This window comes from Streptomyces sp. NPDC127108, assembly GCF_042677545.1.
Lineage (GTDB): Bacteria > Actinomycetota > Actinomycetes > Streptomycetales > Streptomycetaceae > Streptomyces.
Map to the genome: position 1 here is coordinate 101,009 of NZ_JBHXTE010000025.1, position 41,545 is coordinate 142,553.

At 72.8% G+C, this 41,545-nt stretch carries 33 protein-coding genes and 2 tRNA genes; 22 read left to right on the forward strand and 13 right to left on the reverse strand.

The annotated features are described in order from the left end of the window. Nucleotides 1–175: 175 nt before the first annotated feature. Nucleotides 176–1,273, reverse strand: a complete 1,098-nt coding sequence (locus ACFVHO_RS22250) for a bifunctional DNA primase/polymerase (RefSeq protein ID WP_385717178.1) — start codon at nucleotides 1,271–1,273, stop codon at nucleotides 176–178. A gap of 372 nt (nucleotides 1,274–1,645) precedes the next feature. On the opposite strand from ACFVHO_RS22250, the gene ACFVHO_RS22255 reads away from it, so the two are divergent. From ACFVHO_RS22255 to ACFVHO_RS22295, 9 genes are all read left to right on the forward strand, one after another. Beyond that, nucleotides 1,646–1,957 (forward strand): hypothetical protein, encoded by a 312-nt coding sequence (locus ACFVHO_RS22255; RefSeq protein WP_385717180.1) that lies wholly within the window; start codon nucleotides 1,646–1,648, stop codon nucleotides 1,955–1,957. A 269-nt stretch (nucleotides 1,958–2,226) separates the two neighbouring features. Next, on the forward strand, nucleotides 2,227–3,414 hold the full coding sequence (locus ACFVHO_RS22260; protein WP_385717183.1) for an acyl-CoA dehydrogenase family protein: 1,188 nt from the start codon (nucleotides 2,227–2,229) through the stop codon (nucleotides 3,412–3,414). After that, nucleotides 3,411–4,598, forward strand: a complete 1,188-nt coding sequence (locus ACFVHO_RS22265) for a bifunctional MaoC family dehydratase N-terminal/OB-fold nucleic acid binding domain-containing protein (RefSeq protein ID WP_385717185.1) — start codon at nucleotides 3,411–3,413, stop codon at nucleotides 4,596–4,598. Before ACFVHO_RS22260 ends, ACFVHO_RS22265 begins: the two co-directional genes overlap by 4 nt. A gap of 1 nt (nucleotide 4,599) precedes the next feature. Next, a complete protein-coding gene (locus tag ACFVHO_RS22270; protein WP_385717188.1) occupies nucleotides 4,600–5,748 on the forward strand; it encodes an acyl-CoA dehydrogenase family protein in 1,149 nt (382 codons plus the stop codon). Beyond that, entirely contained in the window at nucleotides 5,745–6,218 is a 474-nt protein-coding gene (locus tag ACFVHO_RS22275) for a MaoC family dehydratase (protein ID WP_385717191.1), read from the forward strand. The genes ACFVHO_RS22270 and ACFVHO_RS22275 overlap by 4 nt, the downstream gene beginning before the upstream one ends. Next, the gene (locus tag ACFVHO_RS22280) at nucleotides 6,215–7,381 is read left to right on the forward strand and encodes a lipid-transfer protein (protein WP_385717194.1); all 1,167 of its coding nucleotides are present in this window, start codon (nucleotides 6,215–6,217) and stop codon (nucleotides 7,379–7,381) included. Before ACFVHO_RS22275 ends, ACFVHO_RS22280 begins: the two co-directional genes overlap by 4 nt. A 52-nt stretch (nucleotides 7,382–7,433) precedes the next feature. Further along, nucleotides 7,434–8,324, forward strand: coding sequence for a DUF1906 domain-containing protein (locus ACFVHO_RS22285; RefSeq protein WP_385717196.1), 891 nt, complete (start codon nucleotides 7,434–7,436; stop codon nucleotides 8,322–8,324). 331 nt (nucleotides 8,325–8,655) lie between these two features. Next, a complete protein-coding gene (locus ACFVHO_RS22290) occupies nucleotides 8,656–9,219 on the forward strand; it encodes a SigE family RNA polymerase sigma factor (RefSeq protein WP_385717199.1) in 564 nt (187 codons plus the stop codon). Nucleotides 9,220–9,495: 276 nt separating this feature from the next. After that, nucleotides 9,496–11,145 carry a long-chain fatty acid--CoA ligase gene (locus tag ACFVHO_RS22295; RefSeq protein ID WP_385717201.1) on the forward strand — a complete coding sequence of 550 codons (1,650 nt, stop codon included), beginning with the start codon at nucleotides 9,496–9,498 and terminating at the stop codon, nucleotides 11,143–11,145. Between the two features lie 208 nt (nucleotides 11,146–11,353). On the opposite strand, the gene ACFVHO_RS22300 is transcribed toward ACFVHO_RS22295, so the two are convergent. Further along, nucleotides 11,354–12,565, reverse strand: a complete 1,212-nt coding sequence (locus tag ACFVHO_RS22300; protein WP_385717279.1) for an MFS transporter — start codon at nucleotides 12,563–12,565, stop codon at nucleotides 11,354–11,356. 274 nt (nucleotides 12,566–12,839) lie between these two features. Between ACFVHO_RS22300 and ACFVHO_RS22305 the strand changes: the two genes are divergently transcribed. Next, a complete protein-coding gene (locus tag ACFVHO_RS22305; RefSeq protein WP_385717203.1) occupies nucleotides 12,840–13,427 on the forward strand; it encodes a TetR family transcriptional regulator in 588 nt (195 codons plus the stop codon). Nucleotides 13,428–13,452: 25 nt separating this feature from the next. Here the strand turns inward: ACFVHO_RS22305 and ACFVHO_RS22310 are convergent, their stop codons facing one another. Beyond that, on the reverse strand, nucleotides 13,453–18,351 hold the full coding sequence (locus ACFVHO_RS22310; protein ID WP_385717206.1) for a PAS domain-containing protein: 4,899 nt from the start codon (nucleotides 18,349–18,351) through the stop codon (nucleotides 13,453–13,455). A 231-nt stretch (nucleotides 18,352–18,582) separates the two neighbouring features. Continuing rightward, the gene (locus tag ACFVHO_RS22315; RefSeq protein ID WP_385717208.1) at nucleotides 18,583–19,101 is read right to left on the reverse strand and encodes an SSI family serine proteinase inhibitor; all 519 of its coding nucleotides are present in this window, start codon (nucleotides 19,099–19,101) and stop codon (nucleotides 18,583–18,585) included. 197 nt (nucleotides 19,102–19,298) lie between these two features. Here ACFVHO_RS22315 and ACFVHO_RS22320 point away from each other — a divergent pair. Continuing rightward, nucleotides 19,299–19,389 (forward strand) — tRNA-Ser (locus tag ACFVHO_RS22320). 248 nt (nucleotides 19,390–19,637) lie between these two features. Next, nucleotides 19,638–19,710 (forward strand) — tRNA-Arg (locus ACFVHO_RS22325). Nucleotides 19,711–19,761: 51 nt separating this feature from the next. Here the strand turns inward: ACFVHO_RS22325 and ACFVHO_RS22330 are convergent. The 5 genes from ACFVHO_RS22330 to ACFVHO_RS22350 form a co-directional block, all read right to left on the reverse strand. Beyond that, complete coding sequence (locus ACFVHO_RS22330) at nucleotides 19,762–20,886, reverse strand: hypothetical protein (protein ID WP_385717211.1); 1,125 nt, start codon at nucleotides 20,884–20,886, stop codon at nucleotides 19,762–19,764. A 414-nt stretch (nucleotides 20,887–21,300) separates the two neighbouring features. Further along, the gene (locus tag ACFVHO_RS22335) at nucleotides 21,301–22,533 is read right to left on the reverse strand and encodes an NAD(P)/FAD-dependent oxidoreductase (protein WP_385717214.1); all 1,233 of its coding nucleotides are present in this window, start codon (nucleotides 22,531–22,533) and stop codon (nucleotides 21,301–21,303) included. A 126-nt stretch (nucleotides 22,534–22,659) separates the two neighbouring features. Further along, nucleotides 22,660–23,607 (reverse strand): RNA polymerase sigma-70 factor, encoded by a 948-nt coding sequence (locus ACFVHO_RS22340; RefSeq protein ID WP_385717217.1) that lies wholly within the window; start codon nucleotides 23,605–23,607, stop codon nucleotides 22,660–22,662. A gap of 102 nt (nucleotides 23,608–23,709) precedes the next feature. Further along, on the reverse strand, nucleotides 23,710–24,354 hold the full coding sequence (locus ACFVHO_RS22345) for a CatB-related O-acetyltransferase (RefSeq protein ID WP_385717220.1): 645 nt from the start codon (nucleotides 24,352–24,354) through the stop codon (nucleotides 23,710–23,712). A gap of 167 nt (nucleotides 24,355–24,521) precedes the next feature. Then, the gene (locus ACFVHO_RS22350; protein WP_385717223.1) at nucleotides 24,522–25,352 is read right to left on the reverse strand and encodes an MOSC domain-containing protein; all 831 of its coding nucleotides are present in this window, start codon (nucleotides 25,350–25,352) and stop codon (nucleotides 24,522–24,524) included. Between the two features lie 281 nt (nucleotides 25,353–25,633). Here ACFVHO_RS22350 and ACFVHO_RS22355 point away from each other — a divergent pair, with 281 nt between their 5' ends. The 9 genes from ACFVHO_RS22355 to ACFVHO_RS22395 all read left to right on the forward strand — a co-directional run bounded on the left by ACFVHO_RS22355 (nucleotide 25,634) and on the right by ACFVHO_RS22395 (nucleotide 36,554). Continuing rightward, a complete protein-coding gene (locus ACFVHO_RS22355; RefSeq protein ID WP_385717226.1) occupies nucleotides 25,634–26,593 on the forward strand; it encodes a DUF2797 domain-containing protein in 960 nt (319 codons plus the stop codon). 203 nt (nucleotides 26,594–26,796) lie between these two features. Next, entirely contained in the window at nucleotides 26,797–27,120 is a 324-nt protein-coding gene (locus ACFVHO_RS22360; RefSeq protein ID WP_385717282.1) for an antibiotic biosynthesis monooxygenase family protein, read from the forward strand. Then, entirely contained in the window at nucleotides 27,107–28,060 is a 954-nt protein-coding gene (locus tag ACFVHO_RS22365) for an amidohydrolase family protein (protein ID WP_385717229.1), read from the forward strand. The genes ACFVHO_RS22360 and ACFVHO_RS22365 overlap by 14 nt, the downstream gene beginning before the upstream one ends. A gap of 167 nt (nucleotides 28,061–28,227) precedes the next feature. Continuing rightward, the gene (locus ACFVHO_RS22370) at nucleotides 28,228–28,974 is read left to right on the forward strand and encodes a response regulator transcription factor (RefSeq protein WP_385717232.1); all 747 of its coding nucleotides are present in this window, start codon (nucleotides 28,228–28,230) and stop codon (nucleotides 28,972–28,974) included. Beyond that, nucleotides 28,971–30,605 carry a sensor histidine kinase gene (locus tag ACFVHO_RS22375; RefSeq protein WP_385717235.1) on the forward strand — a complete coding sequence of 545 codons (1,635 nt, stop codon included), beginning with the start codon at nucleotides 28,971–28,973 and terminating at the stop codon, nucleotides 30,603–30,605. Before ACFVHO_RS22370 ends, ACFVHO_RS22375 begins: the two co-directional genes overlap by 4 nt. Nucleotides 30,606–30,631: 26 nt before the next feature. Next, nucleotides 30,632–31,969, forward strand: a complete 1,338-nt coding sequence (locus ACFVHO_RS22380; RefSeq protein ID WP_385717237.1) for a glycosyltransferase — start codon at nucleotides 30,632–30,634, stop codon at nucleotides 31,967–31,969. Continuing rightward, nucleotides 31,966–34,032: an ArnT family glycosyltransferase gene (locus ACFVHO_RS22385; protein WP_385717240.1), complete on the forward strand. Its 2,067-nt coding sequence runs from the start codon at nucleotides 31,966–31,968 to the stop codon at nucleotides 34,030–34,032. Before ACFVHO_RS22380 ends, ACFVHO_RS22385 begins: the two co-directional genes overlap by 4 nt. An 80-nt stretch (nucleotides 34,033–34,112) precedes the next feature. Further along, complete coding sequence (locus tag ACFVHO_RS22390) at nucleotides 34,113–35,636, forward strand: MFS transporter (protein ID WP_385717243.1); 1,524 nt, start codon at nucleotides 34,113–34,115, stop codon at nucleotides 35,634–35,636. A 66-nt stretch (nucleotides 35,637–35,702) separates the two neighbouring features. Beyond that, nucleotides 35,703–36,554 carry a TetR/AcrR family transcriptional regulator gene (locus tag ACFVHO_RS22395; RefSeq protein ID WP_385717246.1) on the forward strand — a complete coding sequence of 284 codons (852 nt, stop codon included), beginning with the start codon at nucleotides 35,703–35,705 and terminating at the stop codon, nucleotides 36,552–36,554. Here the strand turns inward: ACFVHO_RS22395 and ACFVHO_RS22400 are convergent. From ACFVHO_RS22400 to ACFVHO_RS22415, 4 genes are all read right to left on the reverse strand, one after another. Next, a complete protein-coding gene (locus ACFVHO_RS22400) occupies nucleotides 36,529–36,987 on the reverse strand; it encodes a PPOX class F420-dependent oxidoreductase (protein WP_385717249.1) in 459 nt (152 codons plus the stop codon). The genes ACFVHO_RS22395 and ACFVHO_RS22400 overlap by 26 nt on opposite strands. Nucleotides 36,988–37,038: 51 nt before the next feature. Beyond that, the gene (locus ACFVHO_RS22405) at nucleotides 37,039–37,857 is read right to left on the reverse strand and encodes a YceI family protein (RefSeq protein WP_385717252.1); all 819 of its coding nucleotides are present in this window, start codon (nucleotides 37,855–37,857) and stop codon (nucleotides 37,039–37,041) included. Between the two features lie 151 nt (nucleotides 37,858–38,008). Then, on the reverse strand, nucleotides 38,009–40,588 hold the full coding sequence (locus ACFVHO_RS22410) for an MFS transporter (protein ID WP_385717255.1): 2,580 nt from the start codon (nucleotides 40,586–40,588) through the stop codon (nucleotides 38,009–38,011). A gap of 19 nt (nucleotides 40,589–40,607) precedes the next feature. Then, a complete protein-coding gene (locus tag ACFVHO_RS22415) occupies nucleotides 40,608–41,111 on the reverse strand; it encodes a MarR family winged helix-turn-helix transcriptional regulator (protein WP_385717258.1) in 504 nt (167 codons plus the stop codon). A gap of 177 nt (nucleotides 41,112–41,288) precedes the next feature. Here ACFVHO_RS22415 and ACFVHO_RS22420 point away from each other — a divergent pair, with 177 nt between their 5' ends. Then, nucleotides 41,289–41,513 (forward strand): hypothetical protein, encoded by a 225-nt coding sequence (locus tag ACFVHO_RS22420; protein WP_385717261.1) that lies wholly within the window; start codon nucleotides 41,289–41,291, stop codon nucleotides 41,511–41,513. Nucleotides 41,514–41,545: the final 32 nt, after the last annotated feature.

The following is a 41,545-nucleotide window of genomic DNA, read 5'->3' on the forward strand; positions in this document are numbered from 1 at the left end:
ACACCCCCCGATTAATCGGGCCGCGTGCCTTGGCGTGGGGGGGTGACCGGAGCTTTCCGGTCACCCCGCCTCTTTCGGACCGCCCTTTCCTCGATGCTCAACTTGCCTGCCATGCCCGGGTGAAGACCAAGAAGAAGTGCTGATGCGCTGACGGCACCGCTCCGCGGCGGTCGGCCTACCCGTGGCCCGTCAGGCGCGCTGCCGACGCGATCGTCGACGCCGCCTCGCGCGCGGTGAGACCCACGCGGACCGCGGCGTCGGTGAGGGGCGCGGTGAGGGCCTCGCCGAAGCCGTTCTCGTACGCGCGGCATGCCGCCCAGAACAGACGCGTGTTGCGTTGTCCCTCGTGCGCGGCGAGGACGAACTGGACCAGGCCCTGGCCCTGTTGGGGGTCCGCGGGGGCGCCCGCGTGTGCGGGCCGCGGGCGGCGTCGCGATGCCGGGACGAGCAGCCGCAGGAGCGCGGGCGGGCAGGCGGCCGGCGGGAGGTGGGCCGTGCCGGGGACCGCGCTGTAGACGCCGTGTTCGGTACGGGAACCGGGGCCGACGAGATAGCCGCCCGCGCCGCGGATGTCGATGCCGGGGGCCAGGCGGCCCGCCGAGTTGGGTACGACGGTGTCGGGCGGCCCGGCCAGCCAGATGTGGCGGCCCCCGCTCGGCGTCGAGACGACGACGGTCTCCGGGATCGTGAACAGGTGCCGCAGCGCCAACTCGCGCAGTTCGGCGGGGGCGTCGACGCCGGACTTGGTGTCCAGGTCGATGCCGATCAGGTGGTACGGCGGCAGCCCGCAGGCAATCCCGTAGCCGGAGGCCCAGGGCGCGGCGTCGAACAGTTCACGGATGCGGTGCGGGTCGGTCGACGCGTCGTACACGCCGTGTCCCATGCGGCCGCACTCGCCGCGACAAGGGGGTGACTGCTGCGGGGCGTCACCGTGCCTTGGAGCGTCACGGTGCCCTGGGGAGGCGTGGTGCCGCGCGTCGTCGTGCCCCGGAGCAGCGTGGTGCTCTGGAGAAGCGTGGCGCCCCGGAGCGGCGTGGTGCCGTGCGTCGTCGTGGTGCGGGGAGCGCAGCGCCGGGAGCTTCGTCCGCGACAGCGGGATGACGGCGAGGCCGCGCTCGGCGGCGGTCAGGGCGTGGGCCAGCGCGAGGGTGGCGGTGCGGCGGTCCGCGGTCGGGTGTTCCGCCGCCCGGGGCTCGGCCCGGTGGGGCTCCGCCGCGTGGCGGGTGGTGTGGTCGGCGGCGCGGTCTGTGGCATGGCGGTCGATGGGGGCCATGACTTCAGTTTCGTACAAACGTTCGATGAAGGGAAGGGGGGTGGCAGGGGGTGGCGCGCCGTACGCGGACGGCGCCCCCCACTTCGCTCCTCTGCCGGAACGCTTCAGCCCGTGCGGCGCCTGGCCTCGGTCGCCGGAACGGCGCTGAGCTGCGACTTCGAGGGCGCAAAGCATGTTTATCGACTTGTCCTCACGCTTGCGGGGGAATCGGTCCTTCCGGGGTGGTTCGCCGGGGATTCGGTGGGCAACTCTGGTCTCGCGACGTCGTGCAGATCGAATACCGAGGCGGTCGGCCAACTGCCTTGGAGCAAGCGCTACTTGAGACGCGTCCGGCTTCCCGCCGGTGCGAATCTCCCGTTCTGGAGGAATAACATGGCAAGCATCCGTACCGCCCGCGCCCTCGCTGCTGTCGCGGCCCTGCCCCTCGCCGCCGCGCTCTTCTCCGGTGTTGCGATGGCCGACAACGGCTCGTTCGCGGACGACGGATCCAACGCCGGTGTGGCCACGGTCACCGGTAGCGGCGTCGGTGACGACAACAACGGCAACTCGTCCACGACGCAGCAGCAGGCGGTTGGCAACGGCGCCTCGAACCAGAGCAACACCGCTCAGGTGAACGGTTCCGCGTTCACGGACATCGACCAGAGCAACGCGAACGTCGCCGTCAACTTCAGCGAACTGTGGTGACCTCGGGCCTCGTTGGGGAGTGATCCTCGGGGGCCTGCTCCAAGGGGTGATGTGACAGTTGCGCGGCGGTGCCACGGGCACCGCCGCGCAGCCGTGTTCGGCGTTCCCGGAGTCGCGGGGGCCTTGACGCCGGTTCGGTTTCTGACGGACAGTCAGAAACCATTCCCGGTACGAGGCCGTGCACGACCCGTACGTGGTCGTACGAACTCGTACGTGGTCGACGAGTACGAGGCCGTACGAGGCCGTACGAGAAGGAAAGGCCGCCCGCCGTGCACCTCGCCCCCACCGAACGCCAGCAGCGCCTGCGCGCCGAACTGCGCGCGTACTTCCGCGAGCTGATGCCCGCCGGTCCGCCCGCGAGCGACGACAAGGCCGGGCAGCGGCGGCTCCTGCGCCGCATCGGCGCGGACGGGTACCTCGGCATCGGCTGGCCCGTCGAGTACGGGGGCCAGGGGCGCGGGGCCGACGAGCAGTTCGTGTTCTTCGACGAGGCGTACCGCGCGGGCGCACCCGTGTCGATGGTCACGCTGAACACCGTCGGGCCGACCCTCATGAAGTACGGGACCGAGGAGCAGAAGGCCGCCTTCCTGCCCGGCATCCTGCGCGGGGAAACCGTCTTCTCGATCGGTTACAGCGAGCCGTCCGCGGGCACGGACCTGGCCGCACTGCGGACACGGGCCGTCCGAACCGCGGGCCCGAGCGGCGACTGGCTGATCCACGGCCAGAAGAGCTTCACCTCCAACGCCCAGCACGCCGACTGGATCTGGCTCGCCTGCCGCACCGATCCCGAGGCGCCCAAGCACCGGGGCATCTCGATCCTCCTCGTGCCGACCGACGCGCCCGGTTTCTCCTGGACCCCGATCGAGACCGTCGGCGGTCAGAGGACGACGGCGACGTACTACGACGGCGTGCGCGTGCCCGCCGGGAACCTCGTCGGCGCGGAGCACGACGGCTGGAGCCTCATCACCAACCAGCTCAACCACGAGCGGATCGCGCTCGCGGCGATCGGCATGCAGGCCGAGGACTTCCACGCGGCGGCGCTCACGGCCGCGTGCTCACCCGATCCGGTGAGTGGCGAGCGTCGGATTGACGCTCCGTGGGTCCGTTTGAAAGTGGCCGAGTCGCATGCGCGGCTCGCGGCAACGCGCCTGCTCAACTGGCGTTTGGTGGGGGATGTGGAGGCGGGTGGTCCGGCCCCGGGGGACGCGAGCGGCGTGAAGTTCGTGGGAACCGAATCGGCGGTCGAGGTGTACCGAATATGTCAGGAGATCGCGGGGGACGCGGGGCTCGTGCGGGCCGGTTCGCCGGGCTCCCTGGCACTGGGGACGGCCGGGGACGGGGAGCTGGAGCGGATGAACAGGGCGGCGCAGATCAACACCTTCGGGGGCGGGGTGAGCGAGGTGCAGCGGGAGATCGTGGCGACGATGCGGCTCGGGATGCGGAGGGGGCGGCGATGACGCGCGGGGACGATGCGGGCGGGCTGGGCGTACCGGGCGGATCGGGCGGGCGCGAGCCGGATGGGCTGTACGAGAAGTTGAAGGCGTACGAGGGGCAGGCCGCCGCGGTCGCGGGGCGCGGCAAGGACCCGGTGAACGAGCCGATGATCAGGCACTGGTGCGAGGCGATGGGGGACACCCACGCCGCGTACTCCGGGCCGGAGGCAGTGGCTCCGCCGACCATGCTCCAGGTGTGGACGATGGGCGGCCTCTCCGGGCACAGCGGCCGCTCGGAGGCGTACGACGAGCTGTTCGCCCTGCTCGACGACGCCGGGTACGCCTCGGTGGTGGCGACCGACTGCGAGCAGGAGTATCTGCGTCCGCTGCGCCCCGGGGACGAGATCACCTTCGACGCGGTGATCGAGTCGGTCTCGGAGCGCAAGACGACCAAGCTCGGTACGGGGTACTTCGTGACGACGCGGATGGACGTCCGGGCAGGCGGGGAACCAGCGGGGACGCATCGCTTCCGGATCCTGAAGTACGTGCCTGCGCGGCGGCGGGCCAAGGGGGTGGGATCGGCGGGGCCGGAGGGGGCGTCGGGATCGGCGGGAGCGAGGGGTGCGGCCGGATCGGCCGAGGGTACGGGACCGGCCGCCCAGGCCCGGAGCAGACGGCCTCGGCCCGTGATCAACAGGGACAACGCGGGCTTCTGGGAGGGCGTGGCCCGGCACCGGCTGCTGATCCAGCGCTGCGGCTCCTGCGCCCGCCTCCGCTTCCCCTGGCTGCCGGGCTGCAACGCCTGCGGTTCGCCCGAGTGGGACACGGTCGAGGCGAGCGGCGAGGGCACGGTCTTCTCGTACGTGGTGATGCACCACCCGCCGTTCCCGGCCTTCACCGCGCCGGATCAGCCCGCCGGCGAAGCCGGGCCGTACGCGGTCGTGCTCGTCGAACTGGCGGAGGGGGTGCGGATCATCAGCCAGGTGGTGGGGGTGGAGCACGACCGGGTGCGGATCGGGATGCCGGTGCGGCTGGAGTTCTGCCGGGTCGACGAGGAGCTGGAACTGCCGCTGTTCCGGCCGCTCGCGCCGGACGGCGGTCCGGACGCGGCCACGGGCGGGGCGGCCGACCGGGTGCGGGAAGGCGTGCCCGCCCGGGAAGGCGTGCCCGCCCGGGAAGGCGTGCGCGTGCGAGAGGGCGTGCGCTGACATGGACTTCACGCCCACACCGGAACAGGCGGCCGCCCGGGAACTGGCCGCGCGGATCTTCGGGGACCTGTCCACACCGGACCGGCTGGCCGCGGCGGGCACCGCGTCGGACGCCGAGCTGTGGAAGACGCTGTGCGCGGCGGGCCTGCCGGGCGCGGTGGAGGAGGTCGGACTGCTCGGCCTGGTGCTGCTGCTCGAGGAGCAGGGCCGGACGACGGCGCAGGTGCCGTTCGCGGTGAGCTGTGTGTACGGACTGCTCGCGGTGACGGCGCACGGTTCGGCGGACCAGCGGGCGAGGCTGCTGCCGGGGCTGCGGGACGGGACGGAGGTGGCGACGGGGGCGTTCCCCGCGCGGGGCGGGGCCGGTCGGGTGCGGGTCGAGGACGACAGGCTGACCGGGGCGGTGCCGTGGGTGCCGTGGCTGCGGGACGCGACGTTCGTGCTGGTGGCCGCGGCGGACCGGAGCCTGTGGCTGGTGCGGACGGCCGCCGCGAGGTGCGAGCCGGTCGAGCTGACGGCGCCGTGGCGGGCGGGGCGGCTGGTGCTCGACGGGGTGCGGGGGGAACGGCTGGGGGACGGGGCGGGCGTGGGTGCGGGCTCGGGAGAGGTCGGCGGCGCGGACTTCGGGGCGGTCGCTGGTGCGGGCTCCGGCCCGGGCGGGGGCGCGGCGGCGGTCGCGTACGACGACGTGCTCGCCACCGCCCGTACGGCCTTCGCCGGGCTGCAGGCCGGGGTCTGCGCGGGTTCGCTGGCCCGGGCCGTGGCGTACACCAACGAGCGGGAGCAGTTCGGCCGCCCGCTCGCGTCGAAGCAGGCGGTCCAACTCCGGGCGGCGGAGGCGTACATGGAAACGGAGGCGATCCGCGTCACGGCGTACGAGGCGGCGTGGCGCCGGGACGAGGCACTGGCGTACGGAACGCACGCGCTGACCGCCGCGTGGTGGGCGTCGGAGGCGGGCCGTCGCGTCGTGCACGCGGGCCAGCATCTGCACGGCGGCGTGGGTGCCGACGTCGAGTTCCCGGTGCACCGGCACTTCCTGTGGGGCCGCCAGCTGGACGCGTATCTGGGCTGCGGCGGCGAAGTCCTGTCCGAGTTGGGCGACTTGATCGCGACGGAGGAGACGACGGAGGAGACGGAGGAGTCCGTATGAGTACCGCATCCGCACCGCGCGCGGGGGACGTGCTGCCTCCCCTGGAGATCCCGGTCACCCGCACCCTGATCGTCGCCGGAGCCATCGCCTCGCGGGACTACCAGGACGTGCACCACGACGTGGAGCTGTCCAGGCAGAAGGGCTCCCCCGACATCTTCATGAACATCCTCACGACCAACGGCCTGGTGGGGCGGTACATGACGGACTGCTTCGGCCCCGAAGCCACCCTGCGGAAGGTGGCGATCAGGCTGGGGGCGCCCAACTACCCCGGAGACACGATGACGTTGACAGGGACGGTCGAGCTGGTCGAGCAGGCCGAGCCGGGTGTGCCCGAGGGAGGGGCGGCGACGGTCACCGTCAGGGTCGTCGGCGCCAACAGCATCGGCAAGCACGTGACCGGCACCGTCACGGTGACGGTGCCCGCCGGGCCGTCGCGGGCGGCGGGCGCAGGGGTCGGGGGCGGCGCATGAGCGTACGGAAGAAGGACAGCCTCGGCGGGAAGGCGGCGGTCGTCGGGATCGGGGCGACGGAGTTCTCCAAGGACTCGGGACGCAGCGAGCTGAAGCTGGCCGTCGAGGCGGTGCGGTCGGCGCTCGACGACGCGGGCCTGCGCCCGGCCGACGTGGACGGCCTGGTGACGTTCACGATGGACACCAGCCCGGAGATCACGGTGGCGCAGGCGGCCGGGATGGGTGAGCTGTCCTTCTTCTCCCGCGTGCACTACGGCGGCGGCGCGGCCTGCGCGACCGTGCAGCAGGCGGCCCTCGCGGTGGCGAGCGGGGTGGCCGAAGTGGTCGTGTGCTACCGGGCGTTCAACGAGCGGTCGGGCCGCCGCTTCGGCTCCGGGGTGCGGCATCGGGAGCCGTCGGCGGAGGGCGCGGCGCTCGGCTGGTCGCTGCCGTTCGGGCTGCTCACGCCCGCGTCGTGGGTGGCGATGGCGGCCCAGCGCTATCTGCACGCGTACGACCTGACTCCGGAGGCCTTCGGCCAGGTGGCGGTCGTCGACCGGAAGTACGCGGCGACGAACCCCGCGGCGTACTTCCACGGCAGACCCATCACGCTGGCGGACCACGCCGCCTCGCGGTGGATCGTCGAGCCGCTGCGGCTCCTGGACTGCTGCCAGGAGACGGATGGCGGCCAGGCCGTCGTCGTCACGAGCGTGGAGCGGGCCCGGGACCTGCCTCATCCGCCCGCCGTGATCGCCGCCGCGGCCCAGGGCGCGGGCCGCGCCCAGGAGCAGATGACGAGCTTCTACCGCGACGACCTCACAGGACTGCCCGAAATGGGCGTGGTGGCACGCCAGTTGTGGCGCACGTCGGGGCTGGCGCCGGGGGACATGGACGTGGGGATCCTGTACGACCACTTCACGCCGTTCGTGCTGATGCAGCTGGAGGAGTTCGGGTTCTGCGAGCCGGGGGAGGCGGCGGAGTTCGTGGCGAAGGAGCGGCTTCCGCTGAACACCCACGGAGGTCAGCTCGGCGAGGCGTATCTGCACGGGATGAACGGCGTGGCCGAGGCCGTCCGCCAGATCCGCGGCACGGCGGTGAACCAGATACCCGGCGCCGCGCGCGCCCTCGTCACGGCGGGCACCGGTGTCCCCACATCGGGGTTGATTCTGGTGGCGGACGGCTGAACGCGGCGCGTGTCCCGCGCTCGGCGGCGGCCCAGGACCGTTCACTCGCTGCATGCGCCATCGAAAGAAGCTTCTGGGAATCGTGCTGGGCCTGGCCCTGGCGACACTGGCCATGGACACGGAGGCGGGCTCAGCCGCGACAACGACGACCACGATCACGCCACCCGGCGGACCGCCGCCGGGCCCCGACCCGGGCCTCGCGCGCGCCACCTCCGCGGGCCGGGCCGGCGCCGCCTTCTACGGCCGCGCCTTCGACACCTGCCAGGCGCCGTCCGCCGACACCATGCGCCGCTGGCTGGAGTCGGACTACGGAGCGGTCGGGGTGTACTTCGGCGGCCGCGGCCGGGCCTGCCCGAACCAGCGGCACCTGAGCCGGAGCTGGCTGCGCTCGGTCGACGAGATGGGCTGGGGGGTGCTGCCGCTGTATGTGGGGTCGCAGTCGCCGTGCGTCGTGGCAGAGAACAAGCAGCACGTCCGCATCGGGCGCAGCCCCGCGCGGCAGGGCGCCCGGGAGGGAGGGGACGCGGTCAGCAGGGCCCAGGACCTCGGCATCGCGCCGGAGAGCCCGCTGTACCTGGACATGGAGTCGTACCGCCAGAACGATCGCGCCTGCGCCCGCGACACCCTCGCGTTCGTCCGCGCCTGGAACCGCGAAGTGCGCAGCCAGGGCTACGTACCGGGCTTCTACAGCAGCGCGAACTCCGGCGTACGGCACATGGACGAGGCCCGGCGGCAGGGTGTCGACGACCTGCCGGAGGTGATCTGGTTCGCGCGCTGGAACATCCAGCCCGATCTGTACGGCGAGCCCGCGCTCGGGCAGGACGCCTGGCAGCCCAACCGGCGCATCCACCAGTACGCGGGCAACGTCACCGAGCGGCACGGGGGCCGGACGATCACCATCGACCGCAACCTCGTGGACGCCCCGGTGGCCACACTGGGCTAGACCTGTCACGTCGGACGGGCCCGGGGGCTCCGCCAGGACCACGGGCCCACCCGGACCACAGGGCCCGACCCGTGCCCGCCCGGCCGCGCCCGCCCCGCGCCCGCCGTGCCGGTTCCCGCGCGCCCGCCGACCGCCGGGCGCGTACGCCCCCGGACCCCGACCCCCGCCGCCAGGCGCTTTCGTACACCTCAGGGTTGAACCCGCAGGGGTCGGCCCCACCTCCTCCACCTTCAGGAGGTGGGGTTGGCTCCCCTCGTACAACCTGAGGCGGACAAGCCTTCGGGACCTGCGGCCGATCCGCTGATGTAGGGGTCGCTTCTAGCGTGGAGCCATGACCGCATCCATGGTGTCCGTGTGCACCAGCGCATCGAAGGCCGCGACGCGGACCACGAGTCCTTCCGCCTACCCGTCGTTCGCCTCCTACGTCCGGGCCCGCCAGCTTGTGCTGCTGCGCACCGCCCGGTCGCTGACGGCGAACCCGAGCGATGCCGAGGACCTGCTGCAGACGGCGCTGACCAAGACGTATGTGGCCTGGGACCGGATCGAGGACCACCGGGCGCTCGACGGCTATGTGCGCCGGGCGCTCCTGAACACCCGCACGTCGCAGTGGCGCAAGCGCAAGGTCGACGAGTTCGCCTGCGACGAGCTGCCCGAACCGGATGCCGTGCCGGCCGGTGACCCGGCCGAGCAGCAGGCGCTGCACGACGCGATGTGGCGCGCGATCATGAAGCTGCCCGCGCGGCAGCGGGCGATGGTCGTCCTGCGGTACTACGAGGACCTGAGCGAGGCCCAGACGGCCGAGGTGCTCGGGGTCTCCATCGGTACGGTGAAGAGCGCGGTGTCGCGTGCGCTCGGCAAGCTCCGTGAGGACCCGGAGCTGACGCCGGTCCGCTGAGCGACGGCTTCCGCCGCGCGTCCGGCTCCGCCGAGCGCCCAGCTCCTCCGCGCGTCCGGCTCCGCCGAGTGTGTGCTCCGCCGGGCACCGCTCCGCGCCCCCCGGCCCGGGGTCGACGGGGGTCATGCCACTTCACTCGCTCCGTCGCGGTCAATTTCCCTACATGTGCTCCCGCGGTAGTGACATACCGTGCGGTATGCGGCAAGAATCTGGGGCTACTAGCAGGTAGAGCGCCGGGACCACCCGGTCGCCTGTGCCGCCCACCAGGAGGACGCCGTGCTGAGCACCATGCAGGACGTACCGCTGACTGTGACCCGCATCCTCAACCACGGGACGACCGTGCACGGGGGTTCGCAGGTCGTCACGTGGACCGGTGACGGTGCTCCGCAGCGCCGGACCTTCCGGGACATCGGTGCCAGAGCCGCCCAGCTCGCCCACGCCCTGCATGACGACCTCGGAGTTCGCGAGGGAGATGCGACAGGGACGTTCATGTGGAACAACGCCGAGCACGTCGAGGCGTACTTCGCCGTCCCCTGCATGGGCGCCGTCCTGCACACCCTCAATCTGCGGCTGCCCGCCGACCAACTGACGTGGATCGTCGGCCACGCCGCCGACCGCGTGATCATCGTCAACGGCTCGCTGCTCGGCCTGATCGCGCCGCTCCTCGACCGGCTGCCGACCGTCGAGCACCTGGTCGTCTCCGGCCCCGGCGACCTCTCCCTCCTCGACGGCGCCCGCGTCCGCGTCCACGACTACGAGGAACTCATCGCGGGCAAGCCCACCTCCTACGACTGGCCCGAGCTCGACGAACGCCGTGCCGCCGCCATGTGCTACACCTCCGGCACCACCGGCGACCCCAAGGGCGTCGTCTACTCCCACCGCTCCATCTACCTGCACTCCATGCAGGTCAACATGTCCCAGTCCATGGGACTCACCGACGCCGACCTCAGCCTCGTCGTCGTACCGCAGTTCCACGTCAACGCCTGGGGCCTGCCGCACGCCACCTTCATGACCGGCATCAGCATGCTGATGCCCGACCGCTTCCTGCAGCCCGCGCCGCTCGCGGAGATGATCGAGTCCGAGCGGCCCACGCACGCCGCCGCCGTGCCCACCATCTGGCAGGGCCTGCTCGCCGAACTCACCGCCAAGCCCCGCGACGTCAGCTGTATGAAGCAGGTCACCATCGGCGGCGCGGCCTGTCCGCCCTCCCTGATGGAGGCCTTCGACCGCATCGGCGTCCGCGTCTGCCACGCCTGGGGCATGACCGAGACCTCACCGCTCGGCACGGTCGCCCGCCCGCCCGCGCATGCCATCGGCACCGACGAGGAGTTCGCCTACCGCCTCACCCAGGGCCGCTTCCCCGCCGGAGTCGAGGGCCGCCTGGTCGGCCCCGACGGCACCCACCTGCCCTGGGACGGCGAGTCCGCGGGCGAGCTGGAGGTGCGCGGCCCCTGGATCGCCGGTTCCTACTACGGCGGGGTGGGCGGCGAGGCCCTCAAGCCCGAGGACAAGTTCAGCTCCGACGGCTGGCTGAAGACCGGCGACGTCGGTGTCATCAGCGCCGACGGCTTCCTGACCCTCACCGACCGCGCGAAGGACGTCATCAAGTCCGGCGGCGAGTGGATCTCCTCCGTCGACCTGGAGAACGCGCTGATGTCCCACCCGGACGTCGCCGAGGCCGCGGTCGTCGCCGTCCCCGACACCAAGTGGGGCGAGCGCCCGCTCGCCACCGTCGTCCTCAAGGAGGACGCCACCGCCGACTACGCCGCCCTGCGCGACTTCCTCGCCACCCGCGTCGCCAAGTGGCAGCTCCCGGAACGCTGGGCGATCGTCCCGGCCGTCCCCAAGACCAGCGTCGGCAAGTTCGACAAGAAGGTGCTGCGCAGGCAGTACGCGGCGGGCGAGCTGGATGTGACGCAGCTCTGAGGCCCGGCCTCGGTGCGGCACCGGTGGCCCCGCGGGCGTGGCTCGCGGGGCAGCACTCCTCCGCTCCGGCGGCTCCCCCACGGTTCGCACCGTCCCGGCACCGTTCACCGCCGCACCGCCCCGGCACCGTTCACCGCCGCACCGCCCCGGCGCCGTTCACCGCCGCACCGTCCCCACGCCGCTCACCACCGCACCATCCCCACGCCGTTCATCGCCGTGTCCGCAGCGACGTCACCCCCCACCCCACGGCCAGGCAGCCCGCCGCCACCGCGCACACCCCGTCCCAGCCCCAGTGTGTGAACGCCGTGCCCGCGAGGGCCGAGGCCATGGCGCCGCCCGCGAAACCCGCCACCACATAGGCGGTGTTGGCGACCGCCGGGGCGGAGGTGGTGGTGAGGGCCAGCGTCTGGTTGGCGATGTGGCTCGCGACGAGCGCCGCGTGGACGGCGACCGCCGCCGCGCACAGGGCCCACAGCCGCTCGCCGCCCAGCCAGAACAGCGGCACCGACACCGCCGCGAGCGCGTACGCCGACGCCACCACCCTGGCCACGCCGAACCGGTCCACGAGGCCACCCGCGACAGGCGCCACGAGGCTCGCCGCCAGGCCGAAGAGCCCGAACAGGCCGGCCGCGCCGGTCGTCATGCCGAACCCGCCGTCCCCGTCGCCGGTGAGCAGCAGGGCGAGAGAGGTCCACAGCGCGCTCCACGCGCCGTACATCCCGCCCTGACGTATGCAGGCCCGGCGCAGCTCCGGTGACATCCGGACGACACCGGGGAGTTGGGCGAGGCCCGCGAACAGCGGGCCCGTGCGGCGGTGGCCCTCCTTGGGCAGGGCGGCCGCGGAGGCCAGGCCGAGCACCGCGGTGAGCACGGCCGCGCCGAGGAAGACGGCACGCCAGCCGAAGGCCTGCCCCGCGAGCGCGCCGAGCACCCGGGCGGCGACCACGCCGGTGAAGAGCCCGGCTATGAGGGCCGCGACATGGCTGGCCCGCCGGTGCGCCGGTGCCCGCGCGGCGACGAGCGGCACGAGCAGCTGCGGGACGACCGTCGCGGCGGAGGCGACAAGGACGGCGGCGGCGAGCGCGGTCGCGCCGGAGGCCGTCGCGCCCAGGGCCAGGGCGGCGGCGGTGGCCAGGGACAGCGACGCGACCAGCCGCCGGCGGTTCACGCGGTCGCCGAGCGGGGCGAAGAACAGCAGCCCGGCCGCGTACCCGAACTGGGCCACCGAGGCGATCCATGCGACGCCCGACGGCGTGGAGCCGAAGTCCCGGGCCATGAGAGGGAGCAGCGGGGCGGCGACGTAGATGTTCGCCGCCGTGACCGCCGTGCAGACGGCTATGAGGACGAGGAAGAGGCGCGGCGGGAGCCCGCCGGGGCGCGCCTGGTCCGCCGCCGAGGTGCCCGGCAGCGACTCCGGCAGTGATCCAGTCCGGGTTCCCGGCAACGATCCCGTCCGGGATTCCGACAGCGATCCAGTCAGCGATCCAGCCCGGGATTCCGGCAGCGGTCCCGTCCCGGACGGGGATGGCATGCGTGAGGTCATGGGTGGCAGGGCTCCAATTCGTACCGCCGATGGCACTCCCGTGCCGCAGCTTGCAACCAACCAGTTGGTTGTTAAAGTCTGCGCCCGCGTTCCGGCGACTGTCAAGCAACCAAACGGTTGGTTAGAAGCGGGATTCGCTTACGCTGGTCCCATGGGAGTGAGAGACCCCGAGGCCACCAAGGCCCGGATCTTCGACGCGGCAGTCGCGGAGTTCGCCCGGTTCGGCATCGCGGGCGCCCGCATCGACCGCATCGCGAGCGAGGCGAAGGCCAACAAGCAGCTCATCTACGCCTATTACGGCAACAAGGCGGAGCTGTTCGCGCAGGTCCTCGAGAAGAAGATGGTCGACCTGGCCGTCAGCGTCCCCATCGACGCCGACGACATCGACGGCTGGATGGACCGGTTGATCGAGTACCACGCCACCCATCCCGAGGTGCTGCGCCTGCTCTTCTGGGAGGGCATCGAGTACGGCAGCACGGAGGAGTTGCCGCACGAGTTCGAACGCCAGGCGCACTACGACCGCAAGGTCGCCGCCTTCGAGGAGGCCCAGGCGCGCGGTGTCGTCACGACCGCGATCCCGGCGCCCGACATGTTGTTCATGCTGGTCGCGCTGGCCGGGTGGGCCTCCGCCGTGCCGCAGATGCGGCGGATCCTGGTGGGCGGCGAGGACGCGGACCGCGCGCGTCTGCGCGCCTCGGTCCGCGCCGCCGCACGCCGCCTCACGGCCCCCGGCGACTAGGGCCCGTCCGGCCTGGGAGCCGGGGTCAGTTCGTACCGATCTTCGCCAGCAGGTCCACGATCCGGCTCTGCACCTCGTTGCTCGTGGACCGCTCCGCGAGGAACAGCACGGTCTCGCCCGCGGCGAGCTTCGGCAGGTCGGTCTCGTCGACGGCAGCCGTGTAGACGACGAGGGGCGTGCGGTTGAGCTGGCCGTTCGCGCGCAGCCAGTCGACGATTCCGGCACGTCGGCGGCGTACCTGGAGCAGGTCCATGACCACCAGGTTCGGCCGCATCTGCGCGGCGAGCGTGACCGCGTCCGCGTCGCTCTCGGCCCGCGCGACCTTCATCCCGCGCCGCTCCAGGGTCGCGGTCAGGGCCAGTGCGATCTCCTCGTGCTCCTCGATGAGCAGGACGCGCGACGGGTGCTGCTCGCTGTCGCGCGGCGCGAGGGCCTTCAGGAGCACGGCGGGGTCGGCACCGTACGCCGCCTCCCGCGATGCCTGTCCGAGTCCCGCCGTGACCAGCACGGGAACCTCCGCGGCGACCGCCGCCTGCCGCAGCGACTGCAGTGCCGTGCGGGTGATCGGTCCGGTCAGCGGGTCCACGAAGAGGGCCGCGGGGAACGCGGCGATCTGCGCGTCGACCTCCTCGCGCGAGTGCACGATGACCGGGCGGTAGCCGCGGTCGCTGAGGGCCTGCTGGGTGGTGACGTCGGGCGCGGGCCACACCAGGAGGCGGCGCGGGTTGTCGAGCGGCTCGGGTGGCAACTCGTCGTCCATGGGCTGCGGCTGCGGCTGGTTCGACACCTCGACGGCGCCACCGGGGCCGTCCAGGAGCTGCGGGCCCTCGTCCGCGTCGGCGTCCGGCGCGCCGATCGCGTAGGCGCGCCCTGTGCCCTCCGTGGTCGGCGAAAGCCGGGGCTGCGGCTGCGCCTTGGCCTGCTGCGGCTGGGGCCCCGGCTGCGCCTGGGGGTGCGGGCGGGCCGCGTCCTGGCGCTCCTCGGCGGCGGGGTCGGGCCGCGTGGACAGCCGCCTGCGCCGCCCCGAACCTCCGGAGGAGGGCTGCGCGGGGGTCTGGGAACCCTGAGCGCCCTGAGCGCCCTGGGACGGGTCCTGCTGCGCGGGCTGGGCCTGCGGCAAGGGGTGGGCCTGCGCGGGCTGTTGGGGCTGCGGCGGCTGCCCGGGCTGCGAGGCGGGAGAGGCGGGACCGGCCTGCTGGGACTGACCGGGCTGACCCGGCTGACCCGGCTGCGCGGCGGCCTGGCGGCCGAACGGCACACCCTGTCCCAGCGTTCGTACGCTGATGGCGCGCCCCTGCGTCGAGTTCGGGTCGACGGGAGCGGCCTCGGCGGGCAGCGGCTGGGCGGCACGCACGCGTGGATCACGTTCCGGCGGCAGGGCCGCGCCCTGGGCAGGCGTCGGGACGCCCTGCGCGGGCGTTCCCTCGGCGTGCGGACCGGCTTGCGGAGCAGTTTGCGGACCGGCGTGCGGACTAGCGTGCGGACCGGCTTGCGACGGCACACCGGGGGCCGGGGTGCCGGAGGCCGGAGTGCTGGTGGCCGGGGTGCCGCCCGGCGGGGTGCCCTGGACCGGCATCCCCTGGGAGGGCGTCGCGTCGGCGGCCGGAGCCTGCCGGGCACGCCGACGTCCGGTCGGGGCCTGCGGCTGGGCGCCCGCGGTCCCCTGGGCTCCCTGCGCGGCCGGGCCTGCCTGCCCTGCCGGACCTGCCTGCCCGGGCAGCATCGCGGCCGCGGTCTGCGCGGGGTGGGGCTGGGGCGGGGTGTGGTCGTCGGCCGGATCGTGCAGCGCGGCGGCGTGCTGTCCGGTGTCGTCCGCTCCGGCCGGGCCGACCGCGCCGGCCGGGCCGACGCCGGGGGCTCCCGAGGGCAGCCCACCAGGTACCGCACCAGGCACACCGCCCTGAGCCCCTGCGGGCAGACCACCTTGAGCCCCGGCAGGCAACCCACCCTGAGCCCCCGCAGGCAACCCACCGGAAGCCCCGGCAGGCGCACCACGCCGAGCCCCGGCCGCCCGAGCACCCTGCACTCCCCCGGACCGCGCCCTCTGCGCCCCCTGAGCCCCCGCAGTCACGCTCTCCTGGACCTGCGCCTGCTCCTCCGGCGCACCGCCCTGAGCGGGTACGCCACCACGGCCCCCCGCCTGAAGTCCGGCCTGCACGCCCGCCGGTACGTTCACCGAGGCGCCGACCTGCACGGATCCACCGCGTGCGGCGCCCAACCGACCGGGCCCGCCCTGCGGCACGCCTCCCTGCGGGACACCACCGTGCGGAACGCCCCCCTGCGGGGCACCCCCCTGAGGCACGCCTCCCTGCGGGGCACCCCCCTGAAGGCCACCCCCCTGCGCCCCACCCACCTGCTCGGCCCGGCCAGGCTCGCCGTCGCCCTCCTCGCGGTCCGCCTCGGCCGGAGGCAGCGCGAACACACGGCCGCTGGAGGCCTCCTCCGCGGCGGCGCGCTCCCGGGCCGCGGCCAGCGCGCGGCGGGCCCGTCGGCCACCCGCACGCGGCTCCGCGCCCTCAGTCCCGGCTCCGCCGGACGCACCCGCCTCCGGACCGGCCGACTGACCCGTCCCCGAAGGCAACGCGGCCAGCGCCTGCTGCTCCCCGCCACGCCGGGCCCGCCGTCCGGACGGCACGGCGACCTCCGTCGACATGGGACCGCCCTGCGAGGGAACTCCCTGCGGCGGCACGGCCTGGCCCAGGGCCGCCGATCCGGCCGCGTGCTCCGCCGCCGTCATCACGGCGCCCTCGGCGGGACTCGGCCGTCCCCGACGCCGTCCGGTGCCGCCCGCGCCCCCTGACGTACCGCCCGAGGCGTCGGCGGATCCACCACCGGCCCCGGCACCCGCGTTCGCGCCCCCCTCCGGACCGGCACTCGCCGGTCCCTCGGCCACGGCACGCCGCCTGCGCCGCCCGGTCCCGCCGGAGCCGGACCCGGCGGCCTCCACGGACCCCGTGTCGTCGGTGGCGACGGAACCGGTGTCCCCGGAGGCAGCGGCCGAGCCACCGTCATCCCCAGGGATCTCACTGTCCAGGAAGGAGTCCACCGAGGACCGCCGAGCCCGCCGACGCCCGCCCCCGGTCCCACCGGAAGCACCAGAACCGGGAGCACCAGAACCGGAAGCACCAGAAGAAGCACCGCCCGCGCCCCCGGCGGCACCCGCTGCCTGCCCAGGCACCCGCACACCCGAACCAGCGGTCTCCGTGGACCCCGAGAAACCGATGGCGCCCGACGCCGCCGCCTCGGCGGCATCGCCCATGGGCACCTCGAGCACGTACGCGTTGCCGTTCATGCCCGGCACCTCGTGCGTCTGCAGCACGCCGCCGTGCGCCTCGACGATGCCGCGTACGACGGGCTCGTGCACCGGGTCCCCGCCGGAGTACGGCCCCCGGACCTCGATGCGGACGACCTCGCCGCGCTGGGCCGCAGCCACGACGACCGTCGAGTCGACGTAACCGGCCTGCCCTCCGGGGGCGCCCGAAACCACGGCCCCCGCGCGCGTGTTGCCGGTGGCGTCGATTCCGGCCACGTCGGCGATCAGATGGGCCAGCGCGGTGGCGAGGCGGCGCGCGTCCACCTCGACCTCGATCGGCGGCGCGTGCACGGCGAACTGGGCGCGGCCGGGGCCGATCAGCTCGACAGCACCGTCGACACCGGCGGCGACGACGGCGTCGAGCGGCACGGCCGTGCGGGACAGCTGGTCGGTGCCTGCCTGGAGGCGCTGGTAGCCGAGGACGTTGTCGACGAGCGTCGTCATGCGCGCGTATCCGGCCGACAGGTGGTGGAGCACCTGGTTGGCCTCGGGCCAGAGCTGGCCCGCGTCGTCGGCGGCGAGCGCGGACAGTTCGCGGCGCAGTTCGTCGAGGGGGCCGCGCAGCGACTGGTCGAGGACGGCGACGAGCTGGCTGTGCCGCGCGGCGAGGGTCTCGTACCGCGCCTGCTCGCGCTCTGCCAGCTCCTCGTGGCGGTCCTTCTCGCGCTCGGCGAGCGCCGCGTAGCGCTCCTGCTCGGCGGCGAGTTCCTCCTCGCGCATCTCGGCGGCCTCCGACAGCTCCTCGGCGTGCCGGGCCAGCGCGGCCTCGTACTTCTCGGCGAGGGCGTCGTAGGGCCGCCGGTCCGTGAAGGTCATGACGGCGCCAACGAGCTGGTCGCCGTCGCGCACGGGGGCCGTCGTCAGGTCGACGGAGACCTTCTCGCCGCTCTTGGACCACAGCACCTGGCCGCGTACGCGGTGCTTGCGGCCGGAGCGCAGGGTGTCCGCGAGCGGGGACTCGTCGTACGGGAAGGGGTCGCCGTCGGCACGCGAGTGCAGGACGAGGGGGTGCAGCTCCTGGCCGCCGAGGTCGCTGGCGCGGAAGCCGAGTATCTGGGCGGCGGCGGGGTTCACGAGCACGACGCGGCCGTCGGTGTCGGTGCCGACGACGCCTTCCGCCGCGGCCCGCAGGATCATCTCGGTCTGCCGCTGCGAACGGGCGAGTTCGGCCTCGGTGTTGAGCGCGCCCGACAGATCGCGGACGACGATCATCAGCATCTCGTCGCTGCCGTAGCCGCCGTACCCGCCCTGGCTGCCGAACCGGTCGTCGTACGCGTGCCGGCTGTCTTCCAGGTTGGAGCTGGTGACCTCGACCGGGAACTCGGTGCCGTCCGTGCGGCGGGCGATCATCCGCTTCGGCTTGGTACGTCCGCGTTCGTCCGTGGTGTCCGGTCGGCGCATGGAGCCGGGGATCAGCCGGGAGTCGAACTCCGGCAGCAGATCGAGAAGTCCGCGCCCCACGAGCGCGGTGCCTGGCGCCTCGAAGGCCTCGAGCGCGATGGCGTTCGCGTTCACGACGGTCCCGTTGGCGTTGACCAGCACCAGCGCGTCCGGGAGCGCGTCGAGTATGGCTGCGAGGCGAGCAGCGCCTCGGGATGGCCTGCTGCTCACGACGACGCTTCCTCCCTGATTACCGCATCTTGCTGACCGCCCGAGCCATCTTGCCTCTCGGCTCGCGGCGTGTCACGGGAGGGAGTCTACGGGGAGTGGTTGCGGGCGCGACGCCGGATGAGAGGGAGGTCGCACGCAGAAGCTGTGAGCCTTCAGTAGTCCCTGGTCACGGAAGGGTCGCGAAGCGCCCCTCGGCGAAGTTCCCGGCGCCGTGCCCACCGCGAACCCGCGTCAACCGCCGTTCACGGGCAGTACGGGCACGAGGCTGTTCCACCGCGAGATCTGGCAGCCGTCGGTGCGCGAGAACGTCGTGTCGACGGGACGCCCCTGCCAAGTGCCCTGGACACGGGCGGTCTCCGGGCCGCCGTACTGCTGGGTGCACGCGGCGTCGCGCGGGACCTCCATGAACGGGTTCACGCCCTCCGCCGCGAGCTGATCAAGACGTTCGCACGCGTCATCGGGCGAAGGGTGCGTGCCGCCCGCGGGGGCGCATTCCAGGGTGTACGTCCCGTTGCCCGCGCCGGCCTCGCTGACGCTGACGGTCAGCCGGTCGGCGGCGGGGCGGTCGACGGTGTGGCCGCCGATGGGGCCGGTGGCGTTGTCGACGGCGCGGCCGACGGAGCCGAGGTTCCCCGCGCCGAGAGGGCCGGCGCCGAGGTGGTCCGCGTGCGCCGTGGCGGGGAGCGCGGCCAGGGAGGCGACGGACGCGGCGGCGGTGAGGAGGATGCGGCGCGGTGTGGACGGCTTCACGGGTTCTCCCTGGGGGCGCGGTTCCGGTCTGGTGCCTACCGCCTCTAACGCCATCGCCCCCACCGCGTTGCGGCCCCGTTTTACGCTTTGCTCTGCGGGCCGCCCGACTAGTACCGTGGAGGCCGCGATTGGTGACGCGCCCCCTGGCTGTGTCATCATCTGCACGCACCCCCGCGCTCGCGCGGGATTGCAGGTTGGGAGGCGTCGCCTAGTCCGGTCTATGGCGCCGCACTGCTAATGCGGTTTGGGTCTTAAAGCCCATCGAGGGTTCAAATCCCTCCGCCTCCGCACCACGATCCGAAGCCCCGGTCATCCGACCGGGGCTTCGGTCGTTTCCACCCGGCTCGCCCTCCACCCCTGTCACCCAAGATCACCAAGACCGGCCGGGCGTGCCCCCCTGCGGACGGCATTTGCCCAGCTCAGAGGGGGTGCGGGAAACGGATTTCGCCTCACGGCGCAGGTCATGTAATGTTGTTCCCGCAACGCCGACCGGGGCGAAAAGCCCGGGAGGAAGAGCAAGACAACAGAAAAATCAAGCACTCGTAGCTTAACGGATAGAGCATCTGACTACGGATCAGAAGGTTGCAGGTTCGAATCCTGCCGAGTGCACATCGGACCAGAGGCCCCGCGGAGAGATCCGCGGGGCCTCTGGCGTTTGTTCTACGGCAGTGACCACCAGTTGACCCACAGGTCGGAGTCGTCGGTGATGACGAAGGCGTACGGGCGCTGTGCGGCGTTCGGATTGTCCTGCGTGGTGAGTGCCTCTCCGGGGCGTTCGATGACGCGTCCGGGCGGGGTGTTCTGGGCGGCCCACTGCCAGGCCTTGCCGTCCCACCAGTTGACGTACAGCTTCGAGTCGTCGGCGATGACGAAGGCGTAGGGGCGCGTGAAGGCGCTCGGGTCGTCCTTCATCGTGACCACGCCCACGGAGTCGAGGACGAACCGGCCGCTGGGCGCGCCCTGGTCGCTCCAGCTCCACTTGGAGCCGTCCCACCAGTTCACGTACAGCTTCGAGTCGTAGCCCTGGACGAAGGCGTACGGGCGCTGCCCCGCGTTCGGGTCGTTCTGGACGCTGACGACGCCGACGCCCTTCCTGACCGGCTGCCCCGACGGTGCGCCCTGGTCGCTCCAGTTCCACTTGGTGCCGTCCCACCAGTTCACCCAAACCCGGGAGTCGTCGGTGATGACGAAGGCGTAGGGGCGGGTGAAGGCGTTCGGGTCGTCCTTCACGGTGGTGACGCCGAGGGGACGCGAGATGGTGCGGTTCGGCGGTGCGCCCTGGTCGCTCCAGTTCCACTTGCTGCCGTCCCACCAGTTCACCCAGAGCCGGAAGTCGTCGGTGATGACGAAGACGTACGGCCGCTGCTTCGCGTTCGGGTTGTCCTGGACGGAGACGACCCCGACGCCCTCACGGACCAGGCGTCCGCCGGGCGCGCCCTGGTCGCTCCAGTGCCACTTGGAGCCGTCCCACCAGTTCACGTGCAGCTTCGAGTCGTCGGTGATGACGAACGCGTACGGGCGCTGCTGCGCGTGGGGACCGTCCTGGACCGTGACGGCCCCGACCTTCTCGATGATCGTGCGCCCGGCGGGCGTGCCCTGGTCGCTCCAGTGCCAGGCCTTGCCGTCCCACCAGTTGACGTGCAGACGCGAGTCGTAGCCGCGGACGAAGACGTACGGCCGCTGTGCGGACTGCGGGTCGTCCTTCATGGTGACGGCGCCCGCCGTGGCGCGGACGCCGACCGCGGTGGTGGGCCTCTCCTGGTCGTTCCACTTCCATGTACCCATCGCGTTCCCTCTCCGGCCCACGGCCCGCCGCTGGCGGGCGGGGCATGCTGAAGTGAGATGTGCTCCAACGGCCCCGGCCCTGCGGAAGGCGGCTGCCAGGGCTCGGGGACGGGGTCCGGCCGGAGTCCCGCGACGTTTCGTGTGCGGCACACTCTGACACCGCCGTGTCCGCCGTGTCATCGCCGCAGAAGTGAAGGCAGCGGCCCACTGACGCGTTTCGGACATGTCAGCTGACGAGGGGGTATTCGCCTCGGCATTCCCCTCGACGTTTCCGTCTTTCCCGTCGACCGGCCCTACGGGCCGGTCGGGATGGGGCCCGGGGACAGGCGTGTGGCGAGGGGCGGGTGCCGGGTCAGGAGATACGTGGGGTCGATTGGCCAAGTATCGCCGCGCCCGGCACCCGGGTTCCGGGTCTCAGGCCGCTGCCTTGATCGCCGTGCCGGCCTGCGCCTGCTCCCGTACGACGCGGCGGCGCCGGTTCGGCATGCCGAGGGTCGGGTTGGCGACGGCCCAGGCCGCGCTCTTGCAGATCAGTTCCTTGTACGTGGCGGCGAATCGGCCGGTCAGGGCTGCCTTGACCGCGCGGTCGTCGGCCGTGACGTACTGGATCAGGCCTTCCTTGCGGCCCAGCGAGACGCACTGGTTGAAGTAGCGCAGCGGGGTCTTGGGGATCTTGCCGCCGGTCAGGCGGGCCGCGATCGCGTCGGCGGCCTGCCAGGCCATGGGGGTGCCCGTGGCGCACGACATGCGCAGCGGCTTGTCGCCCGGACCCATCGCCATGGCCGCGTCGCCGACGGCGTACACATCGGGGTGCGAGACCGAGCGCATCGTCCTGTCGACCATGATCTGGCCGGTGTCGGTGACCTTCAGGGCGGTGGCCCGCGCGATCGGGTGGACCGCGAACCCGGCGGTCCACACGGTGACGGCCGCCGGGACGGACGTGCCGTCCGCGGTCGCCACGTGGTCGGCCTCGACGCCGGTGACGGCGGCGTTCTCGTGCGCGGTGATGCCGAGCCCGGCGAAGACCTTGCGCACGTGGGCGCGGCCCTTGGGCGAGAGCCAGTCGCCGAGGGCGCCGCGGGCGGTGAGGGCGACGTCGAGGTCGGGGCGGGCCTCGGCGATCTCCGTCGCGGCCTCCAGGCCGGTCAGGCCGCCGCCGACCACGACCACGGGCTGCCCGGCCTCCAGGCGGGCCAGGCGCTCGCGCAGCCGGAGGGCGCCGGGGCGGCTCGCGACCTGGTCGGCGAACTCGGCGGTGCCGGGGACTCCCTGGCTGTTCCAGCCGCTGCCGAGGGCGTAGACGAGGGTGTCGTACTCCAGGGTCTCCTCGGCCGCCCCCTCTGGTGCTCCGGCCTCCCCGGCGGGCTTCGCCTCCGTGACGGTGACCGTCTTGCGGTCGACGTCGACCGCGGTCACCTTCGCGAGCTTCAGCGCCACGCCGGTGCCCGCGAACATCTCGCTGAAGGGCCGGGGCGTGAGGTCCTGGCCGACCGCCAGCTGGTGCATGCGGACGCGCTCGACGAAGTCGGGCTCGGCGTTGACGAGGGTGATGGCGACGTCCTCGCGGTGCAGGCGCCTGGCGAGGCGTCCGGCGGCGGAGGCTCCGGTGTATCCGGCTCCGAGGACGATGATGCGGTGCTGCTGCATGGTCATGCTCCCTGTCTCGGCTCTTCCGCGTCGTCGGCTCTTGCGCGGGGTTCGCACCTTGAACCGGGTAGCCCGGCGTTTTCTGACAGGGATGTGGTGTGAAGCAGATCACATGGGGGGTGAGGTTCAGAAGGCGTTGAACAGGGGGTTTCCGTGGTCCTCGGTCGCCCATCGCTCGGTCGCGCGGACCAGCTTGTCCGGGTTCACCTGGTTGCGGAACGCGGTGATGCCCTCGGGGGTGACCTCCAGGCACAGGACACCGACGACGCGGCCGTCGACGACCGCCACGACGGCGGGGCCGCCGTTGGCCGTCGTCGCGTACACCTCGACCGAGCCGCCGACGAGGTCCCGCTTGGCCTTGCCGGGCTTGAACAGGCCCCACATGAACTTGGCGACCGCGACGGCGCCTTCGAACGGCTTCGTGCGGGCCGGGATCTTGCCGCCGCCGTCACCGACGGCGATGGCGTCGTCGGTGAGCATCCGCACGAGCTGGTCGGTGTTGCCGCTGGTCGCGGCCGCGAGGAACTCCTCGACGATCCGCCTCGCGGCGGCCTCGTCGATGTCGGTGCGGGCCCTGCCGTCCGCGACCCGCTGCTTGGCGCGGTGGAAGAGCTGCTGGCTCGCGGCGTCGGTGATGTCCAGGATCTCGGCGATCTCGCGGTGCGCGTATGCGAAGGCCTCCCGCAGCACGTACACCGCCCGCTCGTTGGGGGAGAGCCGCTCCAGGACGGTGAGGACCGCGAACGAGACCGATTCGCGCTGCTCGGCGGTGTCGGCGGGGCCCAGCATCGGGTCTCCGGCGAGCAGGGGCTCGGGGAGCCACTCGCCCACGTAGGTCTCGCGGCGGGCGCGGGCCGAGGTGAGCTGGTTGAGGCACAGGTTGGTGAGGACCTTCGTCAGCCAGGCCTCGGGGACCTCGATGCGGTCGACGTCGGCGCCCTGCCAGCGCAGGAAGGTGTCCTGCACGGCGTCCTCGGCCTCGTTCGCGGAGCCGAGGAGGCGGTAGGCGATGGCCTCCAGGCGGGGCCTGGAGGCCTCGAACCGGTCGACGTCGTCCATGGTCAGAGGGGCCATGGTCCGGATCCTAGTCCGGCAGCGGCGACGGGGTCAGTCCCGGTCGTGGGGCAGGTCCGTCCCGGTGGTGGGGCAGGGGTTGTCCCGGTCGCGACGACCCGTTCAGGGAGCCGCGGCCTCCAGGGCGTCGACCGAGCCGGACATGATGGTGCGGACGTGGGCGGTGATGTGGTCCAGGGGCCAGTCCCACCAGGCGAGTTCGAGGAGGCGGGCCACGTCCTGGTCGTCGTAGCGGCGGCGGATGAGCTTGGCCGGGTTGCCGCCGACGATGCCGTAGTCGGGTACGTCGTCGACCACGACCGAGCCGGAGGCGATGATCGCGCCGTGGCCGATGCGGACGCCCGGCATCACCGTCGTGCGGTAGCCGAACCAGACGTCGTGGCCGATGACCGTGTCGCCGCGGCCGGGCAGTCCGCTGATCAGGTCGAAGTGCTCGGACCAGGAACCGCCCATGATCGGGAAGGGGAAGGTGGACGGGCCGTCCATGCGGTGGTTGGCGCCGTTCATGATGAACCGCACGCCCTCGCCGAGCGCGCAGAACTTCCCGATGACCAGCTTCTCCGGCCCGTAGTGGTAGAGCACGTTCCGGGTCTCGAAGGCCGTGGCGTCGTCCGGGTCGTCGTAGTACGAGAACTCGCCCGCCTCGATCAACGGCGAGGTGACCAGGGGGCGGAGGAGCACCACGCGCGGCTGGTCCGGCATCGGGTGCAGCACGTTCGGGTCGGGGGTGAGGGGGAGGGGTGGCATGGGTGGGTCTGCTCCTCGGGTGCGGTGCCGGTGCGAACCGGTGTGCGGTGCGGGTGTGCACCGGCGTGTGGTGCGCGTGTGAACCGGCGTGTGGTGCTGATGGTGATCGCAGGTTCGTGCACGGCCTCGTTCGCCGTCCACCCATTACTTTCCGGCGGGCTTCCCTTCTACGGGACTTCGGGGTCGGCCCAGGTCCCCACCGTCACCTCGTCGCCGACGGAGATCTTGCCGGGGGTCAGGACCGCGTACTTCGTGCCCAGGGCCACTCCGCCCTGGGGCGCGCGGCGGTACGAGGCGAGGGTGCGCAGCGGCTCCGGGCCCGCGCGGCGGCCCGCGTCCTGGTCGACGAGGGTGACGGCGCAGCGTATGGCCGGTTTCGTGTAGCCGAGTTCGGCGGTGCCGATCGTGAGGTGGCGGGCGCGGTCCTCGGTGTGCGGCTCGTCCCAGCCCGCGACGACGACGTTGGGGCGGAAGCGGTCCATGGGCAGGAGCTCGGCGCCGCGCTCGCCGATCTTCTCGTTCAACAGGTCCACGGTGGAGCGGGAGATGAGGTGCAGCGCGCTGCTGTCGGCGTAGCCCGAGGTGCCGGGGATCAGGCCGTCGGTCACGCGGTGGTGCTCCGGGGGCACGCGCACGAGTCGGCTGGCGGCGCCGAGGAAGTCCGACAGCCACGCCGCCACCGCGTCCCCCTGGTCGATCCCTGTGTACGCGGCCCCGAACAGGTCCACGTCCCGGCGCGGGCCGGTCGTGTCGACGTCCACGTGGACGTCGTCGCGGTCCGGTGCCCGGAGCGTCAGCCGGGTGCCGTCCGCGTCGACGGCGGGGCGGATCAGGGCGAGCCGCGGGTCCCGCCGCTGGGTTCGGTACACCCCCTCCTCGCTGACGACCATGAAGCTGCGGTCGTGTGCCAGGCCGGCCGGTGTCAGGACGGCCTCGCTCGCCGACGTCCCGGCGCAGCCCTTGACGGGGTAGTACGACAACTCGGCGACGACAGCCATGCTTCGTCCCTTCTTTCGGGTCGGGTCGGGTCGTGGTGCGGACGGTGCTCCTGGGCAACGTAGGGGACCGGCCCGAAAATGCCGTACATGACCCCGGATCAGGCGGACTTGACCGTTCCGCCGTCGATGAGGCGGTCCACGCCCATGGTGTCGCCCGCGGCGGGAGTCATGGCCGCGGGCCCTGTGGATAAGTTCGTCTGTGCTGGTCAGGGGCGCTGTCAGAGGCGTTGCCCGGGCGATGTCAGTCGGGCGTTGTCAGTGGGGTCCTGCATGCTTTTCGCATGACGTGGTGGTGCACGGGGGTGCGGTGGCGGGTCGGCGACGGGCCCGTGCTCGGGTGGTACGCACCGGGGCGCGGCGAGCGCGAGAGTCCGCTGGTGTTCGGGGGCGCGGTGGCCTTCCGGGTGCGGGGCGGGCGGCGCTGCCTCGGGGTGTGGCGGGGCGGTCGGTGGACGGCCTGTCCGGTGGGCGCGGCGGTGGCGGGGCGGGTCACGCGGGCGCAGTGCGAGGAGTGCGCGCGCGTCGACCGGGCGCACTCGGTCGCGGCGGACACGTTCGCCGACGACCCGCGGCCGTACCACGTGTACGTGGCGTGGTTCGGGCCCGGCCTGGTCAAGGTGGGGATCACGGGGGTCGCGCGGGGCGGCGCGCGGCTCCTCGAACAGGGGGCCGTGGCCTACACCTGGCTCGGCCGGGGGCCGTTGATGGCCGCGCGGCGGACGGAGGAGCTGCTGCGGACCGCGCTCGGCGTGCCGGACCGGATTCCGTACGAGCGCAAGCGGGCCCTGCGGGCGCGGCTGCCCGGAGTGGCGGAGCGGGCCGGGGAGTTGGCGGAGACGCACCGGAAGGCGGCGGCGCTCGGCGACTGGCCCGAGTCGTTGGAGCGGTTGCCGTGCGACGTCGTGGACCACGGTGGGGTGTTCGGGCTCGACGGGATCAGCGGGTTCGGCCCGGCGGGGCGGGTCGTGGACGAGCTGACGGACGGCGGGGTCGTGGCGGGGGAGTTGATCGCTGCCGCCGGGCCGGACCTGTATGTGGGGGTGGGGGCGAGTGGTCAGGGGGCAATGGATCAGGGGGTGAGTGGTCAGGGCGTGCAGGGTCAGGGCGTGCATGGTCAGGGGGTGGTGATCGACAGTCGGCTGATGAGTGGGTGGTGTCTGCTCGGGCTGGGGGATTCCGAGTGGTCGGGGGTGACGGTTCCGGTGCGGGGGATGCCTGTGGTGCAGAGCGGATTGTTCTGAGGGCGCTGAGGGCGCTGAGGGCGCTGAGGGGAGCGCCTTTGTAGACCGGAAGGCAAAGACCTGCCGCCCGTTCGGCAATTACGGGGCGGAAGGGTGGACAGGGGCTCGGCGCACGACGGACCGTGTGGGACATGAGTGATCAAGAGCTTGGTACTGCAGCCGCCGGGAACGCCGGATCCGTCAGACCCGGTCCCGCCGACCCCATCGGCCCCACCCCTCCCTTCGAGCCCCCTTACTACGCCGTCGTGTTCACGTCCCTGCGCACCCCGGGGGACAACGACTACGACGCGACGTCCGACCGGATGGAGGAGCTGGTGAACGCCGTACCCGGGTTCCTCGGGATGGACTCGGCGCGGACGCCGGGCGGGCTCGGCATCACCGTGGGCTACTTCCGCGACGAGGAGGCCATCGCGGCCTGGCGCGGCGACCCGGAGCACCGCGAGGCGCGGGCGCGGGGCCGCAAGGAGTGGTACGAGGACTACGTCGTGCACGTGGCCAAGGTCGAGCGGAGCTATGGCCTTGGGTGAGGACGGGGCGGCTGAGGAGGAGGTGGCCGAGGCCGGGGCCGGGCGGGCGGAGGCCGGGCGGGCGGAGGCCGAGAGGGTCACCGCGTTCTGGGAGCGGCTCGGGCTGCCGGGACTCGTCGACGTACACACGCACTTCATGCCGGAGCGGGTCCTCAGCAAGGTGTGGGACTACTTCGACGCGGTCGGGCCGCTCACGGGCGTGCGGTGGCCGATCACGTACCGGCACGACGAGGAGCGGCGGCTCGCGGTGCTGCGCGGGTTCGGCGTGCGGGCGTTCACGTCGATGCTCTACCCGCACAAGGCGGGCATGGCGGAGTGGCTCAACGGCTGGGCCGCGGAGTTCGCCGCGCGGACGCCGGACTGCCTGCACACGGCGACGCTGTTCCCGGAGCCGGACGCCGAGCGGTATGTGCGCGCGGCCGTCGAGGCCGGGGCGCGGGTGTTCAAGTCGCATGTGCAGGTGGGGGCGTACGACCCGAACGACGCGCTGCTCGACCCGGTGTGGGGGCTGCTCGCGGAGGCCGGGATCCCGGTGGTGACGCACTGCGGTTCGGGACCCGCGCCCGGCAAGCACACCGGGCCCGAGCCGGTGGGGCGGCTGCTCGCGCGGCATCCGCGGCTGCCGCTGGTGGTGGCGCACATGGGGATGCCGGAGTACGCGGACTTCATGGACCTGGCCGAGCGGTACGCGGAGGTGCGGCTCGACACGACCATGGCGTTCACGGACTTCAGCGAGGCGACGACGCCGTTCCCGCGCGGGGAGCTGGGGCGGCTCGCGGACCTGGGGCTCGGCGGGCGGATCCTGCTCGGCACGGACTTCCCCAACATCCCGTACGGGTACGTCCACCAGCTCGACGCGCTGGAGCGGCTCGGGCTCGGCGACGACTGGCTGCGGGCGGTGTGCCACGGGAACGGGGCGCGGTTGTTCGGGCTTGAGTGAGGCCGGGCCGGGCGGGAGTGAGGCCGAGCCGGGTGGGAGTGAGGCCGGGCTCGGGTGAGGCCGGGTTCGGGCTCGGGTGGGTCCGGGCCGGTGCGGCGCCGCGTTTTCTCAGGGAATTCACAGGCAGCCGAAAGCCCCCTCTCACGGCCGCCGCCCACGCTGAGGGCATGACCACGACCTCGCCCCAGGGGCGTACCGAACTGCTCAGGCCGGACGGGAGCCGCGTCCGCGTACTCGTCGTGGACGACGAGGTGTCACTCACCGAACTGCTCTCCATGGCGCTGCGCTACGAGGGCTGGGAGATCCGCAGCGCCGGGGACGGCGCCGGTGCCGTGCGGGCCGCGCGGAGCTTCAGGCCGGACGTCGTCGTGCTCGACATGATGCTGCCGGACATGGACGGCCTGTCCGTGCTCGGGCGGCTGCGCCGGGAGCTGCCCGACGTGCCGGTCCTCTTCCTGACGGCGAAGGACGCCGTCGAGGACCGGATCGCGGGGCTCACCGCCGGTGGCGACGACTACGTGACCAAGCCGTTCAGCCTCGAAGAGGTCGTCGCGCGCCTGCGTGGGCTCATCCGGCGCTCCGGCGCGTCCGGGCGGCGCAGCGAGTCCGTGCTCGCCGTGGGCGATCTGACCCTCGACGAGGACAGCCACGAGGTGTCGCGCGGCGGTGACTCCATCCACCTCACCGCCACCGAGTTCGAGCTGCTCCGCTACCTCATGCGCAATCCGCGGCGCGTGCTCAGCAAGGCGCAGATCCTCGACCGGGTGTGGAGCTACGACTTCGGGGGGCAGGCCAACGTCGTCGAGCTGTACATCTCGTATCTGCGCCGGAAGATCGACGCCGGGCGGGAGCCGATGATCCACACGCGGCGGGGCGCCGGGTATCTGATCAAGCCCGCCGTCCTGGCGGCGTGAAGCCACCGCACGGCTCGCGCACCCCGCACGGCTCGCGCCCCCGCAGACCCCGCACCCTGCGCACCCGTCTCGTCGTCTCCGCCGTCGCGCTGATCGCCGTCGTGTGCGCGGTGATCGGCACGGTCACCACGATCGCGCTGCGGTCGCATCTGTACGAGCAGGTGGACGGCGCCCTCCGGCAGGTCTCGATGCGGGCGGCCGGGCCGCCGGAGGACGTCGGGAAGCTGCCGGAGCACCGCGACGAGGGGCCCGGCGGCGGGCCGCTGCGGTTCGTCACCAAGGGCCCGCAGGAGGTCGGCACCGTGGGCGCCGTCGTCGGCGAGGACGGCACCCTCGCCGAGGGCGCCGTCAGCACCGAGCCCGACGTGTCGAGCAGCTCCCCCGAATCCATCGCCAAGACCCTCGACGCGGCCCAGCTCGACGCCCTCGCCGGGGTGGCCCGCGACGGCGAGCCGCACACCGTGGACGTGCCGGGACTCGGCGAGTACCGCGTCGAGTACGCCACCGGCCGCCTCGGCGACTACCTGGTCGGCCTGCCCACCACGAAGGTCACCAACACTCTCAACACGCTCGTCGTCACCGAGGTCAGCGTCACCGCCGCCGGCCTCGTCGCGGCCTCGCTCGCGGGCGCCGCGATGGTCGGCGTGGCCCTGCGCCCGCTGCGCCGCGTCGCCGCCACCGCGACCCGCGTCTCCGAACTCCCGCTGCACAGCGGCGAAGTGGCCCTGCACGAACGCGTCCCCGACGCCGAGGCCGACGCCCGCACCGAGGTCGGCCAGGTCGGCGCCGCGCTCAACCGCATGCTCGACCACGTCCACTCGGCGCTGCACGCACGCCAGCGCAGCGAGACCCGGGTGCGCCAGTTCGTCGCCGACGCCAGCCACGAGCTGCGCACCCCGCTCGCCTCCATCCGCGGGTACGCCGAACTGACCCGCAGGGGCCGGGAGGAGACGGGCCCCGACACCCGGCACGCCCTCGGCCGCATCGAGTCCGAGGCCACGCGGATGACCGGCCTGGTCGAGGACCTGCTGCTGCTCGCCCGCCTGGACGTGGACCGCGGCAGGGGCCCCGGCGGCGCCCCGGACCGCGCGGACGGCACGCCGGGCCCGGCCGGCCAAGGCCCCCTCACCTACGAGCCCACCGACCTCTCCCCCCTGGTCGTCGACGTCCTCAGCGACGCCCGTGCCGCGGGCCAGGACCACACCTGGCGCCTGGACCTGCCCGACGACCCCGCGCTCGTCCTCGCCGACCCCGCCCGCGTCCACCAGGTCCTGGTGAACCTCCTCGCCAACGCCCGCACCCACACCCCGCCGGGCACCACCGTCACCGCCCGCGTGCACCGGGACGGTCCCTGGGTCCGCCTGGACGTCGCCGACGACGGGCCCGGCATCCCGCCCGACCTGCTCCCGCACGTCTTCGAACGGTTCGCGCGCGGCGACTCCTCACGCTCGCGCGCCCACGGTTCAACGGGTCTCGGCCTCGCGATCGTGCGGGCGGTCGTGGCCGCGCACGACGGCGACGTGAGGGTGACGAGCGAGCCCGGCAAGACGGTGTTCACCGTCCACCTGCCCGCGCACCAAGAACAACTCCCGTACTCACAGACGGGCCACAGCCTCACCACACAGCCCTGACAGCGCGCTTGGCGAGCGTCGGACGCATGCCAACCGACTCTGCCAAGGGGCCATCGGGCACGCTGCCGACGCGGGCGCACCTGCCCGCACACAGCCTCCGACACGACATGCCGACGGCGCCCGTCCTCGACGTCGTCATCCCGGTCCACAACGAGGAGAAGGACCTCCCGCCGTCCGTGCACAGGCTGCGCGACCACCTCGCGCGGACCTTCCCGTACCGCTTCCGCATCACGATCGCCGACAACGCCTCCACGGACAGCACCCCGCGGGTGGGGGCCGGGCTCGCGGCGCAGGTCCCCGACGTGCGGTACGTACGCCTTGAGGAGAAGGGGCGCGGGCGGGCGCTGCGCGCCGTCTGGTCCGCCTCGGACGCGCCCGTGCTCGCGTACATGGACGTGGACCTGTCCACGGACCTCAACGCGCTGCTCCCGCTGGTCGCGCCGCTGATCTCCGGCCACTCGGACCTGGCGATCGGCTCCCGGCTCGCGCGCAGTTCACGCGTGGTGCGCGGCGGCAAGCGGGAGTTCGTCTCGCGCGCGTACAACCTCATCCTGCGCGGCTCGCTGCACGCCCGGTTCTCCGACGCGCAGTGCGGGTTCAAGGCGCTCCGGGCGGACGTGGCAAGGGAGTTGCTGCCGCTGGTCGAGGACACCGGGTGGTTCTTCGACACGGAGATGCTGGTGCTCGCCGAACGCGCGGGCCTGCGCATCCACGAGGTGCCCGTCGACTGGGTCGACGACCCGGACTCGTCCGTCCACATCGTCAGGACGGCGGCCGAGGACCTGAAGGGCGTGTGGCGCGTGGGTCGCGCCCTCGCGGTGGGCGCGCTCCCTCTTGACCGGCTTGTGCGCCCCTTCGGGGACGATCCGCGCGACCGCGCGCTGAAGGGCGTACCGCGCACACTGCCCCGCCAACTCGTCGGCTTCTGCGTCGTCGGTGTGCTCTCCACTGTCTTCTATCTCCTCCTGTACTCCGCCTTCCGTACGTTCACGGGGTCGCAGGCGGCCAACGCGCTGGCCCTCCTCGTGTCCGCCGTCGCCAACACGGCGGCCAACCGGCGGCTCACCTTCGGCGTGCGCGGCCGGGCCCGCGCGGTCCGTCATCAGGCCCAGGGCCTTGTGGTGTTCGCCGTCGGCCTGGCCCTGACCAGCGGCTCCCTCGCGGCGCTCGACGCGGCCGCCGACGACGCCTCGCACGGCACCGAGCTGGCCGTCCTCGTCGTCGCCAACCTCGCGGCGACCGTCCTGCGCTTCCTGCTGCTTCGCGCGTGGGTGTTCCCGGACCGGCGTACGGAGCCGACACCGGCCGGTACGGAGCCGGCGCCCTCCCCCACGTACACGTACGAAACGAGGAACTCCCGATGACCACGACCCATCCACCCGCCGCGGCCCTGGTGTGGCGCGGCCGCGCCGAGGACGCGCGCTGGGTGCGCCCCGCCTTCCTCGGCCTGCTCCTGGCCACGGCCGTCCTCTACGTCTACGACCTCGGCGCGTCCGGATACGCCAACTCCTTCTACTCCGCCGCCGCGCAGGCCGGTGGCCAGAGCTGGAAGGCGCTGTTCTTCGGCTCGCTGGACGCGGGCAACGCCATCACGGTCGACAAGCCCCCGGCCGCGCTGTGGCCGATGGCCCTGTCCGTGCGGCTCTTCGGCCTCAGCTCCTGGGCGATCCTGCTTCCGCAGGCGCTGATGGGCGTGGCCACGGTCGCGGTCCTGTATGCCGCCGTGCGCCGCCGCTTCAGCGCCGCCGCCGGGCTGATCGCGGGCGCGGTGCTCGCGCTCACCCCGGTCGCCGCCCTGATGTTCCGCTTCAACAACCCCGACGCGCTGCTCGCGCTCCTGATGACCGTCACCGTCTACTGCGTTCTTCGCGCTCTGGAGCACGGGCGCACCAAGTGGCTGGTGTGGGCGGGTGTCGCGGTCGGCCTCGCGTTCCTCGCCAAGACCCTGCAGGCGTTCCTGATCCTGCCGCCGCTCGCGGTCCTGTACGCGGTGTGCGCGCCGGTGCGGCTCGGCAGGCGCTTCGGTCAACTCGCCCTGTCCGGGCTCGCGATGGTGGTCGCGGGCGGCTGGTGGGTCGCGGTCGTCGAGCTGTGGCCCGAGTCCTCGCGCCCGTACGTCGGCGGCTCCCAGCACAACTCCTTCCTGGAGCTGACCTTCGGCTACAACGGCCTCGGCCGCATCAACGGCGAGGAGACCGGCAGCGTCGGCGGGGGCGGCGGGCCCGGCGGCGGTGGCCGCTGGGGCGAGACCGGCCTCGGCCGGATGTTCAACCCCGAGGTGGGCGGCCAGATCTCCTGGCTGCTCCCGGCCGCGCTGATCCTGCTGGTCGCGGGCCTGATCGTGACGTGGCGGGCGCGCAGGACGGACACCGCGCGGGCGGCGTTCGTGGCGTGGGGCGGCTCGCTCCTGATGACCGCGGCCGTCTTCAGCTTCATGGCCGGGATCTTCCACCAGTACTACACGGTGGCCCTCGCCCCCTACGTCGCGGCGCTCGTCGGCATGGGCGCGACCGTGCTGTGGGAGGAGCGCGCCAGGGCGTGGGCGGGCGCGGCGCTCGGCGTCGTGGTCGCGGTGACGGCCTGGTGGGCGTACGAACTCCTCGGCCGCACCCCGGACTATGTGCCGTGGCTGCGCTGGGCCGTCCTTGTCGCGGGGCTCGCGGGCGCGGTGGGGCTGCTGCTCGCGGCCCGGCTCGGCCGGTGGCTCGCGCTCACGGCCGTCGGCCTCGGCCTCGCGGCGTCGCTCGCGGGGCCGGTGGCGTACACGCTGTCCACGGTGGACAGCCCGCACACCGGGTCGATCGTGACGGCGGGGCCCGCGGCGGCGGGGCGGATGGGTGGGCCCGGTGGTCCTGGCGGGGGTGGCGGGCCCGGCGGTCCTGGTGGTCGTGGTGGTCCTGGCGGGGACGGCCGACCCCCGGGCCAGCAGGGACAGCAGGGCCAAGTCCGGAAGAACCCGCAGGGCCAGCCCCCCGGCCAGCAAGGCCAAGGCCAGCCCTCGCAGAACACCCCACCGCGCGGCCAAAGCGGCGGCCTCGGCGGTGGCGGCATGGGCGGCCTCCTCGGCGGCGCCCAGGTGGGCACCGAGGCCGAGCAGCTCCTGGAGCAGAACGCCGGGGACCACACCTGGACCGCCGCCGCGATCGGCGCGCAGAACGCCGCCAGCTACCAACTCGCCACCGGCGAACCGGTGATGGCCATCGGCGGCTTCAACGGCAGCGACCCGTCCCCCACCCTCGCCCAGTTCAAGAGCTACGTGGCCGACGGCCGGATCCACTACTTCGTGGCGGGTGGCGGCATGGGCGGCGGCCGAGGCGGCGGCAGCGAAGGCACCTCGTCGAAGATCACGGCCTGGGTGGAGGAGAACTTCACCGAGGTCACGGCGGGCGACGCGACGTTCTACGACCTCACCAAGCCCGCGAACTAAGTCGCTGTACACCGTAAGGGAACTTCCTCTACGGTGTACGTCTACTCACCGACGTACACCGTAGAAGAGAAGGAGCCCAGATGACGTCGACCACCGCCGACAACCCCGAGGCGGTCGTCGGGCACGGCGACCGCCACCCGCAGCGCTGGCTGATCCTGGGCGTCATCTGCCTGGCCCAGCTCACCGTGCTGCTCGACAACACGGTCCTGAGCGTCGCGATCCCCTCGCTCACCAGCGAGCTGGACGCGTCGTCCGCCGACATCCAGTGGATGATCAACGCGTACTCGCTCGTGCAGTCCGGCCTGCTGCTCACCGCGGGCAGCGCGGCCGACCGCTACGGCCGCAAGAAGCTCCTGACCGCGGGCCTGGTCCTGTTCGGCATCGGCTCGCTCGTCGCGGGCCTGTCCCAGACCTCCGCGCAGCTGATCGCGGCGCGCGCCGGGATGGGCATAGGCGGCGCCCTGCTGATGACGACGACCCTCGCGGTCGTGGTGCAGCTCTTCGACGACGCCGAGCGGGTCAAGGCGATCGGCCTCTGGGCGACCGTCAACTCCCTCGGCTTCGCGGCCGGTCCGCTGCTCGGCGGCTTCATGCTCAACCACTTCTGGTGGGGCTCGATCTTCCTGATCAACATCCCGGTGGCGCTGATCGGCGTCGTCGCGGTCGTCCGGATGGTGCCGGAGTCCAAGAACCCGCAGGGCGACCGCCCCGACCTGCTCGGCGCCCTGCTCTCCACCATCGGCATGGCGTCCGTGGTGTACGCGATCATCTCGGGCCCCGAGCACGGCTGGACGTCGGGCCAGGTCCTGGTCGCGGCCGGGGTCGGCGTGGTGGTTCTCGGGGCCTTCGCGCTGTGGGAGCTGCGGGCCCCTTACCCCATGCTGGACATGCACTTCTTCCAGAACAAGCGCTTCATCGGCGCGGTGACGGGCGCGATCCTGGTGGCCTTCGGCCTCGGCGGTTCGCTCTATCTGCTCACCCAGCACCTCCAGTTCGTGCTCGGGTACGAGCCGCTGGAGGCGGGTCTGCGCACGGCGCCGCTCGCCGCGACCGTGGTGCTCCTGAACCTGGTCGGCATCGGCGCGAAGGTGCACGCGAAGCTGGGCACGCCGCTGACGATCCTGACCGGCATGACCACGCTGGCGGGCGGCCTCGCCGTGGTCGCGTCGTTCGGCGGGCACGACTACTCGGGCATGCTGGTCGGCCTCGTCCTGATGGGCGCGGGCATCTCGTTCGCGATGCCCGCGATGGCCAACGCCATCATGAGCGCCATCCCGCCGGAGAAGGCCGGGGTGGGCGCGGGCATCAACGGCACGCTCGCCGAGTTCGGCAACGGCCTCGGTGTGGCGGTCCTCGGCGCGGTCCTCAACTCGCGCTTCTCGGCGCTGGTCGCGGTGTCGGCGACGTCGTTCCCGGCGGCGCTGGCGGCGGCGGACTCGGCGGGGGAGCGGGAGCGGATCTCCGACGCCTTCTCCTCCGGCCTGGAGACGAGTCAGCTCGTCGGCGCGGTGGCGCTGTTCCTCGGCGGCGCGCTGGCGGCGGCGTTGCTGTGGCGGGCGGAGAGGGCAGACTCTGTGCAGAAGGCGGACCCGTCCGCGGAGTAGAACACGGCACGGCAGAACACGGCACGGCAGGCACGGCACGATGACCAGTACCCAGGAAGGTGCGCCATGACGAAGGCAGCCGACCGCGCGAAGCGAGCGGCGCGCACGAGCGTCTGGCTGGAGGGCAAGGCGCCGCGCGGCACCAGCCGCAAGGGCGCCCAGCCCAGCGGACTCGACCGGGACCGCATCACCGAGGCCACCATCCGGCTCCTGGACGCGGAGGGCCTCGCCAAGTTCTCCATGCGCAGGCTCGCCACCGAGCTGAACGTGACGGCGATGTCCGTGTACTGGTACGTGGACACCAAGGACGACCTGCTCGAACTGGCGCTCGACCGGGTGGCCGAGGAGGTGCGGCTGCCCGACGCCGATGGCGACACCGGCGCGGCGGCCGCGCCCGGCGCGTGGCGCGAGCAGCTGCGCGAACTGGCCGCCGGATACCGGGACCTGCTGGTCCGCCACCCCTGGGTGTCCCCGCTGATCGGCGAGTTCCTGAACATCGGGCCGAACTGGCTGGCGTTCTCCCTCGCCATCCAGCGGGCCGTACGGAACACCGGGCTCACGCCCTATCGCCAGAACGGCGCGATCGCCGCGGTGTTCCAGTTCGTGTACGGCTTCGGGACCATCGAAGGGCACTTCCTCGCCCGCTGCGCCGCCGCGGGGATGACCCAGGACGAGTACTTCAGGGACGCCGTCGGCACCGTGAACGAGGAGCTCGCCAACAACGAGGCGGTGCGGTCCGCCGCGGAACTCATGGAGTCCCGCAGCGAGGGCACCGTCTCCGAGATGTGGGAACGGGACTTCACGATCGCCCTCGACCTGATGATCGCGGGCATCGAGTCGATGCTGGACCCCGCCGTCCTGGCTGCGGACGCCGAGCGGGTCACCGAGCGGGTCACCGAGGAGGAAAGCCCCCGGTAGCCACCGGACCCCAGCGCTCCGGGGTGATCCGGATCAGCGACTTGCCCTGCTCGCGCATCGCCTCGCGGTACTCGTCCCAGTCGGGGTGCTCGCCCGCGATGTTGCGGTAGTACTCGACCAGCGGCTCCACCGACTCCGGGGCGTCGATGACCTCCGCCGTGCCGTCGACCTGGACCCAGGGCCCGTTCCACTCGTCCGACAGGACGACCACGCTGACCCGTGGATTCCGCTTGGCGTTGCGGGTCTTGGCGCGCTCGGGGTACGTGGAGACCACGATCCGTCCCGAGTCGTCGACCCCGCAGGTCAGCGGGGAGGCCTGCGGGGTTCCGTCGGCGCGCGCGGTGAGCAGCAGCGCCTTGTGCCGGGGCCGGACGAAGTCGAGCAACTCCGCGAGGGACACGGTGGTGTTGGTGGCGATGTTCGGGGGCGTCATGGTCACGACGGTATGCCCCCGAAGCGCTGCAACGGTACGTCCCCCGAGGCGCTACACCTGCGGCAGGCTCTCGCCCTGCACCGCCTGGATGTCCAGCTCCACCTTGAGCGTCGTGCCGATCGCCGAGATGCCCGCCTGGAGCACCTGGTTGTAGTTCATGGCGAAGTCCTCGCGGCGCAGTTCGGCGGTGGCGCGGAAGGCCGCGCGGGTGCCGCCCCACGGGTCGGCGCCGGTGCCGAGGTAGGCCAGGTCCAGGTCGACGGGCCTGACGACGCCGTGCATGCCGAGTTCGCCGTGCACGGTCCAGCGGTCGGACCCGGCGGGCTCCAGGCCGGTCGACCGGTAGGTGATCTCCGGGTACGCCTCGACGTCCAGGAAGTCGCCGGACTTCAGGTGGCCGTCGCGCATCGCGTTGCCCGTGTCGATGGACGCGGCCCCGATCACCGCGTCGACCCGCGACTTCTCCAGGTCCTCGGAGATCTCCACCCGCCCGGAGAACTCGGTGAACCGCCCGCGCACGCTGGAGATCCCCAGGTGCTGGGCGACGGCCGCCACGGACGAGTGGACGGGGTCGATCGTCCATGGCCCGGGCGGCGGCAGCTCGGTGCCGCCCGCGCGGGCGAGGACCACATGTCCGACGTCGGCCCGCCCGCTCGCGGTGACCAGGGCGGTGGCGGCGGCGGGCGCGTACCCGACGGCGGTGACGATGACGGTGTACGGCCCGGCGGCCAGCTCCGTGGCGTCCCGCACGACACCCTCGCCGTCGGCGTCGGCGCGCAGCACCTGCGTCCCCGTCATGTCGGTCACGGTGACGACCGCATGCGGTACCGCCCAGCCGTCCCGGGTCCGGATCCGCGCACTAAGTCCCACGTTTCAAGCTCCTTGCAGAGGTCCGAAAAAGCAATCGGCCCCCGGCGGTGGCGACCGGCCGTCCCCAACCGTCGCGTCGCCACCGTCCCGGGGGCCCTACGCACCGCCCGGGGCCGCGTCCGCTCAAAGCGCGGCCCCAAGGCGGGGTCGATCACTCGCCCGGGTGGGCGAGTTCGATGTCGTGCCCCTCGACGACGCCGCCGTCGCCACCGTCGCCGCCGACCGTCAGGCCGGTGGCAACGGGCGGGTAGCCGGTCGCGATGACCGTGTACTCGCCGCCGTCCAGGTCGGTGAAGGCGTACTCGCCGTCCGTCCCGGTGGTGGCGGTGGCCACGACGTTCCCGGCCGCGTCGACGAGCGTGACGCGGGCGCCGTTCAGCGGCCCGCCCTCGGCCCGCACGGTGCCGAGCACCCGCGCCCCGGAGCGCAGTTCGACCTCGACGCGGGTCACGCCGACGGCGGACACCTCGACGGGCAGGGCCACCGGCCGGTGCCCGGCCGCGTTCACGGCGACCGTCACGGGCCCGGGGACCAGCTCGGCGAAGGTGAAGTCGCCCTGCTCGCCGGAGGTCCCGGTGGCGAGCACGTCACCGCGCACATCGGTCACGACGACCATCGCGCCGGCCACGGGCAGCTTGGCGTCCGCGGTCCGCACGATGCCGCCGAGCCCACTGGTGCCGCTCAGGAGCAGGTCGTACGCGAGCGGCTCGGCGCCGACCACGACGGTCGAGGCCTGCGGCTGGAACCCGTCGGCGGAGGCGATCAGGACGTACGAACCGGCGCCGGGGGCGTCCACGGCGTAGGAGCCGTCGTCCTGGGCGACCGCGCGCCCCAACTGCCGCCCGCCGAGGGAGATCAGCGTGACCGCGGCCCGGGGCACGGGCGCGCTTTCGGCGCCGCGCACGAAGCCGTGTACCGGCACGCCCCCGCCGGTGTCCGTCGCGGGCGCCGCGCCGGAGCCCGCGACGGACGCCGTGGCGGCGAGCCGCTGGGTGCCCTCCGGGCCGGCCTCGGTGGGGGCGGCGACGGAGGCGAGCACGGGCTCGGTGGCGGGCGTCGCGGCCTCGGCGGTCGCGGCGGGCGTGGTGGGCACCGTGGACGTGGCGGTGTCGCCGGACTCGGCGGCCTGCGCGAGGGCTCCCGCCGTGCGCAGCGGCACCTCCTTGATGAAGAGGGTGACCACGAACGCGAGGAACGCGATGGGCGCGGCGATCAGGAACACATCCGCGATGCCGTGGCCGTAGGCGCTCTCCATCACGGTCCGGAACGGTCCCGGCAGCGCGTCCAGGTCCGGGATGCCGCCCCCGCCGGTGCCGCCGTGGCCGAGGGCCGCGCCCTGCGGGCCGAGGTCGGCGAGGCCGTCCTTCACGTAGTCGGTGATGCGCGTCGACATGACGGCGCCGAGCGCCGAGACGCCCATGGCGCCACCGAGGGACCGGAAGAAGGTGACGACGGAGCTGGCGGCGCCGATGTCCTCGGGCGCGACCTGGTTCTGCGTGCACAGCACCAGGTTCTGCATCATCATGCCGATGCCGAGGCCCATCAGGGCCATGTAGCAGGCGATGTGCCAGTACGCGGTGTCGTACCGCATGGTGCCGAGCAGACCGAGGCCCGCGGTCAGCAGCACACCGCCGCTGACCAGCCAGGCCTTCCACTTGCCCGTCTTGGTGATCAGCTGTCCCGAGACGGTGGACGACACGAACAGGCCCGCGATCATCGGGATCGTCATGACGCCGGACATCGTCGGCGACTTGCCGCGCGCCAGCTGGAAGTACTGGCTGAAGAACACGGTGCCCGCGAACATCGCGACGCCGACGAACAGCGAGGCGAGCGAGGCGAGGGCGATGGTGCGGTTGCGGAAGAGCCGCAGCGGGATGATCGGCTCGCTGGCCTTGGACTCCACGAGCAGGAACAGCAGGCCGAGCAGGATCGAGCCGCCGACCATCGTGTACGACTGCCACGACAGCCAGTCGTACTTCTTGCCGGAGCCGGAGCCCGCGAAGGTCACCCAGACCAGGAGCAGCGAGACGGCGGCGGTGATGAAGAAGGCACCGGCCCAGTCGACCTTGACCTGCCGCTTCACGACGGGCAGCTTCAGGGTCTTCTGGAGCACGATCAGGGCGATGATCGCGAAGGGCACGCCGACGTAGAAGCACCAGCGCCAGCCGAGCCAGGAGGTGTCGGTGATGACGCCGCCGAGCAGCGGGCCGCCGACGGTGGCGACGGCGAAGGTCGCGCCGAGGTAGCCGGAGTAACGGCCGCGCTCGCGCGGGGAGATCATCGCGGCCATGACGATCTGGGCCAGCGCCGAGAGGCCGCCGACTCCGATGCCCTGCACCACGCGGCAGGCGATCAGCATGCCGGCGTTCTGCGAGAGCCCGGCGACGACCGAGCCGAGGACGTAGATGACCAGGGCTATCTGGACGAGCGCCTTCTTGCTGAACAGGTCGGACAGCTTGCCCCACAGCGGGGTGCTCGCCGTCATCGAGAGCAGCGCGGCGGTGACGACCCAGGTGTACGCGGACTGGCCGCCGCCGAGGTCGCCGATGATCTCGGGCAGGGCGTTGGAGACGATCGTCGACGACAGGATCGCGACGAACATGCCGAGCAGGAGGCCGGACAGGGCCTCCATGATCTGCCGGTGCGTCATCGGGGCGCCGCTGTCCGGGTGCCCGTGCGCTCCGTGCTTGGCATGGCTGCCCCGCACACCGGACGGTGTGGATGTTGCCATGGGTTCCTTTTCCTGATTCTTACGCGGGTGTACGGGTGGGTTCGATGGGTTCCTCGGACGCGTGCGGCGGTCCGGGGAGCCGGGCCGAAGCCGCGCGGCAGTCCCCGAATCCCGCACGCAGGCGGGCGAGCAACGAGCTGAGCAGGCCGACGTCGGCGTCGGACCAGTCGTGCAGGTAGTGGGCGAGCGTCGCGATGGACAGCTCGGACAGCTCCTCGAACTTGGCCTCGCCCGCGGGCGTGAGCCGCAGGATGCGCGAGCGCTTGTCCGCGGGGTCCGGGGCCCGGTCGATCCAGCCGCGCTCCGCGACGTGCGCGACATGGCGGCTGGTCACCGACATGTCGACGGCGAGGAGTTCGGCGAGGCGGCTCATCCGCATCTCGCCGTGACGCTGGAGCAGCGTGAGCACGGCGGCGGAGCCGCTCGGGCAGTCGGCGGGCAGACCGCGGCCGAGGCCGCGCTTCACGGCGCCGATGGCGCTGAGCTGGCGGGCCAGCTCCGCGTATTCACGCTGTGCGGCCATGGCGTCCACCCTCACTTTTCGTTGCTTAGGGCAACCATAGAAGCAGTTGGTTGCCACAGGCAAACTAAAACCGGACCAACGTGCTAAAGGGCTGGCAAAGGTCTCGGACCACGGAGGTAAAGCCGCCGGTCAGCGGGGGTTGGGCCGGGCGGCGGGGATTCGCTAGGGTCCTGCCCCATGGCACACAACCCCCATGCACCGCAGGGCGCCCAGGGCCCCGAGGGCCAGCACGACCCGGCGGGCTCCACTCAGATGTTCCGCGCCTTCGTCGACGAGCCCCCGCAGGGCGGCCGCGCGCAGCGGCAGGCGGCGGCCCCGGCGGGCCCGCGCATCGGCCTGATCGTGGGTGTGGTCGCGGCGATCGCGATCGTGGCCGCGGTGGCCTGGCTGGCCCTGAAGTAACGCTCCGGCGCGCGCCCGCACGTGGGTTCGGG

Bases quoted from the DNA above. Each gene is read 5' to 3' on its own strand.
- ACFVHO_RS22270 (WP_385717188.1), top strand. From the start codon at position 4,600: ATGGACTTCACGCCCACACCGGAACAGGCGGCCGCCCGGGAACTGGCC.
- ACFVHO_RS22350 (WP_385717223.1), bottom strand. From the start codon at position 25,352: ATGGCTGTCGTCGCCGAGTTGTCGTACTACCCCGTCAAGGGCTGCGCC.
- ACFVHO_RS22265 (WP_385717185.1), top strand. From the start codon at position 3,411: ATGACGCGCGGGGACGATGCGGGCGGGCTGGGCGTACCGGGCGGATCG.
- ACFVHO_RS22410 (WP_385717255.1), bottom strand. From the start codon at position 40,588: ATGGCAACATCCACACCGTCCGGTGTGCGGGGCAGCCATGCCAAGCAC.
- ACFVHO_RS22305 (WP_385717203.1), top strand. From the start codon at position 12,840: ATGGGAGTGAGAGACCCCGAGGCCACCAAGGCCCGGATCTTCGACGCG.
- ACFVHO_RS22355 (WP_385717226.1), top strand. From the start codon at position 25,634: ATGACGTGGTGGTGCACGGGGGTGCGGTGGCGGGTCGGCGACGGGCCC.
- ACFVHO_RS22290 (WP_385717199.1), top strand. From the start codon at position 8,656: ATGACCGCATCCATGGTGTCCGTGTGCACCAGCGCATCGAAGGCCGCG.
- ACFVHO_RS22345 (WP_385717220.1), bottom strand. From the start codon at position 24,354: ATGCCACCCCTCCCCCTCACCCCCGACCCGAACGTGCTGCACCCGATG.
- ACFVHO_RS22365 (WP_385717229.1), top strand. From the start codon at position 27,107: ATGGCCTTGGGTGAGGACGGGGCGGCTGAGGAGGAGGTGGCCGAGGCC.
- ACFVHO_RS22280 (WP_385717194.1), top strand. From the start codon at position 6,215: ATGAGCGTACGGAAGAAGGACAGCCTCGGCGGGAAGGCGGCGGTCGTC.
- ACFVHO_RS22340 (WP_385717217.1), bottom strand. From the start codon at position 23,607: ATGGCCCCTCTGACCATGGACGACGTCGACCGGTTCGAGGCCTCCAGG.
- ACFVHO_RS22385 (WP_385717240.1), top strand. From the start codon at position 31,966: ATGACCACGACCCATCCACCCGCCGCGGCCCTGGTGTGGCGCGGCCGC.
- ACFVHO_RS22420 (WP_385717261.1), top strand. From the start codon at position 41,289: ATGGCACACAACCCCCATGCACCGCAGGGCGCCCAGGGCCCCGAGGGC.
- ACFVHO_RS22395 (WP_385717246.1), top strand. From the start codon at position 35,703: ATGACGAAGGCAGCCGACCGCGCGAAGCGAGCGGCGCGCACGAGCGTC.
- ACFVHO_RS22285 (WP_385717196.1), top strand. From the start codon at position 7,434: ATGCGCCATCGAAAGAAGCTTCTGGGAATCGTGCTGGGCCTGGCCCTG.
- ACFVHO_RS22250 (WP_385717178.1), bottom strand. From the start codon at position 1,273: ATGGCCCCCATCGACCGCCATGCCACAGACCGCGCCGCCGACCACACC.
- ACFVHO_RS22380 (WP_385717237.1), top strand. From the start codon at position 30,632: ATGCCAACCGACTCTGCCAAGGGGCCATCGGGCACGCTGCCGACGCGG.
- ACFVHO_RS22255 (WP_385717180.1), top strand. From the start codon at position 1,646: ATGGCAAGCATCCGTACCGCCCGCGCCCTCGCTGCTGTCGCGGCCCTG.
- ACFVHO_RS22335 (WP_385717214.1), bottom strand. From the start codon at position 22,533: ATGCAGCAGCACCGCATCATCGTCCTCGGAGCCGGATACACCGGAGCC.
- ACFVHO_RS22275 (WP_385717191.1), top strand. From the start codon at position 5,745: ATGAGTACCGCATCCGCACCGCGCGCGGGGGACGTGCTGCCTCCCCTG.
- ACFVHO_RS22415 (WP_385717258.1), bottom strand. From the start codon at position 41,111: ATGGCCGCACAGCGTGAATACGCGGAGCTGGCCCGCCAGCTCAGCGCC.
- ACFVHO_RS22370 (WP_385717232.1), top strand. From the start codon at position 28,228: ATGACCACGACCTCGCCCCAGGGGCGTACCGAACTGCTCAGGCCGGAC.
- ACFVHO_RS22400 (WP_385717249.1), bottom strand. From the start codon at position 36,987: ATGACGCCCCCGAACATCGCCACCAACACCACCGTGTCCCTCGCGGAG.
- ACFVHO_RS22330 (WP_385717211.1), bottom strand. From the start codon at position 20,886: ATGGGTACATGGAAGTGGAACGACCAGGAGAGGCCCACCACCGCGGTC.
- ACFVHO_RS22390 (WP_385717243.1), top strand. From the start codon at position 34,113: ATGACGTCGACCACCGCCGACAACCCCGAGGCGGTCGTCGGGCACGGC.